The organism is Nonomuraea sp. NPDC050451 (genome assembly GCF_044458585.1).
Map to the genome: position 1 here is coordinate 115,343 of NZ_JBITHZ010000001.1, position 54,903 is coordinate 170,245.

The following is a 54,903-nucleotide window of genomic DNA, read 5'->3' on the forward strand; positions in this document are numbered from 1 at the left end:
CCGCGTCCTCAACGACCACCCCTCCGTCCGCCCGGAGACCCGGGCTCGCGTCGAGGCCGCTATCGAGAAGCTCGGCTACCGCCGTAACAGCGTCGCCCGCGCGCTCAAGAGCCGCCGTTCCTCGACGATCGGGGTGGTGCTCGCCGGGGCCGAGCTGTACGAGCTGCCCCGCATCCTGCGTGGCGTGCAGACGGCGGCGCAGCGGGCCGGCTACTGGGTCAACCTGGCCAGCTGGCAGGGCGGCACCACCAGAGACCTGGCCGAGACCCTGCAGCGGCTCACCGACCAGGCGGTCGAGGCCATCGCGGTCATCGCCGACCGGCCCATGGTGATGGACGCCCTGGCCGACATCGTGACCGGCGTGCCGATGACGGTGGTCATGTCCGGCAACGTGCCCAACCCGGATCTCGGCTTCGTCGAGCTCGATCAGGAGCTGGGCGCGCGGCTGGCCGTACGGCACCTGCTGGAGCTGGGGCATCGCCACGTCGTTCACCTGACCGGCGCGCTGCGCACCTTCGACGCCCGGGCCCGCGTCAAGGGCTGGAGGACCGCGCTGGACGAGGCGCCGGAGGCCGGCGGCGAGCATTTCGAGGGCGACTTCACCGGCAACAGCGGCTACCGGCTGGCCCACTACCTCGTCACCCGCCACACCGGTGAGCCGCCGACGGCGATCTTCGCCGGCAACGACCAGATGGCCATGGGGGTGCTGGCGGCCTTCGCCGAGCTCGGCGTGAAGGTGCCCGGCGACGTCTCGCTCGTCGGTTTCGACGACATCGCGGGAGCGGCCTACCAGGTGCCCTCGCTGACCACGGTCCGCCAGGACTTCGTCGCTCTCGGCGAGCGGTCCATCGAGCAGGTGCTGCGCATGATGCAGGGCGAGCCGGCCTCGTGCGAGCGGATCGCTCCCGAGCTCGTGGTCCGGCGCAGCACGGCGCCGCCCCGCTAGCCGGCCGCTTCGGGGTCGGGCTGGTATTCGAACCAGTGGACGCGCGCCCGTCCGTCGCTCGCGTGGCCGTTGCCGGTGGCGTAAAGGCCCAGGTAGACCCCGACGAAGCCGCCCGCGCGCTCGGTGCTGAAGAAGGAGCGTTCGATCGTGGCCAGGCTGATCCACTGCGCCGCTGTGACGTCCCTGACGCGGAAGGTGTAGCCGGCCTCGTCTCCGTCGACCGCCAGCAGCACCTCGCCGGTCGAGACCGGGACCGAGGCCCGGCGGGTGCTCGTGCCCGCCTCCCGGACCGTCAGCACGGCCTGCGCCTTCCCGTCGCCGTCCACGGTCAGGGCGAGCGTGGCGTGGTGGTCCTGGTGCTGGAAGACGGCCAGGCCGGCCTCTTCTGACGGGCGCGCCGCGGCGAAGCCGATCCGGGTCCGCGCGCCGAAGCGGACGTGCTGCTGGCGCCGGCCGAGGAAGGCCGGTACGCCGGTGGAGCCGAGAGGCTCGGGGGAGAGGTCGATGTCGAGTCCGGACCCGTCGGCCGTGGGTCTGACGAGGTCGCCGACGGGACCGCGCAGGCTGTTCCACTCCAGGCCGTCGAAGCGCGCCCGGCCGGCCGGCGCGGCGGTGTCGCCGTCGAGCTGCCCGGACGCGATCGACGGGAGGCGCTCCGACAGCCGCACGGTTCCCGATTCGGGGGCGAAGACGGGCCCGTGGGCGGTCCAGGTCACGGGCACCAGGAAGACCTCCCTGCCCAGCGTGTGGGTGCCCGCGATCGGCCGCACGCCGAGCGTCACCGCCCACCACTCGCCGACGGGGGTGTCCACCAGGTCGGCGTGGCCGACGTTGTGGATGGGCTCGCCCGGGCCGCGGTGCCGGTGGGTCAGCAGGGGGCTGCGCGGGTCGGTGACGTACGGTCCGGTGACGGTGTCGGAACGCGCCGCGGTGACGCTGTGGTTGCCCTCGGTGCCGCCTTCCGCGGCGATCAGGTGGTACACGCCGTTGCGCTTGTACAGGTGCGGCGCCTCCACCCACGCCCCGCGTACCGCGCCCTGCCACAGCACGTGCGTGGGGCCGACGAGCTTGAGCCGGTCCAGGTCCAGCTCACGCATCCACAACTCGCCGGGACCGCCCTGGACCGCGTCCCGGCAGGCGGTGAGCCAGCACCGGCCGTCGTCGTCGAAGAACAGCGACGGGTCGATGCCCTCGGCCTCCAGCGGGACGGGGTCCGACCACGGCCCGGCGGGGTCGTCGGCGGTCACGACGAAGGTGAGGCTGCCCTGCCGGTTCACGGCCAGCGTGGAGACCACGTAGAAGACGCCCTTGTGGTGGCGGATGGTCGGTGCCCAGACGCCGTCGGAGACGTCCAGGCCCTCCAGCGGAAGCAGCCCGGGCCGGTCCAGCACGTGCGTGAGCTGACGCCAGCGCACCAGGTCACGGCTGTGGAAGAGGGGGAGTCCAGGAAAATAGGTGAAGGACGAGGTGACCAGGTAGAAGTCCTCGCCGACCCGGCAGATCGACGGATCCGGGTAGCAGCCGGGCAGGACCGGGTTGCGGAAAGCAGGCACGGGGGTGGGCTCCGAGAGGTCTCACAAAGAGGGGGCTTGACAGGATGACAACGTTAACATCAGGTTAGATCCCAACGCACGACCCGGCATCCCGCCGAGCGCACCACCCCTCGCCCAGGAGATCGTCATGACCCCACCGACCCCGCCCCGACGCCGCCGACACCGGACGAAGCTGGGCGCCGCGGCGCTGGCGCTCGCCCTGGCGGCGTCGCTGGCCGCCTGCTCGTCCGCCGATGCCCCTCCCTCGGACACGGCGGCGAGCGCGAGCGGGCCGGTCACGCTGCAGGTTTGGACCTGGAACTTGAAGAGCGGCGACCCGGAGGCCGAGGCGATCATCGCCAAGTACCACCAGGAACACCCCAACGTCACGATCAAGCTGTCGGAGGTCGGCGGAACCTCCGACAGCGCCTCCAAGCTGCTGGCCGCCGACAAGGCCGGCGACACCCCCGACGTCGTGCAGCTGGAGTACCGCGCCGTGCCGGCCATGGTGGTCTCCGGCGCCGTGAAGGACATCACCGCCGACGTGGCGTCCGCCAAGTCGGGCATCGACCCCAACATCTGGGCCCTGACCACCTTCAACAACCAGGTCTACGGCGTGCCCCAGGACATCGGGCCGATGGCGTTCACCTACCGCAAGGACCTGTTCGACAAGTACGGCGTCAAGGTCCCCACCACCTGGGCCGAGTACGCCAAGGCCGCCGAGCAGATCCGCAAGAAGGACCCCGACGCCTACATCGCCAGCTTCGCCGCCAACCAGCTCGAGTTCTTCGCCGCCCAGGCCGCCCAGGCCGGTGCCCAGTGGTGGAGCACCGACGGCAGCGCCTGGAAGGTCGGCATCGACAGCGAGCCGTCCCTGAAGACCGCCGACTTCTGGGAGGACCTCGTGAAGCGGGACCTGGTGAAGGTCGAGCCGCTGCTCACGCCCGAATGGAACGCGCAGGTCAACAAGGGCAAGATCCTGAGCTGGGCCGCCGCGGCCTGGGCGCCCAGCGTCATCTACTCGGTGGCGCCCGACACCGCGGGCAAGTGGGAATCCGCGCCGCTGCCGCAGTGGACGCCCGGCAACCCCGCCGTCCCGTTCCTGGGCGGATCCGCCTACCTGGTGCCGGCCAAGTCGAAGCACGCCAAGGAGGCCGCGGCCTTCGCAGCCTGGCTCGGCGCCTCCGACGAGGGCTCCAAGCTGCAGCTCACGCTCGACATCTACCCCGGTGGGAACGCCGGGCGCCAGGCGACGCTGACCCACGAGCCGCCTAAGCTGATGCCGCAGCAGAAGGACTTCTACCAGGTCACCGACCAGGTGATCAAGAACACCACCATCCCGGTGACCTGGGGACCCAACGTGAACATCGCCCAGAGCGCCTTCGGTGACGCGCTCAACAAGGCCGCGCTCGACAAGACCTCCTTCCGCGCGGTGTACCAGGCCACGCAGCAGGCCGTCGTCGCCGACCTGCAGAAGTCCGGCTACACCGTCACCAAGTAAGACGCCGAGGGCCCGGCCGGGCCCTCGGTTCGACCCATCTCTGGACGTCTCATGCCCGCCAGCTCCGCCGGGCGACGCCTGCGCATCCGCGCCGTCGCCACCCCGTGGATGTTCGCCACGCCCGCGATCGTCTTGTTCACCCTGTTCCTGATCATCCCGATCGGCTACGCCGTCTACCTGAGCTTCCGCGGCTTCCGCATCGAAGGCGGCGGCGCGTTCGGGCGGCGGGTGGAAGCCTTCATCGGGTTCGACAACTACGCCGCCGCGCTCTCCGACCCCGAATACGTCGCCGGGCTCGGCCGGGTCCTGCTCTACGGCGTCATCGCCATCCCCAGCGTGCTGGGCCTGGCCCTGCTGTTCGCGCTGCTGCTCGACACCCCCAGGGTGCGGGCGCGCGGCTTCACCCGCACCGCGATCTTCCTTCCGTACGCGGTGCCCGGCGTGATCGCCAGCCTCCTGTGGGGCTTCCTGTACCTGCCCAGCACCAGCCCGCTCACTTACATCGCCAGGCAGCTGCACGCCGGGCCGCTGGACTTCTTCGGCTTCCCCGCCCTGTACTTCTCGCTGGCCAACATCGCCCTGTGGTCCGGCGTCGGCTTCAACATGATCATCATCTTCACGTCGCTGCGCGCCATCCCCACCTCCGTCTACGAGGCGGCCCGCATCGACGGGGCGAGCGAGTGGCAGATCGCCTGGCGCATCAAGATCCCCCTGGTGGCCCCCGCGCTCGTGCTCACCGGCCTGTTCTCCGTGATCGGCACCCTGCAGCTCTACAGCGAACCGGCCACGCTACGGCCGATGACGACCACGATCAGCGCCACCTGGGTGCCGCTGATGAAGATCTACCAGGAGGCGTTCACGAACGACAACCTCGGCGGGGCCGCGGCCGCCTCCGTGGTGCTGGCCGTGGGCATTCTGGCCATCTCGCTGCTGCTGCTGCGGTTCTTCCAGCGCCGAACCTTCGGAGACAACGCATGACCGCCGTACCCCGCACCGGAGACCGCCAGTTCCACCGCCGCCGCCGGGCTGCGGCGCGGCGGCCACGCCTCCCGCTGATCGTGCTGCTGCTCGGCGCGCTGTACTGCCTGACCCCGGTGGCCTGGGTGGTCATCGCCGCCTCCAAGACGTCGCGCGAGCTGTTCACCACCTTCTCCTTCGCCCCCGGCACCGGCATCCTCGAGAACCTGGCCAACCTCAGCGCCTACGGCGACGGCCAGTTCTGGAAGTGGGGGCTCAACTCGCTGCTCTACGCCGGCGTCGGCGCGATCCTGTCGACGCTGGTGTCGGCCATGGCCGGCTACGCCCTGGCCAAGTTCCGCTTCCGCGGGCGCGAGGTCCTGTTCTCCGTGATCCTCGCCGGCGTGCTCGTGCCCGGCATCGTGCTGGCCGTCCCGCAGTATCTGCTGATGGCCGCCGTCGGCCTGGCCGGGACCCACTGGTCGGTGCTGCTGCCGGTCATCATCAACCCGTTCGGCATCTTCCTGTGCCGGGTCTTCGCCGCCGCCTCGGTGCCGGAGAGCACGCTGGAGGCGGCACGCCTGGACGGCGCCGGGGAGACCCGGATCTTCGCCACCATCGTCATGCCCATGATGGTGCAGGGGCTGGTCACGGTGTTCCTGCTGCAGTTCGTCGGCATCTGGAACAACTTCCTGCTGCCCTTCATCATGCTCTCCGACCAGGACAAATATCCGATCACCCTGGGCCTGTACACGTTCCTGGGCAAAGGCGCGGGCGATGGGGACCTGTACTCGCTGGTCATCATGGGCTCGGCCGTCTCCGTCATCCCGCTGATCGCCCTCGTTCTGGTGCTGCAGCGCTTCTGGCGCGCCGACCTGCTGGCCGGCGGATTGAAGGGATGACCTGCCGATGAAGTTCACCGACGGGCTCTGGCAGCTGCGCCCCGGCGTCACCGCGCTGTACGCGGCCGAGGCGTACGACATCTTCACCGAGGAGGGCGCGTTCACCGTGACCGCGCCCACCACCGTCATCCACCGGCGCGGCGACACCCTCAACCGGCCGGTCCTCTCGCTGAGGCTGTCGTCACCGCTGGAGAACGTGATCCGCGTCCGCATCGACCACCACACGAGCGACGAACGCGGCTTCGATCTCGTCGGCGCCGAGGACGGCCACGGCATCGTCAAAACGGACGACGCGACGACGCTCACCAGCGGCGCGCTGAGCGCGACCATGGCACCCGGAGCCCCCTGGGACCTGTCGTTCCACGGCGACGGGCGCCCGCTGACCTCCAGCGGCCACAAGTCCATCGGCTACTTCCAGCTCGCCGAGGACGCACAGGTCGATCCGGCGCCGGTCGGCCACACCCGTGCCCCCGTCCACCTCGCCCAGCAGCTCGCGCTCGGCGTGGGCGAGGTGGTCTACGGGCTGGGGGAGCGCTTCGGGCCGCTGGTCAAGAACGGCCAGACGGTGGAGATCTGGAACGCCGACGGCGGGACCTCCTCGGAGCAGGCCTACAAGAACGTGCCCTTCTACCTCACCAACCGCGGATACGGCGTCTTCGTCAACCACCCGGGGCACGTCTCGTACGAGGTCGGGTCGGAGACCGTGCAACGCGTGCAGTTCTCGGTGGCGGGGGAGAGCCTCGAGTACTTCGTGATCTACGGACCGACGCCCAAGCAGATCCTGGAACGCTACACCACGCTCACCGGCCGCCCCGCGCGCCTGCCCGCCTGGTCCTACGGCCTGTGGCTGTCGACCTCGTTCACCACCGACTACGACGAGCGGACGGTGACCTCGTTCATCGACGGGATGGCCGAGCGCGACCTGCCGCTGTCGGTCTTCCACTTCGACTGCTTCTGGATGCGCGAGTTCAACTGGTGCGACTTCCAGTGGGACCCGCGGGTCTTCCCCGACCCCGAGGGCATGCTGGCCCGCCTGCACGCCAAGGACCTGCGCGTCTGCGTGTGGATCAACCCCTACATCGGTCAGCGCTCGCCGCTGTTCGCCGAGGCCGCCGAGCGGGGCTTCCTGCTGAAGCGCCCGGACGGGTCGGTCTGGCAGTGGGACCTGTGGCAGGCCGGCATGGGCCTCGTCGACTTCACCGACCCCGACGCGACGCGCTGGTTCCAGTCGAAGCTGCGCGCGCTGCAGGACCAGGGGGTCGACGCGTTCAAGACCGACTTCGGGGAGCGCATCCCGCTCGACGTCGCCTACTTCGACGGCTCCACGCCCGAGCGCATGCACAACCTCTACACGCACCTCTACAACGCGGCGGTGTTCGAGGTGCTGGAGGAGCGACGCGGCCGGGGCGAGGCGGTGCTGTTCGCGCGGTCGGCGACCGCGGGCGGTCAACGGCTGCCGGTGCACTGGGGCGGCGACTCGGGATCGACGTACGAGTCCATGGCGGAGAGCCTGCGCGGCGGCCTGTCGCTCGCGTTCTCCGGCTTCTCCTTCTGGAGCCACGACATCGGCGGCTTCGAGGGCACTCCCGACCCCGGCGTCTTCAAGCGCTGGGTGGCCTTCGGGCTCATGTCCTCCCACTCGCGGCTGCACGGCTCCACCTCCTACCGCGTGCCCTGGGCCTTCGACGAGGAGGCCGTGGAGGTGACCCGGGTGTTCACCAAACTCAAGCTCCGCCTGATGCCGTACCTGTATCAGGCGGGCGTCCAGGCGCACGAGAGCGGGACACCCGTCATGCGGCCCATGGCGATGGAGTTCCCGGGCGACCGCAACGTCGCCCACCTCGACACCCAGTACATGCTCGGCCCCGACCTGCTCGTCGCGCCCGTCTTCACCCCTGACGGGACGGTGGAGCTCTACCTGCCCGACGGCACGTGGACGAACTACCTGACGGGGGAGCGCGTGCGGGGCGGGGGCTGGCGCACCGAGCGGCACGGCTTCACCTCGATGCCGATCTACGTGCGCGAAGGCGCCGTCCTGCCCATCGGCGCCAGGGACGACCGGCCGGACTACGACTACCTGGACGGCCTGATCCTGCGCGTGTACCCGGGACCGGACGGCGAGACCACCCTCACCGTCACCGAGCACGCCACCGGCGAGCCCACGCGGTTCACCGTCACCCGCTCCGGCGGCGAAGTGCGGGTCTCCTCCGGCTGGACCTACGAACTCGCCTGACGGCGCGGTCAGCGGACGGGGAGGATCACCGCCGACGGGTGCCGCGGGTCGTGGAGGACCTGCTGGTCGGCGGCGCGGAGGGCGGTGGCGGTGGCGCGGGGCTCGCCGGTGCCGGGGTTGCGGTTGTAGCGGGGGAAGGCGCCGCTGGAGACCTGTACGCGGATGCGGTGGCCGCGCTTGAAGCGGTACGCGGTCGGCCACAGGGTCACCGCGGCGGGGGTGATCTCGTCGGCGCCGGTGAGGCTGACCAGGCCGTCGCAGACGTTGGTGGAGCGGCCGCCGGCGTCGACGTCGCACAGCCGGACGAAGACGTCGGCGTAGGGGAGGCTGGAGCGGAAGAAGATCTCGGCGCTCACCTCGCCGACGACCTCGACGTCCTCCTCCAGCGCGGAGGTCGTGTACGTGAGGACGTCGGACCGGGCCTCGAGAGCGGCGTTGTCGACGCGGCCGGCCTTCTCGCCGAAGGCCATGCGGACGCCGCCGAGGGCCGGAGTGGGGTCGCCGGGGTCGTAGCGGTAGCCGTCGGGGGCCGAGTCGGCGGGCGCCTCGGTGGCCAGGGCGCCGCCTGGCTGGAGGTGGAAGCGCCGGGGCTCGTATCCCGGCGGCGGCCAGGACGGGAAGTCGCGCCACTTCTCCTCGCCCATGACGAACAGGCGTACCGGGGCGCGCTCGGCCGGCTCCTCGCCCCGGGCCAGCGCGAGGCCGAAGTCGAGGGCCTCGGCGGCGGCCGTCTGCCCGACGCCCATGGAGATGTGCGCCCAGGGGCCGACGGTGAGGCGGACGAGGGGGTGTCCGGCGTCCTGCAGGGCCCGGTGGTCGCGGAGCTGGCCGGGCAGGAAGATGTCGTACCAGCCGCCGACGCTGCTCACCGGCACCTGGATGCCGGCGACCCGGTGCCGGTGGTCCAGGTCCTGCCAGAACGGGCTGCCGGCGTCGTGGGCGAGGATGTTCTGGATGTAGTCGTCGTGGTGGCCCAGGACGGCGGTGTCGGCCTGGCTCAGCGGCAGCGTGCGCAGGGCACGCTGGACCTTCTTCGCCCCGAGCAGCTGGCGCGGCATCGCGAACGGGCGTTCCTGGCCCGCCACCTGCACGCCCCAGACGAACGGGGTCTCCAGGGAGAAGGCGTCCGCGCGCAGGAAGTCCAGAGTGAGTGCCGATTCGGAGACCCCCGGGATCATGGCCTTGACCTGGGGCGGCAGGGCGTCGGCGACCGCCCACTGGACGAAGCCGAGGTAGCTGGAGCCGTACAGGATCATCGACTCGCCGAACCAGGGCTGCCGGATCACCCAGTCGAGGGTGTCCAGGCCGTCCTCGCGCTCGCGGCGCAGCGGGTCGAAGGGGCCCCCGGAGCCGAAGGTCCCGCGGGTGCTCTGGATCAGCACCTGGAAGCCTCGTTCGGCCAGCGGGCGGGCCATCGGGCCCGCGGCCATGCCGGCCCGGCCGTAGGGGATGCGGATGAGCGCGGTCGGCAGGCCGTCGCCGCCCGACTTCGGCGCCCAGCGGTCGGCCAGCAGGACGGCTCCGTCGCGCATCGGCACGCGCAGGTCGCGCTCGACGGTCAGATCCCGGGTGAGGGGCGGGGGCAGGCGCAGCATGCGCTGGACGAGACGGCTGTTCAGGTTCATCGCGGGCGACCTCCGGGGGTGCGGGCGAGGGTTGTCGAGAGGCGCAGCAGGCGGTCGGCCAGTTCTTCGGGGTCGAGGGGGTCGTCGGCGTCGATCAGCCAGTCGTTGACGATCGTGCCGGTCCCGCCCGCGATCAGCGCGGCCAGATCCCGAGCCGTGGCGTCGTCGAGGTCGCCGAACACCTCACGCAGGCCCGTCACGGTGATGAGCGAGCCGAACAGCCTGTTCAGGTCCCGGGTCATCGGGAAGGCGCAGGATCCGGTGAGCATCGCGCGGTAGAAGGGCCGGTGCCGGGCGAAGTGCCGGGCCATCGCCAGCATGCGCGCGCGAGGCGGCGCGCCGTCGTCCCCGGCCTCGGGGATGAGCTCCCGTTCGACCAGGTCGGTCGCGGCCGCCACGAGGAGCGCGTCACGGTCCCCGAACTGCAGGTACACCAGCTGCCTGCTGACGTCCGCCGCGTCGGAGAGCTCGCCGACGGGAAGGGCCGTCGTGCCGCGCTCGGAGACCAGGCGTACGGCGGCGGCCATGAGGGCGGCGCGGGAGCGGCGCACCCGGCGGTCTTGTCGATCCTGCACGACCGCAACTCTAGACATGTGTTAAAAAATGGACAACAGTTAAATCAGTCGATTTGGGTCAAGGAGTCGCCATGTCCCTAGCCGAGGAGCCCGAGGTCCGTACCGCCGCCGGCGTGGTGCGTGGCCGCGCCGAGGACGGCCTGGCCGTCTTCCGCGGCATCCCGTACGCCGAGCCCCCGATCGGCGAGGCCCGCTTCCAGGCGCCGCGGCGCGTGCGCGGCTGGGATGGCGTACGTGAGGCGTTCACCTTCGGCCCGCCGGCCCCGCAGGACGCGAACATGGCCGGCCGCGGCGGCGGTGACCTCTTCAAGGGCACGGGCGACGACTGGCTGACGGTCAACGTCTGGACACCCGACCCGGACCCGGCCGCCCGCCGCCCGGTGATGGTGTGGATCCACGGCGGCGCCTACAAGCACGGCTTCTCCGGCAGCCCCGGCTACGACGCCCGGCACATCGCCCGCGACGGCGACGTGGTCTTCGTCTCGCTGAACTACCGCCTCGGCGTCGAGGGCTTCGCCCACATCGACGGCGCGCCCGCCAACCGCGCCCTGCTCGACCAGGTCGCCGCCCTGGAGTGGGTGCGGGAGAACATCACGGCGTTCGGCGGCGACCCCGGCCAGGTGACCGTCCTCGGTGATTCGGCCGGCGCCGGGTCCATCGCCGCGCTGATGGCCATGCCGAGCGCGGCGGGCCTGTTCCGGCGCGCCGTCGGGCAGAGCCTGCCGGGTACGTTCTTCTCCGACGCCCTGGCCAGGGACGTCGCGACGGCCCTGGCGGCCGAGGCGGGCCTGCGTCCGACGGCCGGGGACCTGTCGGGCGTGGATCCGCGGGAGCTGCCGGCGATCGGGCACGCCCTGGAGTCGAAGATGCGGCAGTACGAGGACCGCTGGGGTTCGTTCGCGCACACGCTCACCCTCTTCTCGCCCGTCGTCGACGGCGAGGTGCTGCCGGCCGCACCCTGGCAGGCCCTGGCGGGCGGCGCGGGACGGGACGTGGAGCTGATCATCGGCCACACCCGCGACGAGTTCCGCACGTTCCTCCTCTTCTCCGGACAGCTCGGCAAGATCACCGAGGAGCAGGCGACGGAGGCGCTGCGCCGCTTCGGCCCCGGCTCGGGCGGCGAGCGGGCCTACCGCGCGGCGTTCCCGGGCGCGTCCGCCGAGGAGCTCTACGAGCTCGTGCAGACCGACTGGCTGTTCCGCATGCCGACGCTGCGCCTGGCCGAGGCGCAGGCGGCCGGGGGTGGCCGGGCCTACCTGTACGAGCTGGCCTGGCAGTCCCCGGGCAACGGCGGAGTCATGCGCGCCTGCCACGGCCTGGACGGCCCGCTGCTGTTCGGCACCTACGACGCCCACCTGGGCCCGGCGGCCATCGGCCCCGAGCACACTGCCGAGGCCCGCGAGCTGACGGCCCAGATCCGCACGGCCTGGACGTCCTTCGCGACCTCGGGCGACCCGGGCTGGCCCGCGTACGACGCCGAGCAGCGCCTGACCCGGATCTTCGACACGCCGCCGTCGGTCGCGGCGTACCCCGAGGAGGCCTCGCGCCGCCTGTGGCAGGACCACGTCTTCGAGGCACTCCCCCTGCTGGCAGGCTGAGAGTTGAGCCACGCGTCTTTCCCGATCAGAAATGAAGGTCGAATCGATTCGACTGGACCATAAGCGCCTCCGGGTGCGGCGGTCAAGAGCCGGGATGTCCCGCGATCAGTCGCGCGGCCGGGCGGGCCCGGTGGTGCCGCGCAGCGAGATGGGCGGGGCCACCAGGAGGTGGCGCTGCGGGGTGCCGGGGTCGGCGACGCGCTGGAGGAGCAGCTCGACGGCGCGGGCGCCCATCTCGTCGGCCGGGACGTCGGCGGCGGTGAGCGGCGGGTGCAGGTTCTCGGCCCAGTGCCGGGCCGCGACCCCGGCGATGGAGAAGTCGCCGGGCACGCTCAGGCCCGCTTCGGCCAGCCCCCGGTACATGCCGGCCACCGCCGCCTCGTTGATGGTGGCGATGGCGGTCAGCCCCGGGTGCTCGGCGAGGAGTTGCTGGAGGCAGGTCTGCCCGGCCTGGGAGTCGTCGGCGCAGCACACCCGCACGCCGCGCAGGCCGCGTTCGGCGATGGCGCGGTCGAAGCCGGCCTGCGCCCGGTGGCCGGGGCCGTAGCCGGCCGCGACCAGTTCGGCGTTGCGGTTGACCAGCGCCAGCTGCCGGTGGCCCAGGTCGGCCAGGTGGTGGACGCACTTGGCGATCAGCGCCTCGTAGTCGATGTCCACCCAGGACATGTCCTCCGGGTGCCGGGTGCGGCCGATGCCGACGAACGGCAGGCCGAGCTCCTGCAGCCGGGCGACCCGGTCGTCCTCCAGCCGGATCTCCATGAGGATGACGCCGTCCACGCGGCGGCCGGTGACGACGCGCTCGAAGGAGCGGTCGTGCTCGCCGCCGGAAGGTGACAGCAGGACGTCCAGGTCGGCGCGGGCGGCGGCGTCGACCACGCTGGCCACGAAGCCGAGCTGCATGTCGGTCAGGCGCTGGCTGGCGGGCGGGATGACCAGGCCGATCGTGCGGGTGCGGCCCTCCTTCAGCGCCCTGGCCGAGGCGTTGGGCCGGTAGCCCAGCTCGTCGATGACCGTCAGGATGCGGCGCTTGGTCTCCTCCGACACCGGGCGCTTGCCGGTGAGCGCGTACGAGACGGTGCTGCGCGACACGCCCGCCCGCTTGGCGATCTCTCCGATGTTCACCCGTGCTCCTCGTCCGTTCCGCCGGTCGGCGACCATCGTAGGTCGAACCGGTTCATGACGTGGCACTCCGTCGTGACATCTCTGCCCATTGACGCCTACGGCAGAGCGGGCCTATCTTCGGTCGAACCGATTCGGCGAATCGATTCGACTCGTTCCCGAACAACCTCGTCACGCCTGTCAGCGGAGGTCAGCTCAATGAGATCAGCGGCAAGGAGCCGGCGTGCGGCCGGCGCGAGTCTGGCGGTCCTGGCCGCCGTGGGCGGGCTGGTCGCCTGCTCGTCATCGTCCGAGGGCGGCCCGGCGACCGCCGGTCAGGCCACCGGAGGCGGGACGTACACGATCTGGGACCCGTACCCGCAGTACGACAAGAGCTCGGAGTGGGTGAAGCTGCTGGACAAGTGCGGCACCGACGCCGGGGTCAAGGTCGAGCGCACCGGCTACGACACCAGCGACCTGACGAACAAGGCGCTGCTGGCGGCCCAGCAGGGCAACGCGCCGGACGTGCTGATCGTGGACAACCCGGTGGTCTCGACGCTGGCCGAGGCCGGGGTCCTGACGACCACCGAGGAGAACAAGCTCGACGTCTCCGCGATCGCGCCGAACCTGCTGGCCGCCGGTCAGAGCGGCGGCAAGACGTACGGCGTCCCGATCGGCGCCAACACCCTCGCCCTGTACTACAACAAGGACGTCCTGAAGAAGGCCGGGGTCGACATCGCCTCGGTGAAGGACTGGCCCTCGCTGACCGCGGCGCTGGAGAAGGTGAAGGCGGCCGGGAAGAAGGGCATCACCTTCTCGGCGATCGGCACCGAGGAGGGCAGCTTCCAGTTCCTGCCCTGGTTCTGGGGCTCCGGCGCGAACCTCACCAAGCTCGACTCGCCCGAGGGCGTCTCGGCCGTGGCGCTGTGGAGCGACTGGCTGAAGAAGGGGTACGCCCCCAACTCGGTCATCAACAACACCCAGACGACGAGCTGGCAGGAGTTCGCCACCGGCGACTTCGCCTTCGCCGAGAACGGCACCTGGCAGCTGGCCAACGCCAAGAAGACCGGCTTCGGCTACGGCATCATCCCGATCCCCGGCAAGGCCGGCGGCACCGCGCCCGCGCCCACCGGCGGCGAGTTCGTCAGCATCCCGGTCCAGTCCGACACCGGCCGCTACACCACCTCGCAGAAGCTGGTGACCTGCCTGACCAGCACCGACAACTCGCTCACCACGACCACCACCCTGTCCTACATCGCGCCCACCGAGGCGGTGCAGGCCAAGCAGGTGGCGGCCGACCCCGATCTGAAGGTGTGGGTGGACGCGGTCAAGGCGGCCAAGGGCCGCACCAGCGACGACCTGGGCACCAAATATCCGAAGATCTCGGAGCCGATGTGGGGTGCGGTGCAGGCGGCGCTGAGCGGATCGAAGTCCCCGCAGGAAGCCATGGCCACGGCACAATCCGCCGCGGCTCAGTAGCGGCATGAGCGACATCACCCGAACAGCGGTGCGGCCCGCCCCGGCCCTGAGCCGGGCGGGCCGGACCCGATCCGGGCAGTGGGCGGCGTGGGCGTTCCTCGCTCCCGTCGTGCTCTACCTGCTGGTCTTCTACGCCTACCCGCTCTACCGCAACGCCGAGCTGAGCCTGCGCAACTACACGGTGCGCTCGTTCGTGCAGGGCGATGCCCCGTTCGCCGGGTTCGCCAACTACGCCAAGGTTTTGGCCGACGCCACGTTCGGGCCCGCGCTGTGGCACACGGTGGTGTTCACGCTGGTCTCGCTGGCCTTCCAGTTCGCCATCGGGCTCGCGCTGGCGCTGTTCTTCCTGAAGAACTTCCGGCTGTCGGCCACGCTCCGGGGACTGTTCCTGGTGCCGTGGCTGCTGCCGCTGATCGTGTCCGCCTCGACGTGGTCGTGGATGCTCAACAGCGACTCCGGCGTGGTCAACGCCGTCCTGTCCTGGTTCGGGATCGGGCCGGTCAACTGGCTGACCTCGCCGGACTGGTCGCTGTGGTCCGTCATCATCGCCAACATCTGGATCGGCATCCCGTTCAACCTCGTCGTCCTCTACTCCGGGCTGCAGGCGATCTCGCCGGCCATCTACGAGGCCGCCGCGCTGGACGGCGCCAACGGGTGGCAGCGGTTCTGGAAGGTGACGTTCCCGCTGCTGCGGCCGGTGTCGGCGATCACGCTGCTGCTCGGCCTGGTCTACACGCTGAAGGTGTTCGACATCATCTGGATCATGACCAAGGGAGGGCCGAGCGGGGCCTCGACGACGTTCGCGACCTGGTCCTACCGGCTCGGGTTCGGCAACCTGGTGCCCGCCTTCGGCCCCGGCGCCGCCGTGGGCAACCTGCTCATCGTGACGGCGCTGGTCTTCGGGCTGATCTACATCCGCGCGCAGCGCAGGCAGGCCCCGGCATGAGGCGCCTCAAGACCGCGATCGGGCTGGTGCTGACCGCCGTGATGCTGTTCCCGGTCTATTGGATGATCAACGTGTCGTTCACCCGTGACCAGGACATGCGCAAGAGCCCGCCGAACTGGTTCCCGGTCGACGGCACCCTGGACGGCTACCGGACGGTGCTGGACCAGCAGCTGCCCTACCTGGGGGTGAGCCTGGTCGTCGGGCTGGGGACGGTGGCGCTGACCCTGGTGCTCGCGGCGCCGGCGGCGTACTCGCTGGCCAAGCTGCGCCCGCGCGGCGGCGCGGCGCTGAGCTTCGTGCTGCTCGTCGCGCAGATGATCCCCGGGATCATCATGGCGATGGGCTTCTACGCCATCTTCCTGTCCACCGGCGTGCTCAACACCGTTCCCGGGCTGATCGTGGCCGACTCCACCCTCGCCGTGCCGTTCGCGGTGCTCATCCTGACCACGTTCATGTCCGGCATCCCCGAGGAACTGCTGCAGGCGGCCCGCACCGACGGCGCCGGGGTGGTGCGTACGTTCGTCTCGATCGTGCTGCCCGTCAGCCGCAACTCGATCATCACGGTGTCGCTGTTCGCCTTCCTGTGGGCGTGGTCGGACTTCATCTTCGCCTCCACCCTCGACCAGGGCGGCGACCATCAGCCGATCACCCTCGGCATCTACCACTACATCGGCAACAACAACCAGGAGTGGAACGCCATCATGGCCACCGCCGTGATCGCCTCCATCCCGGCCACGATCCTGCTCGTCGTCGCCCAGCGCTACGTCGCCGCCGGCGTCACCGCGGGCGCCGTCAAAGATTGAGAAGGGACCCTCGCTTCATGACCGTCGCCGCTTCAGGCCCGGTGTTCTCCCTGCGGGAAATCCCGTTCAGCCACCGCGGGTCCTGGTTCGGCTTCTCGCCCGTGGTGGCGGAGAAGACCTACGCCGAGGACGTGCACCTGGTCTCGCACCAGACCGGCATGCACGCGATCCTGCGACTGATCCCCACCGCCGAGACCGCCGTCACCGCCACCCCGCACCAGCTCACCTGGAGCGCTGGCGACGGCCGGATCGACCTCGCCTACGAGAGCGCCGACACCGTACGCGTCCGCGGCCGCGGCCTCGGGCTCCGCCTGGTGGCCGCCGACCCGGTCCTGACACCGTTCAGCGGCCCGTACTTCTACCGGGACCCCGTCGACGGATCGTACGTCTTCACCGTCTACCAGACCGGCCGCCGCTACCGGATCACCCTCCTCGGCGGGCAGGCCGAACACCTCGGCACGCAGGCGCTGGGCACCGCCGAACGCGGTCTCGTCCTCAGCGGCGAGTGGGAGATCGCCATCGAGGAGTACGAGACCGCCCGCGCTCCCTACGCCGGCGCGGACGCCTTCGAGCAGGTGGCCAAGGCCGCGCGGGCCGAGTTCGACGCGTTCGCCGCGGCGGTCGCGCCCTGGCGCAGCGATCGGACGCCCGCCGCCGAACTGGCCGCCTACGTGCTGTGGTCGGCCACCGTGCGCCCCGCCGGGTTCGTCACCCGGCCCGCCGTGCTCATGTCCAAGCACTGGATGGACAAGGTGTGGAGCTGGGACCACTGCTTCAACGCCATCGCCCTGGCCGAGGGGCTGCCCGACCTGGCCTGGGACCAGTTCCGGCTGCCGTTCGACCACCAGGACGCCGCCGGCGCGCTGCCCGACTCCGTCACCCACTCCGAGATCCTCTACAACTTCGTCAAGCCCCCCATCCACGGCTGGGCCCTGCGCCACCTCCCTCCTCCCGACCCTGGCGTTTACCCGCTGCTGGAACGCTGGACCACCTTCTGGCTGGAGGCACGCCGCGCCCCTGGCCGGGAGCTGCCGCACTACCAGCACGGCAACGACAGCGGCTGGGACAACGCCACCACCTTCGACCCCGAGCGCGTCGTCGAGACCGCCGACCTGGCCGCCTTCCTCGTGCTGCAGCTGCGCGAGCTGGCCCGCCTGGCCCCCGACCCGGACGCGTCCGCCCGGTGGAGCGCGCAGGCCGACCGGATGCGCGACGCGCTCCTCGCCGAGCTGTGGGACGGCGAAAAGTTCGTCGCCCGCGGCGCGCTCTCGGGGCGTACCTGGTCCAGCTCCAGCCTGCTCGACCTCATGCCGATCGTGCTGGGGGAGGAGCTGCCGCACCCCGTACGCGCGGCGTTGGCCGCACGGATCGAGCGGCACCTGACCGCGTTCGGGCCCGCGACCGAGCTGCCCGGCTCGCCGCACTACCTGGACGACGGCTACTGGCGCGGCCCCATCTGGGCGCCCTCGACCGTACTGATCGAGGACGGGCTGCGCCGCGCCGGATACCCGGACCTGGCCGACGAGATCAGCGCCCGCTTCCGCGCGCTGTGCGAGGCGTCGGGGTTCGCCGAGAACTTCGACGCCCGCACCGGCGAGGGACTGCGCGACCGCGCCTACACCTGGACGGCCAGCGCCTACCTCATCCTTGCCGCCGCCCACGAGCGTCGCATGGTCAGCGGCCCCACAGCCGCCACGTCTGATTGAGCGGACTGGCCTGGCCCACCGGGTTGCACGTCCACTGATGGACGGGAGCTCTGGGCGCGGTCGAGATGGTGCTCACGTCGACGCACTTACCGCTGTGGCGGGCGACGAGCTGGTGGTCCCGGGGATCGTTGCCCGCGTAGGTGACCCTGCGCAAGGTGAACTGCTGGTTCTGCGCTCCGCCGGCGCACGTCCACTGGCGCACCGGCGCGCCGTCGGCCGTGGAGGACCCGCTCACGTCGAGGCACTTCCCGCTCTGCTGGTTGACCAGCGTGTACGTGCCGGCCACGCCGGCGACCGGCCGGAAGTTCCACAGCTGCTGGTCGCCGCCCTCGCAGAAGAACTGCTGCTGCACGTTGCCGTCGGCCGTGCTGAGGTCGGTGTTGTCCAGGCACTGCTGGGAGTGCTGCGCGACGGCGACGGACTGGAAGCCACCCTCGGATGGCGGCACCAGGGTGATGGTGAACGTCTCATCGGCGTTGGTGTGCGGCAGGTTCACCGTGGCGGCGTTGCCGGACAGCGTCAGGACCGTGTTCTGCACGGTGACCGGCCCCTGGACGGCTCCGCCGCCGTTGTACGGGATGCGCTGGACGATCGCGCGGACCTGGTTGTTCTGCACGATGCCGCTGGTGGCGTCGAGCCGCCGGAGACCGACGGCGACGTTGCCGGTCGTCCCGCCGCCGCCCACGAGGACCTTGGCCACGCCGGTCGTCCTGGTGGCGAAGGCGTCGTACGACGCGCTCGGGCTCACCGAGACGATCTGGCCGGTCTGGGAGCCGTAGAAGCGGTAGACCCACCATTCGCCCTTGGGCAGGTGCTGCCCGGCGCTGTTGCGGACGAGCAGGTTCGCGAGATCGTTGTGCAGGTTGCCGGCGCTCGCCCAGTTCGCGCGCAGCCCGTCGGCGCCCGCCCGCTCCAGCCGGGCGATGTACCACGCGCCGTCCCCGGGGTTCTGCTCGTTGGGGGCGGCGTACTCGTTGATCTGGTACGGGCGCGCATGCGGGATGCCGCGCGCGTCGAGCGTGGCGTTGGCGGCCGCCACGTTGGCCACCGGGTCACCGGGGAGCGAGTGCCAGCTGACGATGTCGGGGACGACATTGTTGGCGCGGACGAAGTCGAGGTAGGCGTTCCAGAAGGCGTGCGTGGTGGAGGGCACGCAGGCGCAGCTGGGGCCGACGATCAGGTGGCTGGGGAAGGCGGCGCGGATGCGCTGGTAGCTGCGGCGCCACAGCTCGAAGTACTGGGCCTGCGGGCGGTTCCAGAACAGGGAGAGGTTCGGCTCGTTCCAGATGTCCCACTGGACGGTGATGCCGGCGGCCCGCACGTCGTTGATCAGGCGGGTGAGGAAGGCGTCGTAGTCGGACCAGTCGCCGTTGTCGCCGGGGAAGCGCGAGATCGGATAGCCGTCGGCTCCCCACAGGTCGTGCGGGAGGATGATGAACTGGCCGCCGAGCGCGAGCGTCCGGCGGGCCTGGGCCAGCGTCGCGTTCCACCTGCGCTCGTAGGCGCCCGACACCCAGCCGCCGGGCGAGCCGAGTTGCGCGCCGCCGGCGCGCATGTACCGGAACTTCACGTCGCGGAAGAAGTGGTCCGCCGGTCCTGACGCGTTCTCCGTCATGCCGTAGATCCAGCCGGACGCGCGATAGGCCGGGGCGCCGCCGGCCACGGAGAAGTCGACGCTGATGGATTCGTCCGCGGCCTGCGCCGGCGCCGGGACGGCTTGGAGGGCGACGGCGATGAGCATCGCGGCGAATGCGCGGAGTGGGGTGGTGGTCATCTTGGGTGGCTCCTTCGAGAGTCGGGGGGAAGGGAAGGACCACGCAGGGAATCCGTGAATCGATTCGGCCCACAGACGTGCAGGCACAGCCGGGGTTGGTTGAGAGTCTTAGCGAATCGATTCGATCGGATCGTAGATCTCGTGACGGAGACGTGTCAACGGCGGGCGAGGCGGTTCAGGCCGGGGTGCGGTTCACCAGGACGCGGCCGAGGACGACCGTGACGGCGCCGGCCAGGACGACGGAGAGCAGGCCGACGCGCAGGCTGGTGAGGTCGGCGACGAATCCGACGAGGGGAGGCGACAGCAGGAACCCTCCGCGCAGCAGCCAGCTGACGATGGTCAATCCGGCCCCGGCGGGCAGGCCGGGCAGTTCGTCGGCGGTGTGCATGGCGGCCGGGACGAGGGTGGCGACGCCGAGCCCGGCGAGGGCGAAGCCGGCCAGTGAGGTCGCGACCGACGGTACGGCGAGCGCGGCGCCCATGCCGATCGCGGCCAGCGCCCCTCCGGCACGCACGACGGTACGCTGCCCGAATCGGTCGACGACGCGGTCACCGGTGAGGCGGCCGACGGTCATGGCGACCTGGAGGGCCACGACGGCCATACCGGCGGTGGCGGCGTCGGTGCGCAGGTCGCCGCTCAGGTAGAGGGCGCCCCAGGACGCGCCGGCGTCCTCGACGAGGGTGCCGCACGCGGCCAGCACGCCGAGCGCGGCGAGCATCCGTACGGCGGAGGCGGTGAACGAGCGCCGGCCCGCGCGGCGGGGCGGGTGGCCGTCCCGGGCCTCGGCGGGGCGTTCGGCGTCTTCCGGGCCGGGGAGCAGGAACCGGTAGGCGACGAGGGCGGTCACGCTGAACAGCGTCGCGGAGATGCCCAGGTGGACCGAGAGGGGGATGTCGAGGCCGGCGGCGGCCGAGCCCATCAGGCCGCCCAGGACCGCGCCGACGCTCCACACGCCGTGCAGCGAATTGACGATGGACCGGCCGTAAAGGCGCTGCACCCGCAGGCCGTGGGCGTTCTGCGCGACGTCGACGATCGCGTCGAGGGCGCCCACGACGAACAGCACGCCGCCGAACGCCACCCAGTTCGGCACGAAGGGGATGAACAGCGTCGCGACAGTGGTCACCACGATGCCCAACGCCCCCACGCGCGCGGAGCGGAAGCGGCGGATGGCCGTGCCGGCGAGCAGCCCGGCCAGCAGCGCGCCGATCGGGTGCGCGGCCAGCGCGGTGCCGAAGACGGCGTTGCTCAGGCCGAGGTCGGCCTTGATCTGCGGGTATCGCGGGACGATGTTGAAGAACACGGCGCCGTTCGTGAGGAACAGCGCGGCGACGGCGGCGCGGGCCTGGCGGGCCTGCCGGGTGGGCGTGGTGAGGGGAGCAGCGGACATCGGCTTTCCGATCGCGTAGGCGCAGGGGAGGGGATCAGCGCAGGTACCGGTGGATGGCGTGGCGGATCTGCCCGGGTGTCATCGGGTCGGTCGACAGGGCGCTGTGCAGCACGAGCCCTTCGATGAGCGCGTCGAGCTCCCGGGCGGTGGTGGCGTCGAAGTGGCGTTCCAGCGCCCGGCGGCTGCGCGCCATCCAGGCCTGGGTGACGACCCGCAGGGCCGGGTTGCGCGCCGCGGCCACGTACAGCTCCACGGTGAGGACGAGGTCGTGCCGCGAGCCGAGCAGGTCGTCCGACACCAGCGTGATGACGGCCTCGACCGCCGCGTCGCGGTCCCGGGCGGCGCTCAGCCGCTCGTCGAAGACGCGGGCCACCGAGTCGGCGTGCCGGGTGAACGCCTCGGCGAGCACCTCGTCCAGGGACGTGAAGTGGTAGGTCATCGAGCCCAGCGGCACGTCCGCGGCCCGGGCGATCTCCCGGTGCGTCGTCCCGGCGACGCCGCGCTCGGCGATGACGGTGAGCGCGGCGTCGATCAGCCGGTCCCGCCGCCCGGGATCGTGCCTCCGCGGACGCCGCGGGGTGGCGGGGTTGCTCACGCCGTGCCCGGCTCGATCGTGCGGATCACGCGGGCGGGGTTGCCCACCGCCACGACGTTCGCCGGGAGGTCCCGGGTGACCACCGCGCCGGCGCCGACCACGGTGTTCTCCCCGATCGTGACACCGCCCAGGACGATCGCCCCGCTGCCCAGCCACGCGTTGTCGCCGATGGTGATCGGCTCGGCGGCCTCCCACTTCGCCCGGCGCAGCTCCGGGTCGAGCGGGTGCGTCGGCGTCATGAGCTGCACGTAGGAGCCGATCTGCACGTCGTCGCCGATGGTGATCGGCGCGACGTCCAGGGCGACGAGGCCGAAGTTGGCGAACGACCGCGCGCCGATGCGGATGTGGCTGCCGTAGTCGACCCGCAGCGGCGGCCGGATCTCGGTGCCCTCGCCGACCGCGCCCAGCAGCTCGGTGAGCAAGCGGCGCCGCTGCTGCGGGTCGCGGGCGGACGTCGCGTTGTACGCGTCCATCAGGTCCATGGCCCGCAGGTTGTGCTCCGCCAGCTCCGGGTCGTCGGCGATGTAGAGGTCGCCGGCGAGCATGCGTTCGCGCATCGAGCGGCCATCGGAGTCGGACATCATACGTACAAGCGTACACATCTAATGTACGCACGTACATATCGACCCCCATCCCGCCCTCGCCGTGCTGGTGGGGAAGTCCGCTCCACCCGCGGCCCACGGACGATGACCTGCCCCGGTTTTCGGCAGGCGCGATATCGCTCGCGGTCTCTTGACGGGCCCAATGAGGTCGTCGACACTCCCGAAATGGGGGCCTGGAAAGAAGCGAGCGCGACGCCTTCAACCTGAGCCGAGGGACAGAAAAGACCATGCACTGAACGGACTGGCTCAACGATGAAATGTTAGCGCTACCATTCCGCGGCCCCCATGCCCTCCACATCGGATCCCGAGTGACGAAGAGGACAGTGCGATGTCAGAAATGCCCAGGCGCGAGGCGCTTCGACTGGCGGCGTTAGCGGCCGCCACCACGTCCGGGTTCGCGTTCGCGACGCCCGCCGGAACGGCCCAGGCCGCGGCCCGCATGGTGGCCCCTCTGCCGCAGAACGACCCTCCGGTGCCCGGCAGCTGGATCGTGAAGCCGTTCGCGAACAGCCAGGTCACGCTGGGCACGAGCCTGTTCACCGCCAACCGGGATCGGATCCTGACCTTCCTGCGGTCCTATTCGGCCGACCGGATGCTGGCCAATTTCCGGGCCAACGCCGGTTTGGACACGCTGGGGGCGCAACCGCCCGGCGGCTGGGACGACGCGACCGGTAATCTGCGCGGCCACTACAGCGGGCATTTCCTCAGCGCCCTCGCTCTGGCCTACGCGGGCTCCGGCGACGCCTTCTACAAGAACAAGGTCGACTACATGGTCACGGCGCTGGGCGAGTGCCAGAACGCCCTGGCCGCGAAGGTCGGGCAACCCGGCGGGCCGAGCCACCCCGGCTTCCTGGCCGCCTACCCCGAGACGCAGTTCATCCAGCTGGAGCAGTACGCGACCTATCCCACGATCTGGGCGCCGTACTACACCTGTCACATGATCATGAGAGGCCTCCTCGACGCCTACCAGTACGCCGGCAACGAGCAGGCGCTCGAGATCGTGCTGAAGATGGGCGACTGGGTCCACAGCAGGCTGGGCCACCTTCCGCGGGCCCAGCTCGACCGCATGTGGGGCATCTACATCGCCGGCGAGTACAACGGCATGAACGTCGTGATGGCCGACCTCCACGCCCTCAGCGGCAGGGCGGAATACCTCGAGACGGCCAAGTGCTTCGACAACACCGCCCTGCTCGCGGCCACCGTCAACAAGCAGGACACGCTCAACCGGAAACACGCCAACCAGCACATCCCCCAGTTCTCCGGATACCTGTCCATCTTCGAGCAGAACCAGGAACGCCGTTACTTCGACGCGGCCGTGAACTTCTGGGACATGGTCGTCCCGCACCGCATCTTCACCGACGGCGGCCTGGCCGGTCCGTCCGACAACGGCGAACTCTTCGGCGCCCGCGACGTCATCGTCGGCACCCTGGGCACCAACAACGCCGAGACCTGCTGCAACTACAACATGCTCAAGCTGAGCCGGGCCCTGTTCTTCCACACCGCCGACCCGAAATACATGCAGTATTACGAGCGGGCACTCTACGGCCAGATCCTCGCCTCCCGCCGCAACACCGCCAGCACCACCAATCCGCTGCTGACCTACTTCATCCCGATGCGGCCGGGCGCGGCGCGCAGTTACGGCAACCTCGGCACCTGCTGCGGCGGCACCGGACTGGAGAGCCACACCAAGTTCCAGGACTCGATCTACTTCCGGTCCGCCGACGATTCGACGCTCTACGTGAACCTCTACATGGCCTCGGAGCTCAACTGGGCGGACAAGGGCTTCGTGATCAGGCAGGTCACGAACTACCCGGCCGACCCCTCCGGGGTGACGACGCTGACGGTTACGGGCAACGGCCGGCTGGTGGTGAAGCTGCGGGTGCCGTACTGGGTGGAAAAGGGCTTCACGGTCCTGATCAACGCGACCGACCAGCAGCTCGACGCCAAGCCCGGCGAGTACGTCACGCTCGACCGGCAGTGGCGGAGCGGCGACACCGTGAGGATCACGATGCCGTTCTCGCTGCGGATCGAGAAGGCGCTGGACATCCCGGCCATCCAGAGCATCGCCTACGGGCCGGTGCCGATGGTCGCCAAGAGCAACCAGACCACCTACCGTCAATTCTCCTTCTACAAGGACTTCACCCTGTCCGGGGACCTCGCGCGCGCCGTCACGTCCACCGGGCCGATGAGCTTCACGGCGAACGGCCTCCCACTGGTCCCCCTCTACATCAACAACACCGACCGCTACCACGCCTACTTCCGGCGCGCCGAGCCGACCATCGTCTTCGGGAGGATCGACTCCGGCGTACCCAACCGCGAGCGGGCGGATTCGGTGACGTTCCTGGACGCGGTCTGGAAGAACGCGCCCTTCGCGGACCAGGGACAGTTCGTCTCCACGGTGACCCGCATCGCGGAGGAGTGGGTCACGGCCGGCCTGATGACCTCGGCGCAGAAAGACACGGTGGTCTCCACGGCCACCCAAGCCAGGCTCCCCAGCTAGCGGTCGCAGGGCCGCGTCCACCCGAGCACCGTGCCTGCGTACGCGCCGCGCCCGCGTTCCCGGCGGATCCCAGGCTTCAGGCGGCGCGGGGCGATGACGGGCCGTTCACCTTCGGCTCGGCCTTGTGTGATGTCCGCCTCGACCGTGCGCCGGATCCTGGCCGCTGACGTGCCCAAGCCCTGGTAGTACGCCTCCTGGGTGTTCATCCGCGACCCCGGCTTCGCTGCCAAGGCCGCCCGCGTGCTGGACCTCTACCACTACCCGCATCCGCGTGAACCCTCGAATGACTTGGGGACCGGGCCACTAAGGTTGTGGATGTGAGTCCGAGGTCCGTGGGCGCGATGGACGCCGATGAGAAAGTCGACCGGCAGGCGCGAATCCTCGAGGCGGTGCTTCGGCTCTTGTCCTTGCAGGGCATATCCGGGGTCAGCATGCGTGCCGTCGCGCGTGAGGCCGGGGTCTCGTTGGGGCTGGTGAACTACTACTACGAGGACAAGACGAGCCTGATCCGTGCGGCCCTGCACCGCATCGAGGAGCAGGACATCGCGATCGTCGAGCCGGACCTCACCCTGGAGCCTGAGGAGCGGCTGCGTGCGGCGCTGAAGCGGGTGGCCGACCCGGAGTTCCTGACGACGGAGTACCTGTCCCTGCGCCTTCAACTCTGGGCCCTCGCCCAGGCCCACGAGGACTTCGAACACATCAACACGGTGGCCCAGAAACGCTACCGCGCCGGGCTCGCCGCCCTCATCCGTGCGGCCCGCCCCGAGCTGTCGCGTGGCGAGTGCGGCAAGCGGGCCGCCGACATCGACGTCATCCAGAACGGCTTGTGGCTCACGGCCCTGCTGGGGCTCGACCGCGCTGCGATCAGCCGGAGCGTCACTCGCTGCGAGGAAATCGCCCTCGCCGGCTGACCGGCCGCGCGACGGGCAAATTTGAACGAACGTCCAGGAATGCATTGAACGATCGTTCAAACGCTCGTATGCTCCCACCATGGCACCAGTCACCATGGACGACGTACGCCGCGTCGGCACCGGCTTCCACGAGGACCCCGGACGATCGATGTCGCTGCGGTCGGAGGCGTACACGGACCCGCTGTGGCTCGACGTCGACGTCCGGGCGATCTTTGCCCGCACCTGGCAATGGATCTGCCACGCTGAAAAGCTCGAGTCGCCGGGCAGCTACGTGTCGGCCACCGTGGCCGGCATGCCGATCGCGATCGTCCGCGATCGTGACAGAGCGCTGCGCGCGTTCTACAACGTCTGCAAGCACCGCGCCCATGAGTTGCTCACGGGCTCCGGCACCACGCGCAACATCGTCTGCCCCTACCACGCGTGGACCTACGGCCTCGACGGGCAGCTGAAGGCGGCTCGTCGCGCCGACAGGATGGAGACCTTCGACAAGGGAGAGATCTGTCTCGACCAGGTGCTGGTGGAGGAGTTCGGCGGATTCGTCTACGTGAACCTGGACCCGCGCGCCGCTCCCCTGGGCGAGCAGGCCGGGGATCTGGCGGCCGACATCGCCAGGTGGGCCCCCGACGTGGCCGGGCTGACCCACGCGAAGCGGTTGACCTACGATGTCGCGAGCAACTGGAAGAACGTCATCGACAACTTCCTGGAGTGCTATCACTGTCATATCGCCCACAAGGAGTTCGTCGACCTCGTCGACATGGACACCTACGAGGTGAAGACCCACGGCATCTGGTCGAGCCACTTCGCCGAGGCCGGCAAGCACGAGAACGCCGCCTACGACGTGTCGGGCGCGTCCGTCACGCAGCACGCGGTGTGGTGGCTGTGGCCCAACACCTGTCTGCTGCGCTACCCCGGTCGCGGCAACTTCATGGTCTTCCAGGTCGTTCCGGCCGGTCCCGACCGGACCCTGGAGACCTGGGACTTCTACTTCGAGACGACTGAGCTTGAGAGCGCCGAGGTGCAGTCGGTGCGCTACATCGACGAGGTGCTGCAGCAGCAGGACATCGCGCTGGTGGAGAGCGTCCAGCGTGGCATGGGCACCCCGGCCTTCGACCAGGGCCGCATCGTTTACGACCCGTCCGGCTCAGGGCTGTCCGAGCACGGCGTGCATCACTTCCACGGCCTCGTCCTCGACGCCTATCGGTCGTGGGTGGAAGGGGCCGCCGCCGAGCGCGATCATGGGGACGTCATCCCCACTCTCACCGCCTAGGGAGAACGGCCATGTCGAGGCCCGTCATCATCACCTGCGCACCCACCGGCGGCATTCACACGCCGACGATGTCACCGCACCTGCCGGTGACGCCGGACGAGATCGCTGCCGCGTCCATCGAGGCCGTCGAAGCGGGCGCGGCGATCATTCACCTCCACGCCCGCGATCCCGAGACCGGCCGGCCCGACCCACGACCCGAGCTGTTCCTGGACTTCATGCCGAAGATCAAGGACGCCTGCGACGCCGTCCTGAACGTCTCGACCGGCGGAGGCCTCGGCATGACCCGCGAGGAGCGGCTAAGGGCTGCCGTCGCGACCTCCCCGGAAATGGCATCACTGAACGTCGGCTCGATGAACTTCGGGACCTTCCCGATGCTGCAGAAGTACGCGCAGTGGAAGCACGACTGGGAGCCGGACTTCCTGGAGATGACGCGCGACTTCGTCTTCAAGAACACCTTCGCCGACCTGGAGTACGTCGTGAAGGAACTCGGTCACGGCCACGGGACCAGGTTCGAGTTCGAGTGTTACGACCTCGGCCACCTCTACAACCTGGCCTGGCTCATCGACCAGGGTTGGCTGGAGCCGCCCTTCTTCGTGCAGATGGTCTTCGGCGTGCTCGGCGGTGTCGGTGCGGACCTCGACAACCTCCAGCACATGCACACGGTGGCGGACAGGTTGTTCGGGGACAGCTACGAGTGGTCGGTGCTCGCCGCCGGACGCCATCAGATGCCGTTCGCGACGCAGGCTGCCATGCTCGGCGGCAACCTGCGCGTGGGCATGGAGGACAGCCTGTTCATCGGACCTGGCGAGCTCACGACGTCGAACGCCGGCCAGGTGCGCAAGATCCGCGGCATCATAGAGGGGCTCGGGCATGAGATCGCCACCCCGGCGCAGGCCCGGGAGCGGCTCGGTCTCAAGGGAACAGACCATGTCACCTTCTGAGCGCGCCTCGTCGCCCGTCGGGGTCGCCCGTGTCGCCGTGCTCGGCGGCGGAGTGATCGGCCAGAGCTGGACCGCCCTGTTCCTGGCCGCCGGCAAGTCGGTCACGCTGTTCGATCCCGACCCGGCCGCGGAGGGGCGGGTCCGCCGCGCGGTGGAGACAGCGTGGCCGGCCCTGATAGAGCTCGGTCTGGCGACCCGGGCCGAGCCGGAAGGTGAGCTGATCGTGTGCTCGGACGCGCGGACGGCGGTGGCGGACGCCCAGTTCGTCCAGGAGAGCGTGCCCGAGCGGATCGAGCTCAAGCACCAGCTGTACGCCGAGATCGAACCCGCCCTTGCTGAGGATGTCCTCGTGGCGTCGTCAGCATCCGGCCTGACCCTCACCGAGCTGCAGGCCGGTTGGGACCGTCCGGACCGGTTCGTCCTCGGTCACCCGTTCAACCCGCCGCATCTGATCCCCCTCGTCGAGGTCATGGGCAACGAGCGGACAGGCGCCGGCGTGGTCGACCGGGCCCGTGCCTTCTACGAGTCCGTCGGCAAGGTGACGATCGAGGTCAAGCGGGAAGTCCCCGGCCACGTCGCCAACCGGCTGCAAGCCGCCCTGTGGCGAGAGGTCATCCACCTGATCAACGAGGGCGTGGCATCCGTGGACGACATCGACACCGCCATTTCCTCCGGGCCAGGTCTGCGCTGGGCCGCCTGGGGGCCGACGACGCTGTTCCACCTCGGCGCCGGCGAGGGAGGCATCGCCGCCTTCTGCGAGCGGTACGCCGACAGCTTCAACCGCTGGTGGGACGACCTGGGACACCCCCATCTGGACGAGGCCACCGCGGCCCGGCTGGTCGACGGGCTGGCGGCCGCCGGGTCCGGTGACCTCGACGCCTTGGCGGCGCAGCGTGACGCCATGATCGTGGCGGCGATCCTGGTGGCGAGGCGTGTGAAAGGAGCCGTGCCATCGCCGGCGTAGCTCTTGACCACACGTCGTTCGCCGTCCACGACGCGATGGACTGGGCACAGCGGCTGCGGCGCGAGCTGGGCGCGACCCCGATCTTCGGTGAGCAACTCGCGCAGTTCAGGTACTTGCTGCTCCACATCGGCACCGCCGACGACGGCGCGAGATTGGAGCTGCTGGAGCCAAGGGACGAGGGATTCCTCACCCGCTTCCTGAGGGCCCGCGGCGAGGGCCCTCATCACCTCACCTTCGTCGTACCGGACCTGCGCGCGACGGTGGTGCGCGCCCGCGCGCTCGGCCTGACCGTCGTGGGCGAGGACCTCAACCACCCGCCGTGGCGCGAGGCGTTCATCGCGCCCGACGACAAGCACGGTGTCGTCATCCAGCTCGCGCAGTCCGACCGGAGCCACCCGCCTGTCGAGCGGCTGTTGTCGAGTCGTACCCGTGACGTCGAGGACTTCCCCAGCTCCCGGGGAGCCACGCAGCCGCTCTGGTGGACCAGGTTGTGGGAGACCGCACCGGGAGCGGTCGCCCGGCTGGGGACCACGCACCTGGCGTCGACGAACCTCGAGTTCTCCCGGCTCGTCTTCGGGGACCTGCTGGGGGCTCGGGTGACTGAGAACGACTCAGCGCTGGACCTGTCGTGGCGCGGCGGATCGGTCCGAGTACACGCCTCGGACCGCCCGGGCGTGACCGGAATGAGCCTGCGCGGCGGTCCAGCGGGCGGCATCGCGATCGGTCCCGCCCGGCTGGTGCTCCACCCATGATTCTCGAATGGGGGGCCGCTCCAGGCGGGTCAGCATTCGCAGGCGTTCGTCGGCTGACCTGCGGCGGGCCGGGCTGATCACCCTGGTGGCCGCCAGTCATCGATCGCCTTGGCCTCCGGACTCCGGGTACCGCCGGCAGCGTCGCGGTCCGGCGCGGCCGGGTCCACCAGCCCATTGCCGATGCCTTGCTGCCCGCCCCGAACGTGGCCAGGGTCTTCATCCGCCGCACCGGCGGATGTGGACCCGCGGGCTGCCGATTCTGCGGATCGGCACAGCGTGAAAGGCTCGACGCCGGGCAGGTGGCGGGACCATTCAGCGGCGGTGAGTGTACGGCCCGCGCGTGCGCACACGGTCGCGGCCACGTGCCGCTCGTCCACGTCATGCACGCGTACGGTGCCGTCCAGGGCGGCGGTGTGGAGTTTCGTGCCGTCCGCCGAGAACGCCACCCACCCGACGCCGACCTCATTCAGGCTCTGCTTACCGTCGAAGACGAGACCCAGCGGTTGCCGGCTCGGCACGTCCCACAACCGCACGCGCATGCCCCCCTCGTATGAGGCGATCGTGCGCCCGTCGGGTGACCAGGCGAGCATGGCGGCCTCGCCGCCCGGCACCGCGGAGAACTGGGCGATCCGGGTCCTGACGTCGCCGTCCCACAAGGTGAGCCGGTCGGGGCCGGAAAAGGCCACTTGACGGCCGTCCGGACTGAAGGCGAAGGGACCGTCGAGCTGGCCGGTCCCTGGCGCGGGAGGGCGGGTGGCGCCCGTCGCGGGATCGATGAGCTGGAACGGGTTCCCGGTCACCAGCAGCCGTCCATCGGGACGGAAGGCCACGGAGCCCGCGCCGCGCCCGGTCGTAGTCCGTGCGGATCCCCGTTCAAGGTCCCACAGCTCGACGCGGCCGGACTCTCCAGCGCGTGACACGGCCAGCGTGCGGCCGTCCGGGCTGAACGCCAGGGCCTGCGCGCCCTGCCCGCCGTTACCCGTCAGCTTGAGCCTGGACGACACCTCGCGCCTGGCCAGATCCACGATGGAGATCCTGTCGCCGCCGGCCAGGGCGAGGCGGCGGCCGTCGGCGCTGAAGGCCGTCGCGGCCCCCGTGCCCGACCAGCCGACCGGCGCGATCAGCGGCCGTCCCGTCGCCGTGTCCCTGACGTCGAGCCTGTCCATGTTGACCTCGGCCAGCACGCGCGCGGAGGGGTCCAGTTGCACGCTGTTGCCCTCGCCGGAGGTGATCGGCCGGTCGAACACCGTCGCGACGTCCTCGGTGTAGACAACGCCGCGGTCGCTCAGATAGCGGACGGCCCGGCCGGCGAGGTCGAAGCGGAGTTGGGCGACGAAGTCAGGCATGGCCCGCTCGTACACCGTGGTGAGGTCGGAGCGCCGCGCCAGCCTCAGCGTGCTCTGCCCGGCCCAGGCGGCGATGAACTCATCGCCGAAGGCGAAGGCCGCATCCGTGGCGAGCTCGTCCTCGTAGCCCATCATCTCCTTTCCTGAGGGCACTTCGAACAGGCCCATCATGCTCCGCTCGCCCGAGGGCAGGATCGCGACGGTCGTCACCGACCTGCCGTCGTCACTGAAGGCGACGTCGTTGATGACACCGTCGTCGGGGCGGCGTGGCGGCAGGCGCGTCCTCTTGCGGTCGCGAAGTTCCCACAGCTCCGCCGTCGTGCCTTTGACCGCGTAACCGTAGCGGCCGTCCCTGCTGATCGCGTTGATCGCGGCTCCTGAAGGGGCGGTGAGCCGCTTACGCGTGGCGACGTCCCACCATTCCTGCAGGACTCTTCCGGGGATGGCCAGGTAGTGCCCGGACCTGTCGAATTCCAGGTCGGCGCGCCACTGCTCTCCGGTCCTGCGCGGGATGGGATCGCCGAGCGGCCGGCCGGTCCGCGTGTCCCACAGCCGTGCGGCCTTGCCGTCCATGAGGGCCAGGGTGTGCCCGTCGGGGGCGAGCGCGGCTTCACGTACTCCTGTGCCCACGTCCGACAGCGTGCCGATCCGCCGCTTGCCGGGAACGTCCCAGATCCTGGCCGTGCCGCCGCTCACCGACACGAGCGTACGCCCGTCCTGGCCGAGCGCCTGTACCGTGTCGGCCGTGTAGTCGGGGTCGGCGAAGAGTGAGGTCGTGCTCTGGGAGAGCGAGTCATAGAGCGCGCCCCGGGCCTCTGGCAGTCCCGGGCTCAGCCGCCAGCCGGCCACGCTCAGCAGCATCGCGGCCTGGGGGTCGCTCTTCCGCAGGTCGGCGGCGCGCAGTGCGAGCGCTTGGGCCAGCGCGTTGTCACGCTGACTGTTCGACTCCCTGCGCAGGTATTCGGCGGCGCCGAGCCCGCCGAGCGCGGCCACGAGCAGCACGGTCAGGGCGGCCGCGATCAGGTTGCGCGTCCTGGAGCGCCGGCGGGCCTGTCTGGCGGCCGCGTCGAGGAAGTCGCGTTCGCGGGGGGTGAGCGTGAGGTCCTTGCGTTCGGTGGCCGCCCACTGCAGGGTCCGGTCCAGGTGGGTGCCCTGGAGCAGGTCGGCGGGTTTGCGGCCGTGGTCGTCCCACTCGGCGGCCGCGGCGGCGAGCCTGCGGTGCACGGGCAGCCCGGCGCTGTTGTCCGCCACCCACTCGCCCAGCCGGGGCCAGGCGCGCAGCAGACCCGGCATGGCCAGCGCGTACGCCGTCCCGGTCCGCGTGACGATGCCCGCGGCGGCGAACACGTCGAGCAGCGCGTCGACGGTCGGGGTCTCGGGCAGTTCGTCCCGGCCGACCGGCCGGAGCGCGTCGCCGTCGATCATCCGCAGGAAGACCTCGGGCACGCTCGCCCGCTCGGTCTCGGTGAGCTCGGCGAAGAGCTCCTCGGCGATCGCGCCCAGGTCCGGCTCCGCCCGGCCCTTCAGCGTGCCGGCCAGCGTGCCGCCGCGCGCCAGCGGGTCCTGCTCGGCGGTGCCGGCCGCGACGGTGCCGGCCGCGATGGTGTCGTCGAGCAGGCGCAGCAGCACTTCCTTGGCGGCCGGCCGGTCGGCGGCGTTCCTGGACAGGGCGGCCGCCACGAGGGAGCCGAGCGGTTCGGGCAGCCCGGCCACGTCCGGCCTGAAGTCGAGCAGCCGCCCGATGACCGCCATCGGGTCGCCGGGCTCGATCGCGTCAGCTCCCCGGGCCGCGAACAGCACGACCAGGCCCCACGCCCACAGGTCGGCCGCCTCGGTCACGGCGCGCCCGTCGAACACCTCCGGCGACATGTAGTTCGGGGTGCCCATGATCGGGCCGCTCGTGGTGGGCCCGACCTCTCTGGCGACGCCGAAGTCGATCACCCGGGGGCCGTCGGGGCCGAGGATGATGTTGTCCGGCTTGAGGTCGCGGTGGACGATGCCGGCCTGGTGGATGGCGGTCAGCGCGGTCGCCACGCCGACGGCCAGGCGGCGCAGGCGGTCGCCCTCGTAGGGGCCCGACTCGGCCACGACCTGCCGCAGGCTGAGGCCGGGGACGTACTCGCTGACGATGTACAGCGGGGCCGCCTCGACCTGCGCCTCGATCACCTTGGCGGTGCAGAACGAGGCCACCCGCTGGGCCGCCGACGCCTCCTTGGCCAGCCTGGCCCGCGCCTGCGCGCCCTCGGACCTGGGCACCTTGATCGCGACCCGCTCGCCCGGCTCGCCGTACGCCTCGTAGACGACGCCCTGGCCGCCCGCGCCGAGGCGGCCGACCAGCCAGTACCGTCCCAGGCGGTGCGGGTCGGAAGAAGTGAGAGGAACCATCAAGTCCGCCATTCTGCTCGAGCGGGGCCTTCCCGGACCATAGGGCGGCGGATGTTGAGACGATGTTGAGGATCCGTCCAGTTCGGCATCCAACGGGGCACGCACCCGGCAACTGACCTGCAACGGCCGCGCCCTGCAGATCTGGCACGCCACCTCCCCGTGACACCGCTCCAGCGCCCAAGGTCGAGATCGCCCTCGAGCAGCTTCACCGGATGGGTCCGACAGGGGTACACGTGCCCCGTCTCCCAAGCGGGACGCAGTTGGGCCGGTGCGAGGCGATCCCCGCTCGGGTGCCCCCTGCCTGAGAGGAGGGCGACGGGGTTTACCGGTCTGCCTAGGCGTCGTTCTGCCGAGCCCGGCCGTGGCCAGGCTCCGCGTAGCTCACCGTCGTCGCCCGTCCTCCGGCGGTGTGACCATGCGTTCGTGGGGCCACCACCTGTGAAGCAGGTCGCGGCCGATCGAGAGCGGTGTTGATGTCTCCCCGGGCTGCGTTCAGAACATGGTGTTGTCGTTCTTGGAGATGGGCGGGATGACCTGAAGGACGTCCCAGTGCTCGACGATCTTGCCGTCCGCGTCGAAGCGGAAGATGTCGATGCCCGCGTACTCCTCGTCGGGCCAGATCTGGTGGCAGTGCAGAACGACGTGGTCGCCGTCGGCGAAGGCGCGTTTGAAGCCGACGCGCTTGCCCGGGTATTCGGCGGCCATGCGTTCGAAGTAGTCGATGAACGCCTGCTTGCCGTCGGCGACATGCGGGTTGTGCTGGATGTAGGTGTCGCCGACGTACTGGTCGATGGCATCGGTGGGACGGCACTGGTTGAACATCAGGTCGTAGAACGCCATGGCCGTGGCCTTGTTCTTGTCCGGGTCGCTCATGATGTCTCCTTGAGTTCGGGCGCCGGGTGCGGCGCGTTGATCGCGTCGAGCAGGGGGTTGAATCCGGTGCCGAACTCCAGGATGAGCAGACGGGTGCCGGAGGGGGCGGCCGGCGGGCAGGTAGGCGGCGTCGATGAACCCGGGGCCGACCCGGAAGTTGATCTCCACTTGTCCGCCGCAGTTCGGGCAGCGGGGCAGGGCGCCGGGTCGTAGGTGGCGAGGAGCAGTGCGATGAGGGGTTCGGCGTTCCAGGTGGCAGGGGTGCAGGGGGTGGTGCACTGGTAGCGGCCATAGTCGCCCTGCCGGGTGAAGATCCGGTCGCGGGCGAAGCCGTTGCGGGGATAACCGCGGGTGATCTTGGCGGTGCCGGTCGCCCTGCCACAGCGCCGTGCGGTCGGCGGCCGGGTAGGTGCAGGTAACGGATGGGGGAGTGAGGCCGCGTCGGTGGTGCTGCGCGCCAGGCGTTCACCGGCCAGGAACTCGTCCAGCACCCTGGCGGCCCCGGTGGGCAGCGGGCCTGGCTCCCGGAGGGTGAGGACGGCGCGCGGCAGCCGTCGGGCGGCGGAATCCTCCAGCCCGTCCACCGCGCCGGGCGCCATCCGGCCCGCAGCGCTGCGGGGTCGTCGCCGAGCAGGTCGAGTGCCTCGCGAACCAGGTCGGCGGGGCGTACGGCCAGGTCGGGTTGGACGGTGGGCCGGAAGGGGTCGTTCAGGGCGACGGCGGCGGCGTAGGCGTCGAGCGGCAGGGTGGTGGTGAGCACGGGAACTCTCCGGGCGGTGCGGGACGCGCCGCCGTAGGCACCCGGCGCTGCCTGGGGCCGGCACGGCGGCGCGTCCATGCGGTCAGGCGGGCGACAGGGTCCCGGTGTGGAGTTCGCCGGTGCGCCCCTGGCCGGGGTCGTAGGTCCAGAAGGCGTGGACGGTATGGGTGTTGAGATTCATGACATGGCTGATCGTCATGCCGGATCGCTCCACCCAGCCGAGGATGAAGATGCCGGGCACGACCTCTGCGGCATGCAACTCGACGGTCTCCTGCGCGCCCTTGGCCGGGCCCTCGATGGTTTCGTAGTGCAGGCCGGTGCCGTCGGCGGTGTAGGTGTTGCGGAAGACCACTCCGTTGTCGACGCGGAAGATGAAGGTCTGTCCGGCGTAAGTGAGCGCGCTCATCGGCCCTCCAAATCGCGTGGCTGAGGTGTGGTCAGAACAGGCCGTTGCCGTGGGGGAGCTTGCCGGGGATCGGGGCGATGACGTCCCAGTGTTCGACGATCTTGCCGTCGGCGACGCGGAACAGGTCCCAGTAGGCGACCGGGACGCCGAACACTCCCTCGGACTGCAGAAGGACGAAGTCGCCCTCGGCGATGACCTTGTGGATGGTCGTGTAGACGAGGTTCTTGCCCTGCTCGGCCCACTTCGCCGCGGCGGCGCCGAACCCGTCCAGGCCGTCGCCGGCCTCGGGGTTGTGCTGGTGGTAGGTCTCGGTCGAGATGTAGTCCGTGAGAACCGAGTAGTCGGCGCCCTTCAGCACCTTCTCCGCGAACTCCGACACCAGGGCGCGGTTGGCCTCGGTCCGGTCCAGGTCGGTCGGCTGGGTCGGGCCGTCGGTCTGGGTGCGGCCGCTGACCGTCGTCGTGACCAGCGGGGTGAGGGCGTCCCAGTGCTCGGCCAGTTTGCCGTTCTCGGCCCGGAACAGGTCGAAGGCGACGAGCGGGGCGGGGCCGAAGCCGCGGTAGGTGCCGTGCAGGGCGACCAGGTCGCCGTCGGCGATGACCCGGGCGCCCTCGTAACGGAAGTCGTCGCCAAGCGAGGCGACCAGGCCGCGCAGAGCCTCGGGCCCGTCGGCGGCCAGCGAGCTGTGCTGGCGGTAGCCGGGGGCGACCAACCGGTCCACCGCCGAGGGGTCCTTCTTCCCGAACAGTTCACCGGCGGCCTGCAGAACCGTGTCCTTGGCGTTCATCATCCGTTCCCATCTGTCAGCCGACTCGGTCGGCCCTCGATTCCTTCGTTGCACGCGGAATGGTCTTTCTCGTCCATCGCTGTCCGCCTGCAAGGATGAGAACAAAGGTCGGGCTGGTGAATAAGGGATATGTGATGGTCACTCGGCGACATGTTGGGATACCCGAGGTCGGTTACCGTCCGGCCGACGCATGCCCGGTGGGGATCGAGGTGGTGTCCCTGGCCGATATCGCCGGCCGGGTCCCCACCCGGAGCCTGGCCTCGCCGCACCGCGCCGACTTCCACATCCTCATCCTGATCACCGCAGGCGAAGGCCGTCACGAGATCGACTTCGTCACCCACCCCTGCCGTCCGAGCACCCTGTTGTGGATACGGCCAGGGCAGGCCCACCGCTTCCACCTGCCGGGCAGTATCGAGGGGAGGGCAGTGCTGTTCACCGCCGATTTCCCGCCCGACCCTGGAGCCACGGGGCTCACCGGCAGGCTCGCCACCCCCCGATGGGACCTGGCGGAACCGGACCTCGCAGCCATCTCCATCACGATCGACCAGATCGCCACCGAGCGCGCCGCACCCGCCGACGCGATGCCCGTCGCGCTGCTCCGCCACCTGCTGGCCGTCCTGCTCCTGCGCATCGACAGGCTGCCCACCGGCGACATCCACTGCGGGGACACCGCCGTCACCGACCTCTTCGCCCGCTTCCAGGCCGAACTCGAACGCTCCTACGCCATCACCCGCTCCGCCGAGCACTACGCCGCCCGCCTCGGCTACACCGTCAAAACCCTCACCCGCATCTGCGTCGCCGCCACCGGCCACCCCGCCAAACACCTCATCGACGCCCGCGTCATCCTGGAAGCCCAACGTCTCCTTGCCTACACCGACGCCCCCGTAGCTGACATCGGCCGCCGTCTCGGCTTCACCGACCCCACCAACTTCGGAAAGTTCTTCAACCGCCACACCTCCACCACCCCCGGCACCTTCCGGGACGCGCAGCGGCGGTAAGAGGATTGGGACAACCGACCGCCGACGACGTCACCGAGGTGCTCCACGCGATCTGCCGCAGACGGCCAAGTACGGACGTGCCATCCATGGTGCCCAAGTGGTACACCCTGCTTGCCGAAGCCGAGATCCGCGCCCGCGCGACGCCACCGCGACCGCCGCTGAGCTGCCCTCCTCCACCAAATCAAGATCATTTCCAGCGCCAACGGCTGCTCCCCGGTTCCTCAACCCCGAAACCCGATCGTTGACGAGCGGCCGACTCCGCGTGAGGGCTTTACAAGATCGCGATTATTCGGGGATCTGAATCTCCAACCCCCCGGCTCGAGCAGGCGCTCAAGCTAGAGCGCGTCGGGGGCCGGGGGCGGAGGCGTCCTCTCAGCGGTGACATCCCCGTCGCCGGCGTGCTGGTCGCCGTGTCCGCTGCGCCCGTTGCGGGCCGGGTCGGGGACGTCCTCGTCCGGGGACCCGGCCGGGGTGAAGGCGTTGAACGGGCTCGTCGCCTCCGGGATGACGATGCGCTCGATGGGCCCGCTGCCGACGGCCGACTCCAGCGGTCCGGTGTCGACGATCGACTCCAGCGGCCCGGTGCCGATGGTCGACTCCAGCGGCCCGGTTTCGACGATCGACTCCAGTGGCTCGGTCAGGGCGTCGTCCTCCTGAGGGCCGACAGCGGGGTCGGGTCGCCGGTTCTCCTGCTGGGCGGGTGGGGCGCCGTCCTGCTCGCCGGGTGGGGTGGTGTCGAGGGCTACGGCAGCCTCGATGGCTTCCAGGAGCTCCCATCTCCACGCCGTGCCCTCGTCCGGCTCGGCGACGCCGTGTCGCGGGACGACCGGCACGGGCGGGCTCGGGGGAGCGTACCCGGCGGCGGTGGCGGCCGAGCGGGCGCCGGCGCGGGTCTTGAGCACCACGAACACCGCGAACAGAGCCACGACGGTGACCACGGCCGAGGTGACCAACGCCGGAGTGGACAAACTCGGCAGTGGGCCGCTGACCGAGGCCTCGAGGTGCGTGGGGAACGCCGTCGCGACCGCGGTGTCAGCCGCTTTCGGCGCGGCAGGGGTGCTCTCCTCGGGGACCGGCTCGGCCGAGAAGGGGGCGGTGGTCGGCGTGGGGGTGGCGGCCGGCTCGGACTGGGACGTGGCCGCCGCCTCCGTCGGGGAAGCGGTCGGCTCGGGTTCGGGAGAAGCGGCGGGCTCGGTCGGCTCGGCGGTGGTGGCGGTCGGCGAAGGAGTGATTTCCGGAGCCGATGCGCTGGCTGTGGACGTGGCCGGGGTCGTCGTCGAGGGCGTGCCGGAGGTCGGGGTCGCGCTGGCTGTGGGGGGTGTCTCGGAGACGGTCGGCGTTGGGGCGGCCGTGGCGGAGGGCGTGCCGGAGGTCGGGGTGACCGTGGGGGTCGGGGTGACCGGGGTCGGGGTGACCGTGGGGGTCGCGGTGGCGCTCGGGGCGTCGGATGTCGGGGTGGGGGTGGTGGACGGTGTGTCGGATGTCGGACTGGCGCTCGGGTTGTCGGAGGAACTCGGGGCCGGGGCGTGCGAGCCGTCCGCAGCACCCGTGCCCGGTCCGTCCGCGGTGTTCCAGCCGGGGTCGTCAGCCCCGGGCCGGCCGCCTGCCGGGGGCGCGTGGTCGTCGGTGGCTGGGGGGTTCTGGCCGTGGGGGCTCTGGACTGTCTTGTCGCTGGACGGCTGCTCATGTCCCGTGTGATCGCCGTGATCGCCGGAGGGCTGGTCGTTGGTCGTGTCCGCGTCGGGTCGCGAGTCAGTGGGCCGGTGGCCGGGTTGTTCCTGGGTCTCGTGGGTGTCGCGTGATGCCTCAGACGTCTGGTCGGGATATTGATCTTGCCGCGTCTGGGACCCGGGTCGTGCTTCGGCGGACCAGTCGTCGGCCTCCTGCGGCGCCTCGGGTCCAGGCCGCGCCTGAACCAGCTGGGGTTCGGACCCGGTCGCGTCCAGACGGGCCTTGACCCGTTCCGGATAGCCGTACCCGACGACACTGCTCGTGTTGCGCTCTTTGCGCTCCACGACGCCACCGTCGGTGTTGCCCTCGATCGTGAAGATCGTGTCGCCTTGCACCTTCGTCACGACGCCGACGTGGTCGATGTCGTCGATCTTGCCGGAGCCGCTCCAGTCGAAGAAGGCCAACGCGCCGGGCGTCGGAACCTTCCCCCACGCGTGCTGTTCCTTGAACCACTTCGCGTGTGCCACCGTCCACGCGAACTGGCCGATCCATGCCTGGTAGCCGAGCTTGTGCGCCGCCCACGAGATGTACATGTCACACCACGGGGCCGAACTGTAGTCGGCATCGAACTCGACGTTGCTGCCGTACCATTCGCCGAACTTGGTGCTCGAGCCCTTGTCGGCATAGCCGAGCTGGCGCTGGAGCAGTTCGATGAACCTCTGCGTCTCTGGCGTCATGGAAGTGAGGGGACCTCCTGAACGAGGCCGGATATATGCACATTGATCCTGACAAAATTGGTAATCATGTGACCAATGTGAATAGACCGGAAGCCTGTGATAGAGCGAGGGTAGCTTGATGTTTCCGCAGGTCAAGTGCACCCCAAGGAGGGTTCAACGGTTCCGGCGAAGGTAAAGTCCCAGGTAGAAGGCAATGCCGGATGTGTCCCCTTATGGGGGATAATCCTGAAAGATCTACCTAAATTCGCGAACAGGCACCCGTCGGCGGGTGTCCCCCTCGGAGTGCCGGACCCACGTGTGTCGAGTGGCTTCGCGACAGTCGCCCGTACCTGTCGTGAATGGGTCTTTCGTGGGCTCCGACGGCACAGGTACCGCCTGAGGGTCGGCCGCGCCGTCGTCGATGAGCGCTTCGACGTGCTGGGCTGCGACGCCGCCTACCGGGGCTTGTCTTCACCCCGACCGCGGGCACCTTCCGTGGGCTGAGCGCTCACGAGTGCCGGACGACCCGGTCCAGGACGCTGAGCCGAACGCGCGAGGAGCACGTAAGGAGCGCGCCGGGCCAGGGCCACAGGGCATTGTCCTGCCGGCAAAGTCGTCCGTGCAGGTCATTCTGCAGGCCAACCTGACCCTGACGTGCGTTGGCCTGGCTTCGACAGGGGTAGGGGGGCGGCAAAGATGATCGTTTGTGCTGCTTCGCCTGGCCTATCTGACCGTAACGAACGCCTGTCGATAGGCGATCGGGGACAAGGACGTCGGGATTCTCGTCCTGCGTCACCAGATCACCGTTCTTGAACGGCGACTCGGCGCAGAGACCAGGGTGAGATTCGCGCCCGAGAACCGAGCCTTCCTCTCCACCCTCCTGACACCGCTGCCCCGCGACGTCCTGCGTCGGCTGAGGCTTCTCATCCGGCCGGATACCGTCGTGCGGTGGCACCGCGATCTGATGAAACGGCGCCATGCTTGCTCCTGCGCGCCGAAGCGGCCTGGACGTCCGCCCACCGTCTGTCCCATCCGGGCCCTCGCCCTGCGCCTGGTGCAGGAGAATCGCGCGTACTCGGCACCAACGCGCACGCGACCGTGAGCTGCGTCGTGCAGCCCGTCAGGAACCTGGTGATGGATTTGGAGGACGCCGGTTGCCGGGTCCACTATCTGATTCGCGACCGGGATGGGAAGTTCCCAGCGCTCATGGACGAGATTCTCGCCGATGCCGGCATCCGGACCGTGCTCACTGGTATCCGGATACCGCGGGATGAACGCGATCATGGAGCGGTGGGTGCAGTCGTGCCGCCGTGAGCTTCTTGCTGTGGAACGAACGGTCGGCTCGGCGGAGTCTTCCACGAGTACTCACCTGCCGCTTGAGCTGCATGGATGGCATTTTCGGCAGGCGCGATCTTGTTCGTCCTGCACACCGGCATCGCCTGGGAGCACCTGCCACAAGAGATGGGCTACGGCTCGGGCATGACCTGCTGGCGACGCCTGGCCGAGTGGAACGCCTCCGGCGTCTGGCAGCGCCTGCACGAGGTGCTGCTGGACCGCTTACGCGCGGCCGACGCGCTCGACTTTTCCCGGGCCGCAACGACGTCATCCAGCTCATCCCGCTCCTGCAGGCCATCCCCAAGGTGCGCGGCAAGCGTGTCCGTCCCCGCCGGCGCTCCCGACGTCGTGCTCGCCGATCGAGGCTATAACCACGACGGCGCCTGGTGCGAGAGCTTCAGATCCGGCCGCTGATCGCCCGCCGTGGCACCGCACACGGCTCCGGCCTGGGCAAACACCGCTACGTCGTGGAGCAGACCTTCGCCCTGCTGCACGCCTTCCGACGCCTGCGCATCCACTGGGAAGTCCGCGCCGACATCCATGAGGCCTTCCTCAAGCCGGCCTGCGCCCTCATCTGCTGGCGACGCCTCACCTCATTGCGTGAGGACCTCTGCGACACGCTTCGAGAGCTGATCAGCCGACGACCACGTCCAGGAAGATCGGCTTCTTGGCGGACAGCAACTGGGTCCCGGCCTCGTCGGTCATCTTCCAGTAGATCTTGCATCTGCCGGGGGAGTCCGATGCGCGGACGCGTACCGCGATGTCGACGGGCTCGCCCGGCTGGACCGGGCGTATCTCGACCCGTTTGGGCGCGCGGCACGGGGTGTCGTTCAGCCGGGTGAGATAGCGTCCCCGCCACGGGATGGTGCCGGTGTTCCTGATCCGCCAGATCTTCGTGAACTCCGTCCCCGTTTTCACCATCGTGCCGTCCGGATGGGTGACGTCCTGCTCGAAGACGGAATCGTCGTAGGGGGACGCGGCCCGCGCCGGGGTGTCCGGCGCGGTGGGCTCGTCCTTTCCGGAGAGCGGGGCGAGCCAGGTGAAGAGGGCGGCACCGGCGGCGGCAGCGGCGGTCGCGACCGCTGCGATCATGGCCGGCCTCCTGGCAAGGGGAGGCCGGGTTCGGCGTTCGGGATGCTCCGCCATACGGACCTCTGTCTCGATGTGCCCGGCACGGGCCTCGGCGGGTCCGGCGTGGGTCTCGTCGTGATCCGTACGGCCCTCGGTGGTCTCGCTGCGTGCGGCGGCGCTCGCGGCCCGCTCCCAGTGGGCTCGCCACTCGCGCCTGGCCTCCTCGGCGTCCTGCCTCAACCGGTCGACGGCGAGGACCCGGACGAACTCCCACGTCGTCTCCCAGGTCGGCAGCACCTGCCCCCGGGCGGCGGCTGCCAGCGAGGACTTAGAGGCCGCCGCGCCCATACGGGTCGACATCTCCGCGAAGGACGGGTCGCCCGCCTCCGCCTTGAGCTCCCACAGGCGGTACGCGAGGGCGGCCACCGGGCCCGCGGCCGGTTCCGGCCGGACAGGCTTTCGCCCGGGCCGCGCTGCCCTGCCCGTCCACTGCGGGTCAGGCTCGTCTCCCTGCGAGCCTGACGTCCCCGGTAATTCCGGCATCTTCACCTGCCCTGTCCGGCACCGTCATCCGGCCGTGCCGACGACCCCGGCATGGCCTGTGACACCTGAGAGCAAATGAGATTACCTGAATTGTCCGAATAAGTCCGGAATTCTGCTGGTTACCCGGACGCCGTGGTCATTCACCCGCGCATGCCCGGAAGCCGTACTCCGCCGCGAAGGATCGCAATGTCTTCTCGTTCTCGTCCGGTTCCAAGGACTGTTCCACCGCCTTCTGCGCCTCGCCCTCCCTGCCCGCGCGCATCGCCGCCTCCGCGCGTCCGCTGAGTTCGCGCAGACTCGCGGCCAGCGCCCTGGCGGGCACGAAGAATCTGTTCCGCACCCGTGCGACGTCTCCACCCGGCGGCGCGATCGCTTCTATCGCGGCGATGGTGCCGGTCATCGACTCCGACGCGCGGCGCAGCTCGTCCACCTCCTCGCGCAGGTTCGCAGGTGGCTCCTCGCGGAGATCCGACTGTCGGGACGCTTCCTCACACACCGCGTCCACAGCGGCGATGTATTGCCTTTTGACGTCCTCGTACGGTTCCTCCTCCGCCACCGAGACCGTTGACCACAGCACCAAGGCCAGGGTCGGCACGACCGCGCCGGCGATCATGCGCCACGCCGGGACATGCCTTCTCTCACGCGATCTCATCCGCCGCTCACTCCTTCGGAAGAAAACGCCCTTGGCGCTCTCGCGAGCGCCAAGGGCCGAAGTTCAGCCGAGCTACGTCCCCGTCCCAGCCCGGGATCAACACCGGATCCGACGCTCCTGCGACCGCTTGTACAGGGTGGCCACTTCGCTGCCACGCAGTACAGAGTAGAGATGCACCTTCGTCTGGTTGCGGTAGAGCTGGCTGCCACCGGAGCACCTCCACGAAGGGGTCGTCGTCACGGTGAACGCAGCCCTTCCCTTCTTGACCGTCGAGGTGGCCTTCGTCCGCCAGAAACCGAGCCCGCGATACTGCTGGAGGCTCGTCTTGACCACGGCCCGGCGGCCCCACTCGCCCTTCTCGCAGTGGACCTGCCTGCTGGTCGTGATGTAGGCGCCGGTCCTGTACGGGGTCTTTATCCGCTGCCAGCCCTTGCAGCGGTCGTGGTATCCGATCCCCAGGTAGGACTTCGCCGACCAGCCCGGCGCCAGGACGGCCGAGCTGTCCGAGACGGCGGCGACGCCCAGCCCCGCCTGCGCCGACGCGGACGACCCCGCCATAAGCCCGGCCGTCAGCCCGACGACGAGAGCCGCTCCTGTAATCCCTTTTCGTCCGATCATCGGATCTCCTTTCAAAGAAATCCTCTGCACTTTCCGACTCGGGAGTCCCCGATCAACCGCGCACAGCGATTCAGCGGAATATCCGAACGCCTGCCAATGGCGCCGATACCGAACACCGGCGCTGGGAACGGCACCACTCTGACCGCCAATGCCCGGCAACAGCAAGCGATCTGCCCCGTCCAATCATCCAAACATTGTCCAGAGCTATTAGGACAATCAAATCCGCAGGTCAGGAACTTGCGACAGAAATTCAACGTACCAGCGGAATCTTTCCCGGCTTCGCACGATCAGTGCCCACACCGAGCCCGCCTCGGGGTGTCGCAGCAATTGCGGCACTCCAACAATTCGCAGGGGTTGTCACCCGGAATCGATCGCAGGCAGCGGACACCAACGGGTGCGCGCACCGCCCGGCGGTCACCGCTGCGGGCCGCCCGGATCGGGACGGGGTGGCGATGACGCCGTTGACGTCCTCGTGCGGAACGGCGAGCCTGCGTCGGGTGCCCGGGATCGCACAGGGCCTCGGCCGGCGTGTTGTCTGAGGTTGTCAAGCGAATCGGTAGGTCAGCCGCTTGAAGGTCGTGACGCCACGTCAGACACCTCAGGCGCCTAACGTGTCAAGCGGCGGCGGTGAGGTCGGTGGGGAAAGCCGTGTTCTCGTCGAACAACTTGCGGTTCTGGAGACAGTAGTAGAGCTGTCCGAGCATGCGATTGAAGAGGTTGCGCTGGGCGGCGGCGTGCCAGTCCGCGTGGTCGTCGCGGCGTCGCCGGTAGTGGGCCTTGGCGCCGGGTGAGGCGGTAATCGCGGAGAAGGCCCAGAGATAGCCGGCGTGGTTGAGGCGGTCGTTCTTGACCCATCGCCTGGTGATGCTCGACTTCTTACCAGAGGCTCTGGTGATGGGCGAGGCGCCGGCGTATGCCTTCAGGCCGCGGGCATCGGCGAATCGGGTCCGGTCGTCTCCGATCTCGGCGAGTATCCGGGCGCCGAGCTGGGCGCCGAGGCCGGGAAAGCTGAGGATGATCTTAGCGTCTGGGTGCTGAGGGAAAGCTTCTTCAACCGCTTCGGCAAGGTCGTCAGTGGCGGTGCAGGCGGCATCCAACTGGATGAGGAGAGCGAGCATTTGTTTGCCGAGAGCGTCCTCGACCAGGAGTGGCTGGTGGGCCCAATCGGAGTGGAAGACGTCGCGGAGCCGCTTCGCCTCGGCCGTGATGCCCCGCTTGCGGCCGGCGCGCCTGAGCGTGGCCTCCAGCTGTCGGCAAGTCAGCGTCGCGGCCCGCGTCGGCGTCGGAGCCGCTTTGAGGATCTCGCGCGCCTCCGGCCGGCACAGGCCGTTGCGCCAGGGCTCGAAGGCTGCCAGGGCGGCCGGGTAATACTCCCGCAGCAGCGAGCGGAGCTGGTTGGACAGCTGCTGGCGGTTCCACAAAGAGTCCTGTTGCGCACGGGCCAGAACGGCTATGGCGCGGCCGAGGTCGCTGTCGTCGGGCAGCGGGCGGTGTGCGTGCATGTCGGTGCGCAGGATGTTCGCGAGCACCAGAGCGTCGCCGGGGTCGGACTTCTTGCGAGAAACCGAGTGGCGGTCACGGTAGCGGGCGGCGGCCATCGGGTTGATCGCGAAGACCTTTCGCTTCCCGGTCCGCAGAACGGTGACCAGCAGGCCGCGGGAAGTTTCGACCGCGACCGGAATCGGGTTCTCCTCCGTGTCGCCGTGCTCGACAAGCAGGTCCAGCAGGATCTTGTACCCTGCGGCGTCGTCGGTGATGCGCCTCTTAGCCAATAGCTGGCCGCTGTCGTCGACCAGGGCGACGTCATGTGTGTGCTCGGCCCAGTCGATGCCGCAGTAGATCAAGGCGTTCCTCTCTTAGATGCAGTTTGCGCAAGGTCACGAGCACATCCGGGCCACGCAGCGACCTAATCCCAGGACTCAGCGCAAGGCTGGTCCGCCACCTCAGTAGCCGTTCGTGGCACCAGCTCACCTCACGGGCCTCGGTCTATCCGGGAGCTCAGACGGCTCGGGTTTCGCAAGAAGTGACCGTGTGGTGGGCTCGCACCACCAACACCAACGAGTGATCAAGCTGCGGGTTGTTGACATTTGGCGGCCGGGCGTCACCTCTCATTGGGGGGAGACCTCGAAGGTCTGGTCTCGGGGAGGGTGGCACCCGGCGGTCGCCGGACACCAAACGCCAGGTCAGCTGTGGTGGCAGCCGAGAGGGAACCGGACGCCGCCGCTCTGACGTTAGGTCTCGACGCCTGGCAAGTAGAAGGCATCCGTCCGGTGCCCACGCGACCGCCACCACACCACGAGCACCAAGGACATCCACCGATCTACGGAAAGGCCTTACGGCCTGAATGTTCCCGGCGCTCGAACAGCCCGCCCGTTTCTCGTCTGGCCAGACCGTCCTTACTCGGGGATTAGGCACGTAGGTGCTGCGGCTGCCGCGCCGGTGGACCCGACGGACGTTTCCTCACCGTCGGCGTTCCCGATAGTCCGATGCAGATTCTCCTGTGGTCGCATGCGGCGGTCGCGGGGCAGCCGGGCAACGTGGGCCAGGATAGCGCGCCCGGTCCGCTGATCCTCGAATTCGACGATTTGCGAAAGGATTTTGAGATCCTGCGCCAGCGCGGCGTCATCTTCGAAGAGCCCGTACCCGTGGACTATCCGTTCGGGGTCCGCATCGAGCCGGTGGACCCGGACGGCAACCGGGTCTCGCTCCATCAGCAGCGAAAGCCGTGACCACCTACCCGTCCGGCCTCGTGACTGAGGCGTTCCAAGCCCAGCACGATCGGCTGCGCGCCTTCGCGTACCGCGTGCTGGGCCCGCCGACGCCGACGCCGACGCCGACGCCGACGCCGAGGCCGAGGCCGAGGCCGAGGACGTGGTCCAGGAAGCCTGGATGCGCCGCGTCCGCCAGGTCGAGGCGACCGTCGGCAACCTGGCGGGTTGGCTGACCACCGTGGTCGGCCGAATCAGCCTGGACCTCCTGAGATCCCGCCAAGCCCACCCCGAAACCGCCTACGGCAAGAGCATGCGGACCTCGTGGTGACGCCCGCCGACGACCCCGCGCCGGACGAGCAGGTGGCGCTGACCGATTCGGTCGGCCTCACCCCTGCTCGACTCGCACCCCGAGCGAGCGCCTGGCGTTCGTCCTGCACGACATGTTCGCGGTCCCGTTCCACCAAATCGGCCAGATCCTGGGCAAATCCGCCGACGCCACCAAGATGATCGCCAGCCGCGCCCGCCGCAAGGTCCAAGCCACGGACCGGCCGGCGGGCCCCGGCCGCGAACACCAAGAGGTCATCCAGGCATTCCGCGCCGCCGCCCTCAGCGGCGGCCTCGAAGCGCTCCTGCGCGTCCTCGATCCGAACCTGAAGCTGACCGTCGACACCCCCGACGGCATGGTCGTCACCCTCGGCGCCACCGAGGTCGCCGCCGGCGCCCGCATGTTCTCCGGCGAGCCCGCCAACGACCCGTGCTGGTCAACGGCATCCCCGGCCACATGTTCTGGCGCCCTGACGGAAGCCCTCTCTCCGTCACCTCCGCCTGCCGATAATTCCATCCGCCGCAGAGAAGCCATGCGGCATGATGATCGGGTGTGCTTCTCCGCCTGGCCTACCTGACCGTCACCAACGCCTTTGCCGCGCTGCGGTTGCTGCCGATCGGCGATCGGGACAAGGACATCGAGATTCTCGCCCTGCGCCACCAGATCACCATTCTCGAACGGCAACTCGGCGTCGGCACCCGGGTGAGGTTCGCGCCCGAAGACCGGGCCTTCCTCGCCGCCCTCCTGGCACCGTTTGCCCACGACGTCCCTCGCCGGCTGCGGCTCCTGATTCGGCCCGATACCGTTGTGCGGTGGCACCGCGATCTGATGAAACGGCGCCATGCCTGCGCCTGCACGCCGAAACGGCGCGGACGCCCGCCCACGGTCCGCTCCATCCGCACCCTCGTCCTGTGCTTGGTCCGGGAGAACCCATAGACGCAAGGCCGGTGCCCCGCCCCATGCGGAGGCGGACGCGTTAATGCGTGAACAGGAGACCTACTACCTGGACGTCGTCGGCTACTTCGACGAGACCATGTGCGTCACCTGGGCCGAAGGGCTCGACATGGACGCGGTCGCCGCCGTCTTCGGCAGCGGATCGGACACCGGGCGCAGATACGACATCGTCGAAGCCGAGAACGAGGGCTTCGAGGCCCGGGAGATCGCGGGGTGGCCCTGCTCGGCGATCGCGGGTCGGCTCGGCGACTGGACCGCCGTCGTCGAACCCACCTACGGCGACAAGGGCTCGTACGCGGAAACGCTCCGCGACCTGTCCGGCCGGGGGCGGGCGCTCAACGTGTTCTCTGGCGTGACCAGCCACGCGTTCGACTACTGGGTGGCGGGAGAGCGGGCGACCTCTCTGACGTTCATCGAACTGAACGCCGCCGAGCCCTTTCACCGGGGTGGCGGCAGCCCGCACCTCCTCGACGAGGTGGTGAACGACTTCCACTCCGGCGAGATCGTCGCGTTCCGGGCTTTCGCGCTGGCGCTGTGCGAGCACCTGACCCAGGAGCGCCTCACCCACGACTGGCTCTTCACCAAGCACCGCTGGCTGCTCTGGGAGGACCTCGACGACTGGTCCTGATTCAGAGGGGGAGGACCGCTGATATGGCGGTCAGGGCGGCCTGCAGAATAACGATGCTGACGACCGAGCGAAGGAGCGTGAGTTTCCAGTAAAGGGCTCGAACGGCGCGCTGGGAAATATCGCGTTCGTCCGTGACCGGGGCCAGCAGGAATGTGCCGGAGTCAGGCCGTCGCCAGAGCGCCGCGATCAGCAGGAATGCCGCGCCGACGGCACACGCCTGCGCCACCAGGTTCAGCACGGTCGCGATCCGGCCGCTAGCCGACACCTGACGAGCGGCCAGGAACAAAGCCCCGGTGCCGACGAGTAAGAGCGCGGCGACAATGTCCGCGTACAGAATCTTACGACGATTCGGCTCAGCCACATCGCGACCGTACACCCGCAGGCGGTCGAACTGCTGCCCACCCGCCTGCGTGTGCCGTAGGAACGGCTCGGTCCCAGACATGGGGTGGTTCCATGATCACGTACGTATCGAGTCCGAGCTGTTCGAGGGGGCGGCCGATCTTACCGGCGGCGAGGTGTGCCCGTCCGACGAGCCGGGGCGCGGGCTGCGGCTCCGCGAGCGGGCGGTCGAGGATGCCTTGCGGGGCCGAGATGCCCTGCGACGTCACTTATCCACTCGCCACCATCGCCGACAGCAGGTAGACGCCTCAATGGAGAGCGGCTGGCGGCGCTCAAGAGCTCCGCGACTACGGCGACGCTTCGCTGAACTCGATCGCCAAGCGCGCCGGCGTAGGCCCGGACACGCTCTACCGGCACGTCCCCAACCGCGAGTCGCTGATGTTGGAGGTATTCCGTACCGAGGGCAGAAGCTGGTCGATTGGGCGCCGGAACTGCCGCTCATCGCGTTGCGACGGTGGTTCGAACAACTTGCGAGCTACCTCGCCATCAAGCGCGGGCTCGGCGACGTGCTCACCGCCGCCACCCACGACGCCGTCACCAACGAGACGTACGGCCCGGTGATCGGCGCTATAGCCGTGATCCTGCCTGCGGGCGAGGCGGCCGGCACCACGGCCCGGTCTCGATCCCGGCGACGTGCTGCTGATGATGGGCTGCGCGTGGCGGGTGCCGCCCGGCCCGGTCGGTGAGAAGCAGGCCGGACGACTGCTGGATCTGGTCATCGACAGCCTGCGCCGTTGATGGCGAAGCGATCGAAATCCGCGCCAGCCCAGCAGCCGTTCTTTGGCATGAGCTGATCGTGGAAGGCGCCCACGAGGGCCTGGCCGCCGCAAAGGCTCGCGGCGGCCGGCTCGGCCGTCCGCCTGCGATGACCTCCACGCAAGTCCGGCACGCCCGCGACCTGCTCACCCGGCTGGAGAACACCGTCTCCTCCATCGCCCCGGCCACTGGGTGTCAGCCACTCCACGATCTGTAAGTACGTTCCCGAACTCGCGACGGGCCACCCTGCCTATTTGGCAGCTGGTGCCACATTGGTTGACGGCACCCCCAAGTACTTCACGCAGCACGGACGCCTTCCGCGCGGGCGGGCGGAGTTTCCTGACGAGGTGGTCGACTATCCCTCCTACCCAACTACGGCACCCCACGGCCGGGAGAAACTCTGCTCAAGAAGGTGCGGCAGCTGATCGAGTCGATCAACGACACCCCCGAAGGTGTCGGCGTCCGGGTGGCCCGGCGAATCCTGGTGATGACCTGCGCGATATGGCACAACCGCGCCAACGGCGCAGCCGTCACCAGGTCCCTGACCGCCTACGACCATTGAGCCACATCGGAAACTACTCATCTCTAGGGCTGTGCTCTGCGCGGACCGGTGATGAAGAAGACCGCGATTGCGGTCAGGCACAGGAATCCGGCAGCGCCGAGGCTGGCCACGTTGAAGCCGTGGACGGTGGCCTCGGCGGACGGGGGGCCGTAGGCGGCCGCGGCCGTCCCGGCGATCGTGCTGAGCAGCGCGGTGCCAACGGAGGCGCCGATTTGCTGTGAGGTCATGACCATGGCTCCTGCCACGGCGCTGTCGGCGCCGGCGGCGAGGGTCGCGGTGCTGTTGGCGGTGACCAGTACCCACCCCGCGCCGAGCCCGACCAGCAGGAATACCGGCGCCACGGACAGCCAGTAGCCGCTGTCGGGTCGCAGGAGACCGAGCAGGGCGAGCCCGACGGCGATCGCCAGGAGCCCGGGGGACAACAGCGTCCGCACCGGAGTACGGGCCATCAGCGGGCTCACCGCCCGTACTCCGGCCATGAGGCCGGCGGTCAGTGGCAGGAAGCCCAGTCCGGTCTGGATCGGAGAGTAGCCGAGCACGTTCTGCAGGTAGAAGGTGAGGAAGAACAGCGCGGCGAACATGCCCACCGCCAGGCCGAACACCGCCAGGTACGACCCGCCGCGATGGCGGTTCAAGACGACTCGCAGGGGAAGCAGCGGCCTCTTGACCCGGGCCTGGACCCAGACGAAGGCGACCAGTGCCAAGGCTCCGGCGGCCAGCGGGCCCAAGGTGGCCGGCGCGTCCCATCCGTCGGGTTCGGCCCGGGCGAACCCGAGGACCAGGGCCATCAGCCCGGCTGTGGCCAGGATCGCTCCGGTGATGTCGATGCGCGCCCCGGCCATGCGGGGCGACGGGCGTACGGCATACAGCACCCCGGCGGTGGCCAGGGCGGCGATGGGCAGGTTCACGTACATGCACCAGCGCCAGTCGAGGTAGTCGGTGAGCACTCCGCCTAACAGCAGGCCCAGGCCGGAGGAACTGCCCATGATGGTGCCGTAGATGCCGAATGCCCTGCCGCGTTCGGCGGGCGAAGGGAAGGCGGCGGCGAGGGTCGCCAGCACGGCCGGGGTGAGCAGCGCGCCGGAGACGCCCTGAAGGGCCCGGCCGGTGAGCAGCAGCGCCGATCCAGTGGCTGCGCCGGCGAGCGCCGAGGCCGCGGCGAACCCGGCCAGTCCGGCCAGCAGCACGCGCCTGCGTCCGAACAGGTTCGCCAGCCGCCCGCCGAGCAGCAGCAGGCCGCCGTAGCACAGGGCGAAAAGTGTGATCACCCACTGCCGGTCCGGGCCGGACAGGTTAAGGACGCGCTGCACGGAGGGCAGCGCGATGTTCATGATCGTCATATCGATGCCGATCATCAGTTGAGCCGTGGCGACCGTGGCCAGCGCCCACCAGCGTCGAGGGTCGGGCTGGACGGCGTCGGTGGGAGGCCGGGCGGAGCCTGTGGTGGTGGTCACGGCTAGAACATCCCGTTCTTGTTCTCGGCGGTCTCCGGGATCGGCTGCATGACGTCCCAGTGCTCGATGATCTTCCCGTGCTCATCCAGCCGGAAGATGTCCACGATGGCCGTGCCGAGTTGTCCGGGTATGCGTACGCCGTGCACGTGTGCGATGACGAAGTCGCCCTCGGCGAAGATGTTCTTGACCTCGGCGCGTAGCGCGGGGAAGTCCGTGCGCAACTGACTGAGGAAGGCTTCGAAGCCCTCGATGCCGTCGGCGATGCGGGGGTTGTGCTGCACGTACCGGTCACCGATGAACGTGGCGGCGGTGGCGAAGTCCTTCTGGTTCAAGCCGGCCTCGTAGAAGGCCAGGACGGTTTGCTTGTTGCTTTCGAGCCTGGAATCCATGACGTCTCCACTAAGTGAACACCTGTAGCGCAACGACTGTAAGGCAACAGTTGCTGCATTACAATACAGTTCATGGATGCGCTCTCTTCGGCCTCGTCCTCCCCCGCCCGGGGCCGCAACAGGCGAGGGCAGGGAGAACAGCTGCGCCGCGACATCATCGACGCCACCCTGCGGATACTGAATGAGCTGGGCGAGGATGAGGCGCTGTCTCTACGCGCCGTTGCCCGTGAGGTGGGCATCGCAGCGACCTCGGTCTACATCCACTTCGCCGACCGCGACGCCCTGGTCTTCGCCGCCCTGGAGGAATGCACCCGCGACCTCCTGCGCGATCTGGATCGGGCGGAATCAGCCGCGGGCGACCCGGTGGGCCGGCTACGAGCGCGCCTGCTGTTCCTGGGGACATGGGTTCGCGATCACGCGGGCCTGTACAAGGTGCTGCATGAGAGCAGTCTCAATCAGCGCACGCATCTGGCGTTCAAGGAGGAGTTGGCGGTGCGCACCACGGCTGCAGTCCAGCGGTGCCTGGACGCGGGACTCGCCCCCGCCGATGACGCCGCCACCCTCGCGCTCGACCTACGCGCAGCGGTGCACGGCGCCGTGTCGATCCGGGTGAACGAACCCGGCCTGGCGTGGCCGCCCCTGCAGGAGCAGATCGATCGGTTCCTCATCAAGCTCATCGGTGTGAGCCTCACGAAGGAGTGAAGGTGCAGGGGCGCAGAACGACGGGTTCCGGGCCTGATCAGCCACCAGGTTGTGCTGTCCAAACTGAGGATCTGGCTCAAAGTCCGTGAAGCTGTCACATCCTGTGACCGCATTGCTGGTGCAGTGGCCGCGTGATCGCGATTTTGTAACTCGACGCGGCCGCGAGGTCATTGTGCGGCATGCCTTGGCAGGCGAGGAAGCCTGCCGTGTCCTTCTGCTGTTCCCTCATCTCAGCCAGGTGCATATCGAGCATGGCCTGCTGATCACGGCTCGGACCAGAGCCGACCATGCGCTATGTCACCGATGCGCCACCTCGGCGGGCAGACGGCACGGCCGCTACCGTCGCCGACTTCACGATCTGCCGTCCTCAGGACAGCCCATACTGATCGAGCTGGAGGTCCGCCGGTTTTTCCGCGGAAACCCCGCCTGTGACGTTCGCACCTTTGTCGAGCAGGTCCCCAAGCTGAGCAGGCGGCATGCCCGCCGTACTCCGCTGCTGCGCGCCGCACTGGAAGCCATCGCCCTGGCGGTTGGCCGGACGCGCCGGCGCGCGGCTGGTGTCCGTGCTGGGTGTGGCGGCCCGCCGCTCCACGCTGATCCGGCTGATCCACGCCCTGCCGGACCCCGAGATCGTTCATGGACCTGGGTCGCCACCACATGGCTGTGCCGTGCCGGGGGTCGGGATGAGCGGTTCGAGGGGTTTCGCCAGCAATGGCGCAGGATCCAACGGAGATGCCTCTCACCTGCGCTTATGCAGAGGTCTCAGCCTGATAGGCGCGGCCGCGGACACCCTGTTGTCTATGCAGGCCAGAGGCATGTCTGTTGGATTTCCGGCCGAAGCTACGGGGACTCCTCGTTCGCGATGTCGTCATCGCGATGACGACAGATATTGCTGGGCGCGGGAGATCGGCACCGTTCAGGCGCTGGTGTCGAACGCGGCGCGGTGCTCAACGACCGCGTCGGCGTGGTCCACGGCCCAGCCGACGAGGGCGAGGGCGGAGTCGAGGAGGGTGGTGCCCATGGGGGTGAGGGCGTACTCGACGCGCGGGGGGATCTCCGGGTAGGAAGTGCGGGTCACCAGGCCGTCGCGTTGCAGGTGGGTCAGCGTGAGGGTGAGCATGCGGTAGCTGATCACGGGGATCGCGCGGTGCAGGTCGCTGTAGCGGACGGGGCCCTCGCGAAGCGTGGAGATGATCAGCAGGCTCCACTTGTCGCCGACGCGTTCGAGAATCTGGCGGACGATGTCGGCCTTGGCGGGCGTGAACGTCTCGCACACCGTCGGCAGGTGAACGGGTGTGTCGTGGGTCGCGGCCATGGCGGTGCCTCATCAGGGGTCTCTTACATGGATGTGCATTTTGTACGGCTTGTGATTCTCACCCATCATGAGGTCTCACACAAATCAGAAGAGTCCTGGTCAGAGCGCTTTCTGGCTGCTGTGATCCCGGATTCGAAGGGGAGTTTCACATGCCTGCGATCGCTGTCGTCGGTGCTGGCCCGGGGCTGGGCCTGTCGATCGGGAGGGTCTTCGGCCGCCAGGGGTTCGATGTCGCGCTCATTTCGCGCAGCCGCGAGAACCTCGACCGGCTCGTCGCCGTCCTGGCCGAGGAGGGGATCACCGCGGCGGGGTTCCCGGCCGACACCGCAGACCCCGCCCGGCTGTCCGCGGCACTCGCGGAGGCCGCCCAGCGGTTCGGCGGCATCGACGTCCTGGAGTACTCCCCCTACGACGGGCTGGTCACGGTCGCCCCGGAACAGGTGACGGTCGACGCCCTGCGCCCGGAGATCGAGCACATCCTGTACGGCGCGATCACCGCCACCCAGGCGGTGCTCCCGGCGATGCTGGACGCCAAGTCAGGCACTCTGCTCTACACGCTGGGCATCGGCTCGGTCAGCCCGCTGCCCTTCCTGGCGACCGTGAACACCGCCCAGGCGGCCCTGCGCAACTGGGTCCACAACCTCAACGGCACCCTTTCCGACCAGGGCGTGCACGCCGCCGACGTCGCCATCGGCGTCATGATCGGCGCCGAGGCCCCCGAGGGCGTTCCCCACCGCTCCTCCGACGACCTCGCCCAGATCTACTGGGACCTCCACACCCGCAGGGACCTGCCCGAGGTCGTCGTCACCGCCTGAGCGTTCGGCGGTCGTGCCGGTCCGGCGGGGGGGGGGGGGGGGGGCGCCCGGGGCCCCCCCCCCCCCCCCCGGCCGGCCCCCCCCCCCGGGGAGGGACCAACCGCCGCGGTAGGTGGGGGGGGGGGGGGGCAGGGGCCG

General features: G+C 69.6%; 52 protein-coding genes and 2 pseudogenes (1 of these 54 running past the window's edge). 31 read left to right on the forward strand and 23 right to left on the reverse strand.

All coding sequences use genetic code 11. From position 1 onward, the window contains the following. Window positions 1-946: the 3' portion of a LacI family DNA-binding transcriptional regulator gene (locus tag ACIBI9_RS00410; protein WP_397219753.1), read on the forward strand. The gene continues 65 nt to the left of window position 1, outside the view; the window shows 946 of its 1,011 coding nt (coding positions 66-1,011); the start codon falls outside the window, past its left edge; its stop codon occupies window positions 944-946. On the opposite strand, the gene ACIBI9_RS00415 is transcribed toward ACIBI9_RS00410, so the two are convergent. Next, entirely contained in the window at window positions 943-2,499 is a 1,557-nt protein-coding gene (locus tag ACIBI9_RS00415; protein WP_397219754.1) for a glycoside hydrolase family 43 protein, read from the reverse strand. The two genes, ACIBI9_RS00410 and ACIBI9_RS00415, sit on opposite strands and share 4 nt — an antisense overlap. Before the next feature lie 127 nt (window positions 2,500-2,626). Between ACIBI9_RS00415 and ACIBI9_RS00420 the strand changes: the two genes are divergently transcribed. The 4 genes from ACIBI9_RS00420 to yicI are packed head-to-tail and all read left to right on the forward strand — an operon-like array spanning window position 2,627 to window position 8,071. Beyond that, window positions 2,627-3,979, forward strand: a complete 1,353-nt coding sequence (locus ACIBI9_RS00420; RefSeq protein ID WP_397219755.1) for an ABC transporter substrate-binding protein — start codon at window positions 2,627-2,629, stop codon at window positions 3,977-3,979. A gap of 51 nt (window positions 3,980-4,030) precedes the next feature. Further along, the gene (locus tag ACIBI9_RS00425) at window positions 4,031-4,957 is read left to right on the forward strand and encodes a carbohydrate ABC transporter permease (RefSeq protein WP_397219756.1); all 927 of its coding nucleotides are present in this window, start codon (window positions 4,031-4,033) and stop codon (window positions 4,955-4,957) included. Further along, window positions 4,954-5,838: a carbohydrate ABC transporter permease gene (locus ACIBI9_RS00430; RefSeq protein ID WP_397219758.1), complete on the forward strand. Its 885-nt coding sequence runs from the start codon at window positions 4,954-4,956 to the stop codon at window positions 5,836-5,838. The genes ACIBI9_RS00425 and ACIBI9_RS00430 overlap by 4 nt, the downstream gene beginning before the upstream one ends. Before the next feature lie 7 nt (window positions 5,839-5,845). Further along, window positions 5,846-8,071 (forward strand): alpha-xylosidase, encoded by a 2,226-nt coding sequence (gene yicI / locus ACIBI9_RS00435; RefSeq protein ID WP_397219759.1) that lies wholly within the window; start codon window positions 5,846-5,848, stop codon window positions 8,069-8,071. Window positions 8,072-8,079: 8 nt separating this feature from the next. Here yicI and ACIBI9_RS00440 read toward each other — a convergent pair whose 3' ends face one another. Beyond that, window positions 8,080-9,696 (reverse strand): CocE/NonD family hydrolase, encoded by a 1,617-nt coding sequence (locus ACIBI9_RS00440; RefSeq protein ID WP_397219760.1) that lies wholly within the window; start codon window positions 9,694-9,696, stop codon window positions 8,080-8,082. Further along, window positions 9,693-10,271, reverse strand: a complete 579-nt coding sequence (locus tag ACIBI9_RS00445; RefSeq protein WP_397219761.1) for a TetR/AcrR family transcriptional regulator — start codon at window positions 10,269-10,271, stop codon at window positions 9,693-9,695. The genes ACIBI9_RS00440 and ACIBI9_RS00445 overlap by 4 nt, the downstream gene beginning before the upstream one ends. Window positions 10,272-10,342: 71 nt before the next feature. Between ACIBI9_RS00445 and ACIBI9_RS00450 the strand changes: the two genes are divergently transcribed. Then, window positions 10,343-11,869: a carboxylesterase/lipase family protein gene (locus ACIBI9_RS00450; protein WP_397219762.1), complete on the forward strand. Its 1,527-nt coding sequence runs from the start codon at window positions 10,343-10,345 to the stop codon at window positions 11,867-11,869. A gap of 105 nt (window positions 11,870-11,974) precedes the next feature. Here the strand turns inward: ACIBI9_RS00450 and ACIBI9_RS00455 are convergent, their stop codons facing one another. Further along, entirely contained in the window at window positions 11,975-12,991 is a 1,017-nt protein-coding gene (locus ACIBI9_RS00455) for a LacI family DNA-binding transcriptional regulator (protein WP_397219763.1), read from the reverse strand. 195 nt (window positions 12,992-13,186) lie between these two features. Between ACIBI9_RS00455 and ACIBI9_RS00460 the strand changes: the two genes are divergently transcribed. The 4 genes from ACIBI9_RS00460 to ACIBI9_RS00475 are packed head-to-tail and all read left to right on the forward strand — an operon-like array spanning window position 13,187 to window position 17,901. Beyond that, a complete protein-coding gene (locus ACIBI9_RS00460; protein WP_397219764.1) occupies window positions 13,187-14,446 on the forward strand; it encodes an extracellular solute-binding protein in 1,260 nt (419 codons plus the stop codon). Between the two features lie 4 nt (window positions 14,447-14,450). Next, the gene (locus ACIBI9_RS00465; RefSeq protein WP_397219765.1) at window positions 14,451-15,392 is read left to right on the forward strand and encodes a carbohydrate ABC transporter permease; all 942 of its coding nucleotides are present in this window, start codon (window positions 14,451-14,453) and stop codon (window positions 15,390-15,392) included. After that, window positions 15,389-16,195 carry a carbohydrate ABC transporter permease gene (locus tag ACIBI9_RS00470; RefSeq protein WP_397219766.1) on the forward strand — a complete coding sequence of 269 codons (807 nt, stop codon included), beginning with the start codon at window positions 15,389-15,391 and terminating at the stop codon, window positions 16,193-16,195. Before ACIBI9_RS00465 ends, ACIBI9_RS00470 begins: the two co-directional genes overlap by 4 nt. Before the next feature lie 17 nt (window positions 16,196-16,212). Next, window positions 16,213-17,901 carry an amylo-alpha-1,6-glucosidase gene (locus tag ACIBI9_RS00475; RefSeq protein ID WP_397219767.1) on the forward strand — a complete coding sequence of 563 codons (1,689 nt, stop codon included), beginning with the start codon at window positions 16,213-16,215 and terminating at the stop codon, window positions 17,899-17,901. Here the strand turns inward: ACIBI9_RS00475 and ACIBI9_RS00480 are convergent. The 4 genes from ACIBI9_RS00480 to ACIBI9_RS00495 form a co-directional block, all read right to left on the reverse strand. Next, window positions 17,870-19,675 (reverse strand): RICIN domain-containing protein, encoded by a 1,806-nt coding sequence (locus tag ACIBI9_RS00480; RefSeq protein WP_397219768.1) that lies wholly within the window; start codon window positions 19,673-19,675, stop codon window positions 17,870-17,872. The two genes, ACIBI9_RS00475 and ACIBI9_RS00480, sit on opposite strands and share 32 nt — an antisense overlap. A 175-nt stretch (window positions 19,676-19,850) precedes the next feature. After that, on the reverse strand, window positions 19,851-21,062 hold the full coding sequence (locus tag ACIBI9_RS00485) for an MFS transporter (RefSeq protein WP_397219769.1): 1,212 nt from the start codon (window positions 21,060-21,062) through the stop codon (window positions 19,851-19,853). Window positions 21,063-21,096: 34 nt separating this feature from the next. Beyond that, window positions 21,097-21,657 carry a TetR/AcrR family transcriptional regulator gene (locus ACIBI9_RS00490; RefSeq protein WP_397219770.1) on the reverse strand — a complete coding sequence of 187 codons (561 nt, stop codon included), beginning with the start codon at window positions 21,655-21,657 and terminating at the stop codon, window positions 21,097-21,099. Then, on the reverse strand, window positions 21,654-22,241 hold the full coding sequence (locus ACIBI9_RS00495; protein WP_397219771.1) for a sugar O-acetyltransferase: 588 nt from the start codon (window positions 22,239-22,241) through the stop codon (window positions 21,654-21,656). The genes ACIBI9_RS00490 and ACIBI9_RS00495 overlap by 4 nt, the downstream gene beginning before the upstream one ends. Window positions 22,242-22,587: 346 nt before the next feature. Between ACIBI9_RS00495 and ACIBI9_RS00500 the strand changes: the two genes are divergently transcribed. After that, window positions 22,588-24,759 carry a glycoside hydrolase family 127 protein gene (locus ACIBI9_RS00500; protein ID WP_397219773.1) on the forward strand — a complete coding sequence of 724 codons (2,172 nt, stop codon included), beginning with the start codon at window positions 22,588-22,590 and terminating at the stop codon, window positions 24,757-24,759. Here the strand turns inward: ACIBI9_RS00500 and ACIBI9_RS00505 are convergent. Next, window positions 24,756-24,965: a hypothetical protein gene (locus tag ACIBI9_RS00505; protein ID WP_397219774.1), complete on the reverse strand. Its 210-nt coding sequence runs from the start codon at window positions 24,963-24,965 to the stop codon at window positions 24,756-24,758. The two genes, ACIBI9_RS00500 and ACIBI9_RS00505, sit on opposite strands and share 4 nt — an antisense overlap. 135 nt (window positions 24,966-25,100) lie before the next feature. On the opposite strand from ACIBI9_RS00505, the gene ACIBI9_RS00510 reads away from it, so the two are divergent. The 5 genes from ACIBI9_RS00510 (at window position 25,101) to ACIBI9_RS00530 (ending at window position 29,594) form a co-directional block, all read left to right on the forward strand. Beyond that, window positions 25,101-25,670: a TetR/AcrR family transcriptional regulator gene (locus ACIBI9_RS00510; protein ID WP_397220809.1), complete on the forward strand. Its 570-nt coding sequence runs from the start codon at window positions 25,101-25,103 to the stop codon at window positions 25,668-25,670. 79 nt (window positions 25,671-25,749) lie between these two features. Further along, on the forward strand, window positions 25,750-26,937 hold the full coding sequence (locus tag ACIBI9_RS00515) for an SRPBCC family protein (protein ID WP_397219775.1): 1,188 nt from the start codon (window positions 25,750-25,752) through the stop codon (window positions 26,935-26,937). A gap of 11 nt (window positions 26,938-26,948) precedes the next feature. Further along, the gene (locus tag ACIBI9_RS00520; RefSeq protein ID WP_397219776.1) at window positions 26,949-27,878 is read left to right on the forward strand and encodes a 3-keto-5-aminohexanoate cleavage protein; all 930 of its coding nucleotides are present in this window, start codon (window positions 26,949-26,951) and stop codon (window positions 27,876-27,878) included. Continuing rightward, window positions 27,865-28,842: a 3-hydroxyacyl-CoA dehydrogenase NAD-binding domain-containing protein gene (locus ACIBI9_RS00525; protein ID WP_397219777.1), complete on the forward strand. Its 978-nt coding sequence runs from the start codon at window positions 27,865-27,867 to the stop codon at window positions 28,840-28,842. The genes ACIBI9_RS00520 and ACIBI9_RS00525 overlap by 14 nt, the downstream gene beginning before the upstream one ends. After that, window positions 28,830-29,594: a VOC family protein gene (locus ACIBI9_RS00530; RefSeq protein ID WP_397220810.1), complete on the forward strand. Its 765-nt coding sequence runs from the start codon at window positions 28,830-28,832 to the stop codon at window positions 29,592-29,594. Before ACIBI9_RS00525 ends, ACIBI9_RS00530 begins: the two co-directional genes overlap by 13 nt. Before the next feature lie 77 nt (window positions 29,595-29,671). Here the strand turns inward: ACIBI9_RS00530 and ACIBI9_RS00535 are convergent, their stop codons facing one another. From ACIBI9_RS00535 to ACIBI9_RS00555, 5 genes are all read right to left on the reverse strand, one after another. After that, a complete protein-coding gene (locus tag ACIBI9_RS00535; protein ID WP_397220811.1) occupies window positions 29,672-33,325 on the reverse strand; it encodes a serine/threonine-protein kinase in 3,654 nt (1,217 codons plus the stop codon). A 492-nt stretch (window positions 33,326-33,817) separates the two neighbouring features. Beyond that, window positions 33,818-34,198 carry a nuclear transport factor 2 family protein gene (locus tag ACIBI9_RS00540; protein WP_397219778.1) on the reverse strand — a complete coding sequence of 127 codons (381 nt, stop codon included), beginning with the start codon at window positions 34,196-34,198 and terminating at the stop codon, window positions 33,818-33,820. Continuing rightward, entirely contained in the window at window positions 34,195-34,797 is a 603-nt protein-coding gene (locus ACIBI9_RS00545; RefSeq protein ID WP_397219779.1) for a hypothetical protein, read from the reverse strand. Before ACIBI9_RS00545 ends, ACIBI9_RS00540 begins: the two co-directional genes overlap by 4 nt. Before the next feature lie 243 nt (window positions 34,798-35,040). Next, on the reverse strand, window positions 35,041-35,364 hold the full coding sequence (locus ACIBI9_RS00550; protein WP_397219781.1) for a MoaF-related domain-containing protein: 324 nt from the start codon (window positions 35,362-35,364) through the stop codon (window positions 35,041-35,043). Between the two features lie 31 nt (window positions 35,365-35,395). Then, entirely contained in the window at window positions 35,396-36,154 is a 759-nt protein-coding gene (locus ACIBI9_RS00555) for a nuclear transport factor 2 family protein (RefSeq protein WP_397219782.1), read from the reverse strand. 209 nt (window positions 36,155-36,363) lie between these two features. Between ACIBI9_RS00555 and ACIBI9_RS00560 the strand changes: the two genes are divergently transcribed. Then, window positions 36,364-37,149, forward strand: coding sequence for a helix-turn-helix domain-containing protein (locus ACIBI9_RS00560; RefSeq protein WP_397219783.1), 786 nt, complete (start codon window positions 36,364-36,366; stop codon window positions 37,147-37,149). A 335-nt stretch (window positions 37,150-37,484) separates the two neighbouring features. On the opposite strand, the gene ACIBI9_RS00565 is transcribed toward ACIBI9_RS00560, so the two are convergent. Then, window positions 37,485-39,557 carry a CHAP domain-containing protein gene (locus tag ACIBI9_RS00565; RefSeq protein ID WP_397219784.1) on the reverse strand — a complete coding sequence of 691 codons (2,073 nt, stop codon included), beginning with the start codon at window positions 39,555-39,557 and terminating at the stop codon, window positions 37,485-37,487. 1,113 nt (window positions 39,558-40,670) lie between these two features. Between ACIBI9_RS00565 and ACIBI9_RS00570 the strand changes: the two genes are divergently transcribed. Both ACIBI9_RS00570 and ACIBI9_RS00575 read left to right on the forward strand, forming a co-directional pair. After that, complete coding sequence (locus ACIBI9_RS00570) at window positions 40,671-40,850, forward strand: hypothetical protein (RefSeq protein ID WP_397219785.1); 180 nt, start codon at window positions 40,671-40,673, stop codon at window positions 40,848-40,850. A 96-nt stretch (window positions 40,851-40,946) separates the two neighbouring features. Further along, a pseudogene (locus ACIBI9_RS00575) lies at window positions 40,947-41,467 on the forward strand (transposase); the annotation flags it as partial. 37 nt (window positions 41,468-41,504) lie between these two features. Here the strand turns inward: ACIBI9_RS00575 and ACIBI9_RS00580 are convergent. From ACIBI9_RS00580 to ACIBI9_RS00595, 4 genes are all read right to left on the reverse strand, one after another. Beyond that, window positions 41,505-42,368, reverse strand: a complete 864-nt coding sequence (locus ACIBI9_RS00580) for an NBR1-Ig-like domain-containing protein (RefSeq protein ID WP_397220812.1) — start codon at window positions 42,366-42,368, stop codon at window positions 41,505-41,507. Between the two features lie 253 nt (window positions 42,369-42,621). After that, window positions 42,622-43,098: a hypothetical protein gene (locus tag ACIBI9_RS00585; RefSeq protein WP_397219786.1), complete on the reverse strand. Its 477-nt coding sequence runs from the start codon at window positions 43,096-43,098 to the stop codon at window positions 42,622-42,624. 135 nt (window positions 43,099-43,233) lie between these two features. After that, on the reverse strand, window positions 43,234-43,755 hold the full coding sequence (locus tag ACIBI9_RS00590; protein ID WP_397219787.1) for a hypothetical protein: 522 nt from the start codon (window positions 43,753-43,755) through the stop codon (window positions 43,234-43,236). Window positions 43,756-44,369: 614 nt separating this feature from the next. Then, window positions 44,370-45,599, reverse strand: a complete 1,230-nt coding sequence (locus tag ACIBI9_RS00595) for an IS110 family transposase (protein WP_397219788.1) — start codon at window positions 45,597-45,599, stop codon at window positions 44,370-44,372. Window positions 45,600-46,241: 642 nt separating this feature from the next. On the opposite strand from ACIBI9_RS00595, the gene ACIBI9_RS00600 reads away from it, so the two are divergent. The 5 genes from ACIBI9_RS00600 to ACIBI9_RS00620 all read left to right on the forward strand — a co-directional run bounded on the left by ACIBI9_RS00600 (window position 46,242) and on the right by ACIBI9_RS00620 (window position 48,373). Then, window positions 46,242-46,484, forward strand: a complete 243-nt coding sequence (locus ACIBI9_RS00600; RefSeq protein WP_397219789.1) for a hypothetical protein — start codon at window positions 46,242-46,244, stop codon at window positions 46,482-46,484. A 160-nt stretch (window positions 46,485-46,644) separates the two neighbouring features. Continuing rightward, a complete protein-coding gene (locus ACIBI9_RS00605; RefSeq protein WP_397219790.1) occupies window positions 46,645-46,794 on the forward strand; it encodes a hypothetical protein in 150 nt (49 codons plus the stop codon). Between the two features lie 112 nt (window positions 46,795-46,906). Beyond that, window positions 46,907-47,368, forward strand: a complete 462-nt coding sequence (locus ACIBI9_RS00610) for a hypothetical protein (protein WP_397219791.1) — start codon at window positions 46,907-46,909, stop codon at window positions 47,366-47,368. Beyond that, entirely contained in the window at window positions 47,344-47,727 is a 384-nt protein-coding gene (locus ACIBI9_RS00615; protein ID WP_397219792.1) for a hypothetical protein, read from the forward strand. Before ACIBI9_RS00610 ends, ACIBI9_RS00615 begins: the two co-directional genes overlap by 25 nt. Window positions 47,728-47,770: 43 nt before the next feature. After that, on the forward strand, window positions 47,771-48,373 hold the full coding sequence (locus tag ACIBI9_RS00620) for a DUF6461 domain-containing protein (protein WP_397219793.1): 603 nt from the start codon (window positions 47,771-47,773) through the stop codon (window positions 48,371-48,373). A 1-nt stretch (window position 48,374) separates the two neighbouring features. Here the strand turns inward: ACIBI9_RS00620 and ACIBI9_RS00625 are convergent, their stop codons facing one another. Continuing rightward, complete coding sequence (locus tag ACIBI9_RS00625; protein WP_397219794.1) at window positions 48,375-48,815, reverse strand: hypothetical protein; 441 nt, start codon at window positions 48,813-48,815, stop codon at window positions 48,375-48,377. Window positions 48,816-49,066: 251 nt separating this feature from the next. Here ACIBI9_RS00625 and ACIBI9_RS00630 point away from each other — a divergent pair. From ACIBI9_RS00630 to ACIBI9_RS00645, 4 genes and pseudogenes are all read left to right on the forward strand, one after another. Beyond that, window positions 49,067-49,333 (forward strand): annotated as a pseudogene (locus ACIBI9_RS00630) (TetR/AcrR family transcriptional regulator); the annotation flags it as partial. Then, window positions 49,219-49,458 (forward strand): hypothetical protein, encoded by a 240-nt coding sequence (locus ACIBI9_RS00635; RefSeq protein WP_397219795.1) that lies wholly within the window; start codon window positions 49,219-49,221, stop codon window positions 49,456-49,458. The pseudogene ACIBI9_RS00630 and the gene ACIBI9_RS00635, both read left to right, overlap by 115 nt. Before the next feature lie 110 nt (window positions 49,459-49,568). Continuing rightward, window positions 49,569-49,745: a hypothetical protein gene (locus ACIBI9_RS00640; protein ID WP_397219796.1), complete on the forward strand. Its 177-nt coding sequence runs from the start codon at window positions 49,569-49,571 to the stop codon at window positions 49,743-49,745. Window positions 49,746-49,940: 195 nt separating this feature from the next. Continuing rightward, window positions 49,941-50,090, forward strand: a complete 150-nt coding sequence (locus tag ACIBI9_RS00645) for a hypothetical protein (protein WP_397219797.1) — start codon at window positions 49,941-49,943, stop codon at window positions 50,088-50,090. Between the two features lie 23 nt (window positions 50,091-50,113). Here the strand turns inward: ACIBI9_RS00645 and ACIBI9_RS00650 are convergent, their stop codons facing one another. Together ACIBI9_RS00650 and ACIBI9_RS00655 are read right to left on the reverse strand one after the other, a co-directional pair. Further along, window positions 50,114-51,544, reverse strand: coding sequence for an MFS transporter (locus ACIBI9_RS00650; protein WP_397219798.1), 1,431 nt, complete (start codon window positions 51,542-51,544; stop codon window positions 50,114-50,116). Between the two features lie 2 nt (window positions 51,545-51,546). After that, complete coding sequence (locus ACIBI9_RS00655; protein ID WP_397219799.1) at window positions 51,547-51,933, reverse strand: ester cyclase; 387 nt, start codon at window positions 51,931-51,933, stop codon at window positions 51,547-51,549. 72 nt (window positions 51,934-52,005) lie between these two features. Here ACIBI9_RS00655 and ACIBI9_RS00660 point away from each other — a divergent pair, with 72 nt between their 5' ends. Then, window positions 52,006-52,635, forward strand: coding sequence for a TetR/AcrR family transcriptional regulator (locus tag ACIBI9_RS00660; protein WP_397219800.1), 630 nt, complete (start codon window positions 52,006-52,008; stop codon window positions 52,633-52,635). Between the two features lie 238 nt (window positions 52,636-52,873). Further along, window positions 52,874-53,515, forward strand: a complete 642-nt coding sequence (locus ACIBI9_RS00665) for a transposase family protein (protein WP_397220813.1) — start codon at window positions 52,874-52,876, stop codon at window positions 53,513-53,515. A gap of 36 nt (window positions 53,516-53,551) precedes the next feature. Here ACIBI9_RS00665 and ACIBI9_RS00670 read toward each other — a convergent pair whose 3' ends face one another. Then, the gene (locus tag ACIBI9_RS00670) at window positions 53,552-53,950 is read right to left on the reverse strand and encodes a winged helix-turn-helix transcriptional regulator (RefSeq protein ID WP_397219801.1); all 399 of its coding nucleotides are present in this window, start codon (window positions 53,948-53,950) and stop codon (window positions 53,552-53,554) included. Window positions 53,951-54,099: 149 nt separating this feature from the next. Here ACIBI9_RS00670 and ACIBI9_RS00675 point away from each other — a divergent pair, with 149 nt between their 5' ends. Continuing rightward, window positions 54,100-54,765, forward strand: coding sequence for an SDR family NAD(P)-dependent oxidoreductase (locus ACIBI9_RS00675; RefSeq protein ID WP_397219802.1), 666 nt, complete (start codon window positions 54,100-54,102; stop codon window positions 54,763-54,765). The last annotated feature ends 138 nt before the right edge of the window (window positions 54,766-54,903 follow it).

Coding starts and splice junctions, on each gene's coding strand:
- ACIBI9_RS00550 (WP_397219781.1), bottom strand. CDS start 35,364: ATGAGCGCGCTCACTTACGCCGGACAGACCTTCATCTTCCGCGTCGAC.
- ACIBI9_RS00475 (WP_397219767.1), top strand. CDS start 16,213: ATGACCGTCGCCGCTTCAGGCCCGGTGTTCTCCCTGCGGGAAATCCCG.
- ACIBI9_RS00510 (WP_397220809.1), top strand. CDS start 25,101: ATGGACGCCGATGAGAAAGTCGACCGGCAGGCGCGAATCCTCGAGGCG.
- ACIBI9_RS00620 (WP_397219793.1), top strand. CDS start 47,771: ATGCGTGAACAGGAGACCTACTACCTGGACGTCGTCGGCTACTTCGAC.
- ACIBI9_RS00480 (WP_397219768.1), bottom strand. CDS start 19,675: ATGACCACCACCCCACTCCGCGCATTCGCCGCGATGCTCATCGCCGTC.
- ACIBI9_RS00460 (WP_397219764.1), top strand. CDS start 13,187: ATGAGATCAGCGGCAAGGAGCCGGCGTGCGGCCGGCGCGAGTCTGGCG.
- yicI (WP_397219759.1), top strand. CDS start 5,846: ATGAAGTTCACCGACGGGCTCTGGCAGCTGCGCCCCGGCGTCACCGCG.
- ACIBI9_RS00450 (WP_397219762.1), top strand. CDS start 10,343: ATGTCCCTAGCCGAGGAGCCCGAGGTCCGTACCGCCGCCGGCGTGGTG.
- ACIBI9_RS00535 (WP_397220811.1), bottom strand. CDS start 33,325: ATGGTTCCTCTCACTTCTTCCGACCCGCACCGCCTGGGACGGTACTGG.
- ACIBI9_RS00565 (WP_397219784.1), bottom strand. CDS start 39,557: ATGACGCCAGAGACGCAGAGGTTCATCGAACTGCTCCAGCGCCAGCTC.
- ACIBI9_RS00585 (WP_397219786.1), bottom strand. CDS start 43,098: ATGATCGCCGGCGCGGTCGTGCCGACCCTGGCCTTGGTGCTGTGGTCA.
- ACIBI9_RS00520 (WP_397219776.1), top strand. CDS start 26,949: ATGTCGAGGCCCGTCATCATCACCTGCGCACCCACCGGCGGCATTCAC.
- ACIBI9_RS00545 (WP_397219779.1), bottom strand. CDS start 34,797: ATGGCGCCCGGCGCGGTGGACGGGCTGGAGGATTCCGCCGCCCGACGG.
- ACIBI9_RS00485 (WP_397219769.1), bottom strand. CDS start 21,062: ATGTCCGCTGCTCCCCTCACCACGCCCACCCGGCAGGCCCGCCAGGCC.
- ACIBI9_RS00465 (WP_397219765.1), top strand. CDS start 14,451: ATGAGCGACATCACCCGAACAGCGGTGCGGCCCGCCCCGGCCCTGAGC.
- ACIBI9_RS00430 (WP_397219758.1), top strand. CDS start 4,954: ATGACCGCCGTACCCCGCACCGGAGACCGCCAGTTCCACCGCCGCCGC.
- ACIBI9_RS00675 (WP_397219802.1), top strand. CDS start 54,100: ATGCCTGCGATCGCTGTCGTCGGTGCTGGCCCGGGGCTGGGCCTGTCG.
- ACIBI9_RS00555 (WP_397219782.1), bottom strand. CDS start 36,154: ATGATGAACGCCAAGGACACGGTTCTGCAGGCCGCCGGTGAACTGTTC.
- ACIBI9_RS00440 (WP_397219760.1), bottom strand. CDS start 9,696: ATGAACCTGAACAGCCGTCTCGTCCAGCGCATGCTGCGCCTGCCCCCG.
- ACIBI9_RS00500 (WP_397219773.1), top strand. CDS start 22,588: ATGTCAGAAATGCCCAGGCGCGAGGCGCTTCGACTGGCGGCGTTAGCG.
- ACIBI9_RS00470 (WP_397219766.1), top strand. CDS start 15,389: ATGAGGCGCCTCAAGACCGCGATCGGGCTGGTGCTGACCGCCGTGATG.
- ACIBI9_RS00540 (WP_397219778.1), bottom strand. CDS start 34,198: ATGAGCGACCCGGACAAGAACAAGGCCACGGCCATGGCGTTCTACGAC.
- ACIBI9_RS00605 (WP_397219790.1), top strand. CDS start 46,645: ATGCGCCGCGTCCGCCAGGTCGAGGCGACCGTCGGCAACCTGGCGGGT.
- ACIBI9_RS00515 (WP_397219775.1), top strand. CDS start 25,750: ATGGCACCAGTCACCATGGACGACGTACGCCGCGTCGGCACCGGCTTC.
- ACIBI9_RS00495 (WP_397219771.1), bottom strand. CDS start 22,241: ATGATGTCCGACTCCGATGGCCGCTCGATGCGCGAACGCATGCTCGCC.
- ACIBI9_RS00670 (WP_397219801.1), bottom strand. CDS start 53,950: ATGGCCGCGACCCACGACACACCCGTTCACCTGCCGACGGTGTGCGAG.
- ACIBI9_RS00610 (WP_397219791.1), top strand. CDS start 46,907: ATGTTCGCGGTCCCGTTCCACCAAATCGGCCAGATCCTGGGCAAATCC.
- ACIBI9_RS00660 (WP_397219800.1), top strand. CDS start 52,006: ATGGATGCGCTCTCTTCGGCCTCGTCCTCCCCCGCCCGGGGCCGCAAC.
- ACIBI9_RS00525 (WP_397219777.1), top strand. CDS start 27,865: ATGTCACCTTCTGAGCGCGCCTCGTCGCCCGTCGGGGTCGCCCGTGTC.
- ACIBI9_RS00655 (WP_397219799.1), bottom strand. CDS start 51,933: ATGGATTCCAGGCTCGAAAGCAACAAGCAAACCGTCCTGGCCTTCTAC.
- ACIBI9_RS00420 (WP_397219755.1), top strand. CDS start 2,627: ATGACCCCACCGACCCCGCCCCGACGCCGCCGACACCGGACGAAGCTG.
- ACIBI9_RS00590 (WP_397219787.1), bottom strand. CDS start 43,755: ATGATCGGACGAAAAGGGATTACAGGAGCGGCTCTCGTCGTCGGGCTG.
- ACIBI9_RS00625 (WP_397219794.1), bottom strand. CDS start 48,815: ATGTCTGGGACCGAGCCGTTCCTACGGCACACGCAGGCGGGTGGGCAG.
- ACIBI9_RS00505 (WP_397219774.1), bottom strand. CDS start 24,965: ATGAACACCCAGGAGGCGTACTACCAGGGCTTGGGCACGTCAGCGGCC.
- ACIBI9_RS00570 (WP_397219785.1), top strand. CDS start 40,671: ATGGATTTGGAGGACGCCGGTTGCCGGGTCCACTATCTGATTCGCGAC.
- ACIBI9_RS00425 (WP_397219756.1), top strand. CDS start 4,031: ATGCCCGCCAGCTCCGCCGGGCGACGCCTGCGCATCCGCGCCGTCGCC.
- ACIBI9_RS00600 (WP_397219789.1), top strand. CDS start 46,242: ATGCAGATTCTCCTGTGGTCGCATGCGGCGGTCGCGGGGCAGCCGGGC.